The 54,568-nt window shown below is 74.2% G+C and carries 54 protein-coding genes, 5 tRNA genes, 1 other RNA gene and 2 pseudogenes (2 of these 62 running past the window's edge); 29 read left to right on the top strand and 33 right to left on the bottom strand.

Annotated elements, in window-relative coordinates; all coding sequences use genetic code 11:
* Positions 1-174, top strand: partial view of a DUF4396 domain-containing protein gene (locus ACGFX4_RS27590; RefSeq protein WP_393079657.1) — the 3' portion only. It extends 360 nt beyond the left edge of the window; the window shows 174 of its 534 coding nt (coding positions 361-534); its start codon lies beyond the left edge, outside the window; it ends in the stop codon at positions 172-174.
* Positions 175-270: 96 nt separating this feature from the next.
* Here ACGFX4_RS27590 and ACGFX4_RS27585 read toward each other — a convergent pair whose 3' ends face one another.
* Positions 271-897 carry a PepSY domain-containing protein gene (locus tag ACGFX4_RS27585; RefSeq protein WP_393079655.1) on the bottom strand — a complete coding sequence of 209 codons (627 nt, stop codon included), beginning with the start codon at positions 895-897 and terminating at the stop codon, positions 271-273.
* A gap of 217 nt (positions 898-1,114) precedes the next feature.
* Between ACGFX4_RS27585 and ACGFX4_RS27580 the strand changes: the two genes are divergently transcribed.
* The gene (locus ACGFX4_RS27580; RefSeq protein ID WP_393079652.1) at positions 1,115-1,792 is read left to right on the top strand and encodes a response regulator transcription factor; all 678 of its coding nucleotides are present in this window, start codon (positions 1,115-1,117) and stop codon (positions 1,790-1,792) included.
* Positions 1,785-3,248, top strand: a complete 1,464-nt coding sequence (locus ACGFX4_RS27575; protein WP_393079649.1) for an ATP-binding protein — start codon at positions 1,785-1,787, stop codon at positions 3,246-3,248. The genes ACGFX4_RS27580 and ACGFX4_RS27575 overlap by 8 nt, the downstream gene beginning before the upstream one ends.
* 7 nt (positions 3,249-3,255) lie before the next feature.
* Here ACGFX4_RS27575 and ACGFX4_RS27570 read toward each other — a convergent pair whose 3' ends face one another.
* Complete coding sequence (locus tag ACGFX4_RS27570; RefSeq protein WP_393079647.1) at positions 3,256-6,666, bottom strand: PAS domain-containing protein; 3,411 nt, start codon at positions 6,664-6,666, stop codon at positions 3,256-3,258.
* Positions 6,667-6,837: 171 nt separating this feature from the next.
* On the opposite strand from ACGFX4_RS27570, the gene ACGFX4_RS27565 reads away from it, so the two are divergent.
* From ACGFX4_RS27565 to ACGFX4_RS27555, 3 genes are all read left to right on the top strand, one after another.
* Positions 6,838-6,928, top strand: a tRNA-Ser gene (locus ACGFX4_RS27565).
* Between the two features lie 142 nt (positions 6,929-7,070).
* Positions 7,071-7,146, top strand: a tRNA-Arg gene (locus tag ACGFX4_RS27560).
* Positions 7,147-7,179: 33 nt separating this feature from the next.
* A tRNA-Arg gene (locus tag ACGFX4_RS27555) sits at positions 7,180-7,255 on the top strand.
* Between the two features lie 39 nt (positions 7,256-7,294).
* Here the strand turns inward: ACGFX4_RS27555 and ACGFX4_RS27550 are convergent.
* Positions 7,295-8,497 (bottom strand): globin domain-containing protein, encoded by a 1,203-nt coding sequence (locus ACGFX4_RS27550; RefSeq protein WP_393079644.1) that lies wholly within the window; start codon positions 8,495-8,497, stop codon positions 7,295-7,297.
* 10 nt (positions 8,498-8,507) lie between these two features.
* Positions 8,508-8,933, bottom strand: coding sequence for a globin family protein (locus ACGFX4_RS27545; protein WP_393079641.1), 426 nt, complete (start codon positions 8,931-8,933; stop codon positions 8,508-8,510).
* A gap of 293 nt (positions 8,934-9,226) precedes the next feature.
* Between ACGFX4_RS27545 and ACGFX4_RS27540 the strand changes: the two genes are divergently transcribed.
* From ACGFX4_RS27540 to ACGFX4_RS27520, 5 genes are all read left to right on the top strand, one after another.
* The gene (locus ACGFX4_RS27540) at positions 9,227-12,481 is read left to right on the top strand and encodes an Ig-like domain-containing protein (RefSeq protein ID WP_393079638.1); all 3,255 of its coding nucleotides are present in this window, start codon (positions 9,227-9,229) and stop codon (positions 12,479-12,481) included.
* A 190-nt stretch (positions 12,482-12,671) separates the two neighbouring features.
* Entirely contained in the window at positions 12,672-13,994 is a 1,323-nt protein-coding gene (locus ACGFX4_RS27535; RefSeq protein ID WP_393079635.1) for an SPFH domain-containing protein, read from the top strand.
* Positions 13,991-14,896, top strand: coding sequence for a C40 family peptidase (locus tag ACGFX4_RS27530; protein WP_393079632.1), 906 nt, complete (start codon positions 13,991-13,993; stop codon positions 14,894-14,896). Before ACGFX4_RS27535 ends, ACGFX4_RS27530 begins: the two co-directional genes overlap by 4 nt.
* Before the next feature lie 184 nt (positions 14,897-15,080).
* Positions 15,081-15,281 carry a hypothetical protein gene (locus ACGFX4_RS27525; protein ID WP_345697995.1) on the top strand — a complete coding sequence of 67 codons (201 nt, stop codon included), beginning with the start codon at positions 15,081-15,083 and terminating at the stop codon, positions 15,279-15,281.
* A 92-nt stretch (positions 15,282-15,373) separates the two neighbouring features.
* The gene (locus tag ACGFX4_RS27520) at positions 15,374-16,288 is read left to right on the top strand and encodes a tyrosine-protein phosphatase (RefSeq protein ID WP_393079629.1); all 915 of its coding nucleotides are present in this window, start codon (positions 15,374-15,376) and stop codon (positions 16,286-16,288) included.
* A gap of 42 nt (positions 16,289-16,330) precedes the next feature.
* Here the strand turns inward: ACGFX4_RS27520 and ACGFX4_RS27515 are convergent, their stop codons facing one another.
* The 10 genes and pseudogenes from ACGFX4_RS27515 to ACGFX4_RS27470 form a co-directional block, all read right to left on the bottom strand.
* On the bottom strand, positions 16,331-16,714 hold the full coding sequence (locus ACGFX4_RS27515) for a hypothetical protein (RefSeq protein ID WP_393079626.1): 384 nt from the start codon (positions 16,712-16,714) through the stop codon (positions 16,331-16,333).
* 129 nt (positions 16,715-16,843) lie between these two features.
* Positions 16,844-17,746: an RNA polymerase sigma factor SigF gene (locus tag ACGFX4_RS27510; protein ID WP_393079623.1), complete on the bottom strand. Its 903-nt coding sequence runs from the start codon at positions 17,744-17,746 to the stop codon at positions 16,844-16,846.
* 244 nt (positions 17,747-17,990) lie between these two features.
* Positions 17,991-18,551, bottom strand: a pseudogene (locus ACGFX4_RS27505) (SigB/SigF/SigG family RNA polymerase sigma factor); the annotation flags it as partial.
* 508 nt (positions 18,552-19,059) lie between these two features.
* Entirely contained in the window at positions 19,060-19,353 is a 294-nt protein-coding gene (locus ACGFX4_RS27500; protein WP_345697991.1) for a Dabb family protein, read from the bottom strand.
* A gap of 99 nt (positions 19,354-19,452) precedes the next feature.
* Positions 19,453-19,593 carry a hypothetical protein gene (locus tag ACGFX4_RS27495; protein WP_393079620.1) on the bottom strand — a complete coding sequence of 47 codons (141 nt, stop codon included), beginning with the start codon at positions 19,591-19,593 and terminating at the stop codon, positions 19,453-19,455.
* Between the two features lie 374 nt (positions 19,594-19,967).
* Positions 19,968-20,171 carry a HEAT repeat domain-containing protein gene (locus ACGFX4_RS27490; protein WP_393079618.1) on the bottom strand — a complete coding sequence of 68 codons (204 nt, stop codon included), beginning with the start codon at positions 20,169-20,171 and terminating at the stop codon, positions 19,968-19,970.
* 88 nt (positions 20,172-20,259) lie between these two features.
* Positions 20,260-20,349: transfer RNA gene (locus ACGFX4_RS27485), tRNA-Ser, on the bottom strand.
* Positions 20,350-20,393: 44 nt separating this feature from the next.
* The gene (gene tadA, locus ACGFX4_RS27480; protein WP_393079615.1) at positions 20,394-20,933 is read right to left on the bottom strand and encodes a tRNA adenosine(34) deaminase TadA; all 540 of its coding nucleotides are present in this window, start codon (positions 20,931-20,933) and stop codon (positions 20,394-20,396) included.
* Positions 20,934-20,962: 29 nt separating this feature from the next.
* Entirely contained in the window at positions 20,963-21,529 is a 567-nt protein-coding gene (locus ACGFX4_RS27475; protein ID WP_393079612.1) for a hypothetical protein, read from the bottom strand.
* Between the two features lie 251 nt (positions 21,530-21,780).
* Positions 21,781-21,984 (bottom strand): hypothetical protein, encoded by a 204-nt coding sequence (locus ACGFX4_RS27470; protein ID WP_393079609.1) that lies wholly within the window; start codon positions 21,982-21,984, stop codon positions 21,781-21,783.
* A gap of 129 nt (positions 21,985-22,113) precedes the next feature.
* Between ACGFX4_RS27470 and upp the strand changes: the two genes are divergently transcribed.
* Positions 22,114-22,749, top strand: coding sequence for a uracil phosphoribosyltransferase (upp, locus tag ACGFX4_RS27465; protein WP_345697986.1), 636 nt, complete (start codon positions 22,114-22,116; stop codon positions 22,747-22,749).
* 110 nt (positions 22,750-22,859) lie between these two features.
* On the opposite strand, the gene ACGFX4_RS27460 is transcribed toward upp, so the two are convergent.
* Together ACGFX4_RS27460 and ACGFX4_RS27455 are read right to left on the bottom strand one after the other, a co-directional pair.
* On the bottom strand, positions 22,860-23,579 hold the full coding sequence (locus ACGFX4_RS27460; RefSeq protein WP_393079606.1) for a LytR C-terminal domain-containing protein: 720 nt from the start codon (positions 23,577-23,579) through the stop codon (positions 22,860-22,862).
* A gap of 178 nt (positions 23,580-23,757) precedes the next feature.
* Positions 23,758-24,054, bottom strand: a complete 297-nt coding sequence (locus tag ACGFX4_RS27455; protein ID WP_014136828.1) for a type II toxin-antitoxin system VapB family antitoxin — start codon at positions 24,052-24,054, stop codon at positions 23,758-23,760.
* Between the two features lie 123 nt (positions 24,055-24,177).
* Here ACGFX4_RS27455 and ACGFX4_RS27450 point away from each other — a divergent pair, with 123 nt between their 5' ends.
* Positions 24,178-25,782: a helicase HerA-like domain-containing protein gene (locus ACGFX4_RS27450; RefSeq protein ID WP_393079603.1), complete on the top strand. Its 1,605-nt coding sequence runs from the start codon at positions 24,178-24,180 to the stop codon at positions 25,780-25,782.
* Between the two features lie 12 nt (positions 25,783-25,794).
* Here the strand turns inward: ACGFX4_RS27450 and ACGFX4_RS27445 are convergent, their stop codons facing one another.
* Both ACGFX4_RS27445 and ACGFX4_RS27440 read right to left on the bottom strand, forming a co-directional pair.
* Complete coding sequence (locus ACGFX4_RS27445) at positions 25,795-26,247, bottom strand: VOC family protein (protein WP_393079600.1); 453 nt, start codon at positions 26,245-26,247, stop codon at positions 25,795-25,797.
* A gap of 30 nt (positions 26,248-26,277) precedes the next feature.
* Positions 26,278-27,441: a hypothetical protein gene (locus ACGFX4_RS27440; RefSeq protein ID WP_393079597.1), complete on the bottom strand. Its 1,164-nt coding sequence runs from the start codon at positions 27,439-27,441 to the stop codon at positions 26,278-26,280.
* A 93-nt stretch (positions 27,442-27,534) separates the two neighbouring features.
* On the opposite strand from ACGFX4_RS27440, the gene ACGFX4_RS27435 reads away from it, so the two are divergent.
* Positions 27,535-28,398, top strand: coding sequence for an alpha/beta hydrolase (locus ACGFX4_RS27435; RefSeq protein WP_393079595.1), 864 nt, complete (start codon positions 27,535-27,537; stop codon positions 28,396-28,398).
* Between the two features lie 53 nt (positions 28,399-28,451).
* Positions 28,452-28,970: a YbhB/YbcL family Raf kinase inhibitor-like protein gene (locus ACGFX4_RS27430; protein ID WP_393079593.1), complete on the top strand. Its 519-nt coding sequence runs from the start codon at positions 28,452-28,454 to the stop codon at positions 28,968-28,970.
* A 12-nt stretch (positions 28,971-28,982) separates the two neighbouring features.
* Here ACGFX4_RS27430 and ACGFX4_RS27425 read toward each other — a convergent pair whose 3' ends face one another.
* Positions 28,983-29,483, bottom strand: a complete 501-nt coding sequence (locus ACGFX4_RS27425) for an FBP domain-containing protein (RefSeq protein ID WP_393079591.1) — start codon at positions 29,481-29,483, stop codon at positions 28,983-28,985.
* Positions 29,484-29,636: 153 nt separating this feature from the next.
* Here ACGFX4_RS27425 and ACGFX4_RS27420 point away from each other — a divergent pair, with 153 nt between their 5' ends.
* The gene (locus tag ACGFX4_RS27420) at positions 29,637-30,404 is read left to right on the top strand and encodes an SDR family oxidoreductase (RefSeq protein ID WP_393079588.1); all 768 of its coding nucleotides are present in this window, start codon (positions 29,637-29,639) and stop codon (positions 30,402-30,404) included.
* 3 nt (positions 30,405-30,407) lie between these two features.
* Here ACGFX4_RS27420 and ACGFX4_RS27415 read toward each other — a convergent pair whose 3' ends face one another.
* Positions 30,408-30,995 carry an HhH-GPD-type base excision DNA repair protein gene (locus ACGFX4_RS27415; protein ID WP_393079585.1) on the bottom strand — a complete coding sequence of 196 codons (588 nt, stop codon included), beginning with the start codon at positions 30,993-30,995 and terminating at the stop codon, positions 30,408-30,410.
* Between the two features lie 44 nt (positions 30,996-31,039).
* Between ACGFX4_RS27415 and ACGFX4_RS27410 the strand changes: the two genes are divergently transcribed.
* From ACGFX4_RS27410 to ACGFX4_RS27395, 4 genes are read left to right on the top strand one after another with little or no spacing between them, the layout of a single operon-like run.
* Entirely contained in the window at positions 31,040-31,567 is a 528-nt protein-coding gene (locus ACGFX4_RS27410; RefSeq protein WP_393079582.1) for a SixA phosphatase family protein, read from the top strand.
* Positions 31,568-31,588: 21 nt separating this feature from the next.
* Positions 31,589-32,188, top strand: a complete 600-nt coding sequence (locus tag ACGFX4_RS27405) for a hypothetical protein (protein ID WP_393079579.1) — start codon at positions 31,589-31,591, stop codon at positions 32,186-32,188.
* Between the two features lie 48 nt (positions 32,189-32,236).
* A complete protein-coding gene (locus tag ACGFX4_RS27400) occupies positions 32,237-33,034 on the top strand; it encodes a VOC family protein (RefSeq protein WP_393079576.1) in 798 nt (265 codons plus the stop codon).
* Position 33,035: 1 nt separating this feature from the next.
* Complete coding sequence (locus tag ACGFX4_RS27395; protein WP_393079573.1) at positions 33,036-33,515, top strand: DinB family protein; 480 nt, start codon at positions 33,036-33,038, stop codon at positions 33,513-33,515.
* 7 nt (positions 33,516-33,522) lie between these two features.
* Here the strand turns inward: ACGFX4_RS27395 and ACGFX4_RS27390 are convergent, their stop codons facing one another.
* Positions 33,523-33,909 (bottom strand): VOC family protein, encoded by a 387-nt coding sequence (locus tag ACGFX4_RS27390; protein ID WP_393079678.1) that lies wholly within the window; start codon positions 33,907-33,909, stop codon positions 33,523-33,525.
* Between the two features lie 26 nt (positions 33,910-33,935).
* Positions 33,936-35,384: a PLP-dependent aminotransferase family protein gene (locus tag ACGFX4_RS27385; protein ID WP_393079570.1), complete on the bottom strand. Its 1,449-nt coding sequence runs from the start codon at positions 35,382-35,384 to the stop codon at positions 33,936-33,938.
* Positions 35,385-35,431: 47 nt separating this feature from the next.
* Here ACGFX4_RS27385 and ACGFX4_RS27380 point away from each other — a divergent pair, with 47 nt between their 5' ends.
* Entirely contained in the window at positions 35,432-35,914 is a 483-nt protein-coding gene (locus ACGFX4_RS27380) for a carboxymuconolactone decarboxylase family protein (RefSeq protein ID WP_393079567.1), read from the top strand.
* 21 nt (positions 35,915-35,935) lie between these two features.
* Here ACGFX4_RS27380 and ACGFX4_RS27375 read toward each other — a convergent pair whose 3' ends face one another.
* Positions 35,936-36,847: a MerR family transcriptional regulator gene (locus ACGFX4_RS27375; RefSeq protein WP_393079564.1), complete on the bottom strand. Its 912-nt coding sequence runs from the start codon at positions 36,845-36,847 to the stop codon at positions 35,936-35,938.
* 108 nt (positions 36,848-36,955) lie between these two features.
* Positions 36,956-38,479 carry an MFS transporter gene (locus ACGFX4_RS27370; protein WP_393079561.1) on the bottom strand — a complete coding sequence of 508 codons (1,524 nt, stop codon included), beginning with the start codon at positions 38,477-38,479 and terminating at the stop codon, positions 36,956-36,958.
* A 159-nt stretch (positions 38,480-38,638) separates the two neighbouring features.
* On the opposite strand from ACGFX4_RS27370, the gene ACGFX4_RS27365 reads away from it, so the two are divergent.
* Positions 38,639-39,370 (top strand): TetR/AcrR family transcriptional regulator C-terminal domain-containing protein, encoded by a 732-nt coding sequence (locus ACGFX4_RS27365; RefSeq protein WP_393079558.1) that lies wholly within the window; start codon positions 38,639-38,641, stop codon positions 39,368-39,370.
* Positions 39,371-39,460: 90 nt separating this feature from the next.
* On the opposite strand, the gene ACGFX4_RS27360 is transcribed toward ACGFX4_RS27365, so the two are convergent.
* From ACGFX4_RS27360 to ACGFX4_RS27345, 4 genes are all read right to left on the bottom strand, one after another.
* Positions 39,461-39,745, bottom strand: coding sequence for a hypothetical protein (locus ACGFX4_RS27360; RefSeq protein WP_393079555.1), 285 nt, complete (start codon positions 39,743-39,745; stop codon positions 39,461-39,463).
* Complete coding sequence (locus ACGFX4_RS27355; protein ID WP_393079552.1) at positions 39,742-40,347, bottom strand: RNA polymerase sigma factor; 606 nt, start codon at positions 40,345-40,347, stop codon at positions 39,742-39,744. Before ACGFX4_RS27355 ends, ACGFX4_RS27360 begins: the two co-directional genes overlap by 4 nt.
* A gap of 168 nt (positions 40,348-40,515) precedes the next feature.
* A complete protein-coding gene (locus tag ACGFX4_RS27350; RefSeq protein WP_393079549.1) occupies positions 40,516-41,070 on the bottom strand; it encodes a dihydrofolate reductase family protein in 555 nt (184 codons plus the stop codon).
* Between the two features lie 62 nt (positions 41,071-41,132).
* The gene (locus ACGFX4_RS27345) at positions 41,133-42,071 is read right to left on the bottom strand and encodes a sigma-70 family RNA polymerase sigma factor (RefSeq protein WP_393079546.1); all 939 of its coding nucleotides are present in this window, start codon (positions 42,069-42,071) and stop codon (positions 41,133-41,135) included.
* A gap of 161 nt (positions 42,072-42,232) precedes the next feature.
* Between ACGFX4_RS27345 and ACGFX4_RS27340 the strand changes: the two genes are divergently transcribed.
* A complete protein-coding gene (locus ACGFX4_RS27340; RefSeq protein ID WP_393079544.1) occupies positions 42,233-43,597 on the top strand; it encodes a histidine-type phosphatase in 1,365 nt (454 codons plus the stop codon).
* Positions 43,598-43,679: 82 nt separating this feature from the next.
* On the opposite strand, the gene ACGFX4_RS27335 is transcribed toward ACGFX4_RS27340, so the two are convergent.
* Positions 43,680-45,008 carry a S28 family serine protease gene (locus ACGFX4_RS27335; RefSeq protein WP_393079541.1) on the bottom strand — a complete coding sequence of 443 codons (1,329 nt, stop codon included), beginning with the start codon at positions 45,006-45,008 and terminating at the stop codon, positions 43,680-43,682.
* A 222-nt stretch (positions 45,009-45,230) separates the two neighbouring features.
* On the opposite strand from ACGFX4_RS27335, the gene ACGFX4_RS27330 reads away from it, so the two are divergent.
* Positions 45,231-46,070: an NAD(P)H-binding protein gene (locus tag ACGFX4_RS27330; RefSeq protein WP_393079538.1), complete on the top strand. Its 840-nt coding sequence runs from the start codon at positions 45,231-45,233 to the stop codon at positions 46,068-46,070.
* Positions 46,071-46,168: 98 nt separating this feature from the next.
* Here the strand turns inward: ACGFX4_RS27330 and ACGFX4_RS27325 are convergent, their stop codons facing one another.
* Together ACGFX4_RS27325 and ACGFX4_RS27320 are read right to left on the bottom strand one after the other, a co-directional pair.
* Positions 46,169-47,608: a DEAD/DEAH box helicase gene (locus ACGFX4_RS27325; protein WP_393079535.1), complete on the bottom strand. Its 1,440-nt coding sequence runs from the start codon at positions 47,606-47,608 to the stop codon at positions 46,169-46,171.
* Between the two features lie 284 nt (positions 47,609-47,892).
* Entirely contained in the window at positions 47,893-48,096 is a 204-nt protein-coding gene (locus tag ACGFX4_RS27320) for a cold-shock protein (RefSeq protein WP_030916923.1), read from the bottom strand.
* Positions 48,097-48,546: 450 nt separating this feature from the next.
* Between ACGFX4_RS27320 and ACGFX4_RS27315 the strand changes: the two genes are divergently transcribed.
* Entirely contained in the window at positions 48,547-48,768 is a 222-nt protein-coding gene (locus ACGFX4_RS27315; protein ID WP_393079533.1) for a hypothetical protein, read from the top strand.
* 49 nt (positions 48,769-48,817) lie between these two features.
* Here the strand turns inward: ACGFX4_RS27315 and ACGFX4_RS27310 are convergent, their stop codons facing one another.
* Positions 48,818-51,088: a helicase C-terminal domain-containing protein gene (locus tag ACGFX4_RS27310; RefSeq protein WP_393079530.1), complete on the bottom strand. Its 2,271-nt coding sequence runs from the start codon at positions 51,086-51,088 to the stop codon at positions 48,818-48,820.
* Positions 51,089-51,394: 306 nt separating this feature from the next.
* On the opposite strand from ACGFX4_RS27310, the pseudogene ACGFX4_RS27305 reads away from it, so the two are divergent.
* Positions 51,395-51,699, top strand: a pseudogene (locus ACGFX4_RS27305) (hypothetical protein).
* 141 nt (positions 51,700-51,840) lie between these two features.
* Here the strand turns inward: ACGFX4_RS27305 and ACGFX4_RS27300 are convergent.
* A tRNA-Ser gene (locus tag ACGFX4_RS27300) sits at positions 51,841-51,925 on the bottom strand.
* 133 nt (positions 51,926-52,058) lie between these two features.
* Between ACGFX4_RS27300 and ffs the strand changes: the two genes are divergently transcribed.
* The 3 genes from ffs to ACGFX4_RS27285 form a co-directional block, all read left to right on the top strand.
* Positions 52,059-52,149, top strand: an RNA gene (gene ffs, locus ACGFX4_RS27295) — signal recognition particle sRNA small type.
* Between the two features lie 66 nt (positions 52,150-52,215).
* Positions 52,216-54,411 (top strand): DNA polymerase III subunit gamma and tau, encoded by a 2,196-nt coding sequence (locus ACGFX4_RS27290; protein ID WP_393079527.1) that lies wholly within the window; start codon positions 52,216-52,218, stop codon positions 54,409-54,411.
* A 25-nt stretch (positions 54,412-54,436) separates the two neighbouring features.
* Positions 54,437-54,568 carry the 5' end (the start) of a GNAT family N-acetyltransferase gene (locus tag ACGFX4_RS27285; protein WP_393079524.1) on the top strand. It continues 435 nt past the right edge of the window, so only the first 132 of its 567 coding nucleotides appear in the window; its start codon is at positions 54,437-54,439; its stop codon lies off the right edge, out of view.

Below are 54,568 nucleotides of genomic sequence, written 5' to 3'. Positions count from 1 at the left end.
GACAACACCGCGATGGTCGCCGTCCCCGGCGCGATGGACGCGGGCCTCGGCGACCTGCTGTTCTGGGGGTCGCTCGCCGGTTCGCTGGTGCTCGCCTTCCTGGTCACCGTGCCGGTCAACCGCTGGCTGATCGGCCGCGGCAAGGGCCACGCCGTGGTCCACGCCTACCACTGACCCGCCGTCGGAACGGCGACGCGGGGCGGCCCGCCGGGAGATCCCCTCTCCCCGGCGGGCCGCCCCGCGTCCGCCCCCGTTGCGGTCCCGGACCGCTCAGCGGCCGTCGGCCACCGTGTTGCCGGTGACCGAGCCGTCGGTGCCGTCCACCGTCACCAGGTGCCGCACCCCGTCCGAACCGAGCACCTCCACCAGCCAGGAGCTGCCCCCGCCCTCCCGGCCGACCACCGTCAGCCCGGCGGCCTTGCCGCCCGGCACCGCGGCGACCGCCTTGGCCAGCGCCTGGTCCGCCGCGACCGACGGCAGCGGAGCGGGCGCGAGCTTCCCGCCGCCCTGCGCCGTCCCCCGGCCCTCCACGACGAACCCGGGCAGGCCCGGTGCCACCGGTACGGCCGGGCCGTCCCCGTCCACCCGGTAGCCCTCGGGGCCGCCCTTCAGCGCCCGGACCTCACCGTTCGGACCCCGGAACACCCCACCCGGCAGCGGCGGGAACGGCTTCCCCTCCCCCTCGAACGCCCGCACCCGCATCCCGTCGTGGTGAGCGGCGACCACCACCGTCGTCCCCGCCAGCGCCCCCAGCACCACGGCCGCGGCCGCACCCGCCGTCCACCGCGCCCACCGGCGCCGCGGCAGCCACACGAACCCCCGCCGCCCGGACGGCTTCGCCGCCACCGGCTCCTCCCCGGCGGTCTCCACCGGCTCCGGCCCGTTCGCTTCCGACATCACACGCTCCTCGTACCGCCGGAACCCCTGCCCGGCAGGCCGTCAGCATGCCGCCACCCTCCTGAAGCCAACCTGAAGACACCGCGGCGGCCGTCGCAGGGCCGCATCCGCGAGCGGTCCCGTCGGCGCCGGGTCGTCGGCGCCGGGTCGGCCGAGGCTGAAGGTCCGCTGAAGGCGTTTAGGCCGAACGAACAACCCTGCTGCCACCCTGTACGCCATGCGCGTACTGGTGGTGGAGGACGAACGGCGGCTCGCCGCCGCGTTGCAGCGCGGGCTTCGCGCCGAGGGCTTCGCCGTCGACCTCGCCCACGACGGCGCGGAGGGCCTGTGGCTGGCCACCGAGCACGGTTACGACGCGATCGTGCTCGACCTGATGCTGCCCCGGCTGAACGGCTACCGGGTGTGCGCCCGGCTGCGGGCCGCGGGCGACGAGACGCCGATCCTGATGCTCACGGCGAAGGACGGCGAGTACGACGAGGCGGAGGCGCTGGACACGGGCGCCGACGACTTCCTCTCCAAGCCGTTCTCGTACGTGGTGCTGGTGGCCCGGCTGCGCGCCCTGGTGCGCCGGACCGGCCGCCGCCTCCCGCAGACGCTCGCCTTCGGTGACCTCGCGGTCGACCCCGCGCGCCGCACCTGCACCCGCGCCGGCGCGGAGGTCCGCCTCACCGCCCGGGAGTTCGCCGTGCTGGAGTGCCTGGCCCGGGCGGGCGGCGGGGTGGTGTCGAAGCGGGAGATCCTGGAGAGCGTCTGGGACTCCGCCTTCGACGGCGACCCGAACATCGTGGAGGTGCACATCAGCGCCCTCCGCCGGAAGATCGACACCCCGTACGGCCGCGCCACCGTGGGCACCGTACGCGGCGTCGGCTACCGCCTGGCGGTGGACGGTGGCTGACCGCCCCTCACCCCGCCCCGTCGACGCGCTGCGCCGCCGTGCCGCCCGCCTGGTCCCGCGCTCGGTCCGCGCGCGGGCGACCCTCGCCGCGACCACCACGGTCGCCCTCGCCCTCGGCGCGGCGTCCGTCGCCCTGATGGCGATGCTGCACTCGTACCTGCTCAGCCGGGCGGACGACGCCGCCACCCAGCAGGCCATGGGCATCGCCAAGATGGCGGCGGCGGGCCGGCTCCCGCCCGTGCTCCCGGTGCGGGGCGCGGACTTCGTCAAGGTCGTCGACGAGAACGGCGCGGTGGTGGCGTTCAGTCAGGGCCTGCTCGGGCCGCCGAGAGGGGACGTTCGTGCGGTCGAGGGCTGGGACGCACCGGTCCGGCCGCAGCCGCCGCAGCCCCCGGACGCGCCGGTGCTGGTGGACGGGGAATACCGCCAGCGCGTCGTCCAGGCCACCACGGTCGGCCCGGTCGGCCGGTACACGGTCTACGCGGCGACCTCGCTGCGCGACATCGACGCCGCGTTCCGGGCCACCGCGCTGTCACTCGCGGTCGGGGTGCCGCTGCTGCTGCTCACGGTCGCGCTGGTGACGTGGCGGGTGGCGGGGCGGGCGCTGCAGCCGGTCGAGGCGATCCGGGCCGAGTTCGCCGAGATCACCGAGCACGACCTGCACCGCCGGGTGCCCGTGCCGCACACGGACGACGAGGTCGCCCGGCTCGCCGCGACGGTCAACGCCACCCTGGACCGGCTGGAGGACGCGGGCACCCGCCAGCGCCGCTTCATCGCCGACGCCTCGCACGAACTGCGCAGCCCGATCACCGTGCTCCGCACCCAGCTGGAGGTCGCCCTCGCCCACCCGGGGTCGGCGCCGTGGCCGGAGCTGGTCCGGGAGGCCCTGGAGGACACCGTCCGGCTCCAGGACCTGGCCGCCGACCTCCTGCTGCTGGCCCGCCTGGACGCCGCCGAACCGGTCGCCACCGAGCCGCTCGACCTGGCCCGGCTCTGCGAGGACACCCTCGCCGTCCGCGGCCCCGAACGCGTCCCGGTCGCCGCGGACCTGACGCCGGGCACCACCGTGCGGGGCAACCGCACCCGGCTCGCCCGCCTGCTCACCAACCTGCTGGACAACGCCCAGCGCTACGCCGACCGGCGGATCGAGGTCCGGGTCCGGGCCGTCGGCTGCACCGCCGTCCTGGAGGTCCGCGACGACGGCCCGGGCATCCCGGCCGAGGACCGTGAGCGGGTCTTCGAACGGTTCACCCGGCTCGACGACGCGCGCAGCCGCGAACTCGGCGGTGCCGGACTGGGCCTGGCCATCGCCCGCGACCTGGCCACCCACCACGGCGGCACCCTCGCCGCCGAGCCGCCCGGTGCGCCCGGGGCACGGTTCGTCCTGCGCCTGCCCCTGGCCGGAGACACCCTGGCCGGGGACACCCTGGCCGGGGACCTCCCGGCCGCGGGCTGACCGGCAGTCAGCCCGCCTGCGGCACACCGCCCGCGACGGACATCTCGCCCATCGCGCCGATCCGGGTCAGCAGGTCGACGATCCGGGACTGCACGTCCTCGGTGGTCGAGCGCTCGGCGAGGAACAGCACCGTCTCGCCGGTCCGCAGCCGCGGCAGCTCCTGCGGGTCCAGGTCGACCGAGGTGTAGACGACCAGCGGGGTCCGGTACAGCCGGTCGTTGGCGCGCAGCCAGTCCAGCAGGCCGACCCGGCGGCGGCGGATCTGCAGCAGGTCCATCACCACCAGGTTCGGCTGGACGCTGCTCGCCCGGGCGACCGCCTCGTTCTCGTCGGCCGCGTGCTCGACGTGCATGCCGCGCCGCTCCAGGCTGGCGATCAGCGCCGCCGCGATGTCCGGGTCGGACTCGACCAGCAGCACGCGTGCGGCGTGCTGCTCGCTGTCGCGCGGCGCGAGCGCCCGCAGCAGCACGGCCGGGTCCGCGCCGTACGCGGCGTCCCGGGTGGCCTGCCCGAGGCCGGCGGTGACCAGCACCGGCACCCGGCTGTTCAGCGCCGCGGTCCGCAGCGACTGCAGGGCGGTCCGGGTGATCGGCCCGGTCAGCGGGTCGACGAACAGCGCCGCGGGCAGGCCCGCGATCTGCGCGTCCACCTCCTCGCGGGAGCGGACGATCACCGGGCGGTAGCCGCGGTCGGTCAGCGCCTGCTTGGTCGACGGGTCGGGCTCGGGCCACACCAGCAGCCGGCGCGGGGTGCCGTCGACGCTCGGGACCATGGCTTGCGCCTCGATCTCCGGCTGCGACTCCTTGGCGGCGGCCAGCTCGGCCATCGGCCGCGGCGGCGTCCGCAGCTCGACCGAGGCCGAGCCCGAGCCCGAGGCCTGGGCAGCGCCGTTGGCCGTCCCGTTCGCCGTGCCGTTCAGCGCGCCGTTCGCGCCGGCGGCCCCGTTCATCTCGGCGGGCGCGAGTTCGGGCCGCGCCGCCTCCGCCCCCGGGAAGGTCGTCGCGAAGCCGCCGCCCATCGGACGCGGCGGCGCCAACTCGCCGAGCCCGCTGCTCACCGGGCGCGGCTGCGCCGGCTCCGCCGCGGGCTCCTGCCGTCCGGCCAGCTCCAGCGCACCCGAGACCGGTGCCAGGCCGGTGCCCGGAACGCCCGGCCCGGCCTGAGCGCCCTGAGCGGCCACCCGGTCGGTCCCGTCGACTGCATCCTGGTCGCCCGGCTGTCCGGCCGGCAGCTCGCCGACGGCCGGGGCGGGCCGTTCGGCCGCCGGCGGCAGGGCCGGTACGGCGGGCAGGACGGTGGTCGCCGCCTCGGAGGCGTCGGTGTGGTCGGTCGGCAGCGCGAGGCGCCGGCGGCGGCCGGTCGGCTGGACCGCGGGGGTCGCCGCCGCGGTGGCCGGCGGGCCGGCGGGCAGCGCGTGCTCCAGGCCCGGGTACACCGGCGTGCCGGGGTCCGGGATGCCCGGAAGCGACAGCGCGCCGTGCGACTCCTCGCCCGCGGAGGCCTTGCGCCGGCGCCGCGAGGCCCGACCGGAGTCGGCGGCCTGCTGCGACTCGGCGGGCGCACCCTCCGTACCGGGCCCGGAGCCTGCCTCGACCGCGGCGTCGGCGGCCGGAGCGGCTGCCTGCTCGCCCGCCGGGACCTGCGCGGGAGTGTCGTCGGCCCGGCCCGGGCCGAGCGCGATCGGCCCGCGCGGCGCGCCGTCGGCACCGGCGGCCGGGCCGGAGGCCGCCGCGGCCGCGCCGTTCCGGTCGTCCTTCGGCGTTCCGGCCGTGTCCGGCCGACCACCGGCGCGACCACTGCCGCGGGCGCCGTCCGCCGCGCCGTCGGCCGCCGGGGCGACCTCCGGCAGGTCCGGCAGCATCGCGGTGTCGGTGTCCTTGGGGACGTGCCGCGCCTCGGGACCGGCCGCGGCCGCGTCCGGGTCCAGCGGCAGCTCGACCACGTACGTCGTGCCGGCCCGGTTGGGCAGCTCGTGGCGCTGGAGCACGCCGCCGTGCCGCTGGACGGCCGAGCGCGCGATCGGCAGGTGGACGGCGCTGGCCTTGCGGGCCGGGCCGCGGACCTCGATCCGCGCCACCGTGCCGCGCTGGGCGGCGGCGAGCACCACCATCGGCACGTCCCCGCCGGACGGCGGCAGCGCCGGAACGCCGAGCGAGGGCGTGCCGCCGCCGGCCTCCAGCGAGGGCGTCACCCCGCTGACGTCGGCGACCAGGTGGGCGAGTGCCCGGGCGAGGCGTTCGCGGTCGGCGGCGACCTCGACGGCAGCGGCGTGCACCGAGTAGCGGACCCGGCCGGGCCCGACCAGTTCGCCGGCCTGCTCGACCGCGAGCTGGACGACCGCGTCCAGGCCGACCGGTTCGAGCTCCAGGGCGTTCTTGCCGCCGTCCGCCCCGGCCTCGAAGCGCTGGTGGTCCAGGACGCCCTCGATCAGCCGCTCGAACCGCCGGCACTCGTCGGCGAGCCGGCGCAGCGTCCAGTTGGCCTCCGGCCACAGCTGCCCGGCCGGGTCGCCGGCCAGCGCGTCGATCCGCCGGTGCAGGGCGCCGAGCGCGTCGCCGAGCTCCTGCTCCAGGACGGCGGTCAGGTGCTCGTTGCGGGCGTTGAGGGAGAGTTCGCGGGTCTTGTCGGTGAAGGTCATCACCGCGCCGACCAGCTGGTCGCCGTCGCGGACCGGGGCGGTGGTCAGGTCGACGGTCACTGGGGAGCCGTCCTTGCGCCACAGCACGGTGTTCTTCACCCGGTGCTTGCGGCCGGACATCAGGGTGTCGAGCAGCGCCGAGCCCTCCAGGGCGAGCGGGCTGCCGTCCGGCTGGGAGTGCTGGATCAGCGGGTGCAGCTCGCGGCCGCCCAGCTCGCTGGCCCGGTAGTCGAGGATGTGCGCGGCGGCCGGGTTGACCAGCACCACGCGGCCGTCGAGGTCGACGCCGAGCACGCCCTCGGCGGCGGCCCGCAGGATCATCTCGGTCTGCTTGTGCTGCCGGCGCAGCTCCGCCTCGACGCCGAGCCGGTTGGTCAGGTCGCGGACCAGGAGCAGCAGCAGGTCCCGGTCGGTGGTGGCGTACGAGAGGAACCCGTGCGCCTCGCCGGTGCCGTCGTCGGTGAAGTCGTTGCCGGAGACCTCGACGGTGAAGGTGGTGCCGTCGGTCCGGCGGGCGGTCATCCGGACGGGTCGGTCCAGGCTCTCGGTCTCGCTCGCCGGTGGCCGCATCGAGCCGGGGATCCGGCTCGGGTCGAACTCGGGAAGCAGGTCCAGCACGCCCATCCCGACCAGGGAGGTGCCGGGCGCCTGAAGGCTCTGCACGGCGGCCTGGTTGGCGTCCACCACGGTGCCGTTGCTGTTCACCAGCAACAGCGGGTCGGGCAGTGCGTCGAGTATCGCGGCGAGGCGAGCAGCGCCTCGGGTCGGCCTGCTGCTCACGTCGACAGGTCTCCTCACGGCTCTCCGGAGGCTGAAGTATCTCATTCTTCTTTGCGTCGTGGAGGACCCGCCCAGTATCGTTGTCCGTGGTTGGTGCCAGGGCCTCAGGCTGTGGCATCATCGCAGTCGCGCGGAGTGCGCCGGTGAAGCTGCCGGGGCGGTCCGAGTGAAGGAGGCGTCGCCTAGTCCGGTCTATGGCGCCGCACTGCTAATGCGGTTTGGGTCTTAAAGCCCATCGAGGGTTCAAATCCCTCCGCCTCCGCCTCGTGGAAGCCCCGGTGATCATGGATCCCGGGGCTTCGACGCTTGCCCGGGTCCGAGCGGATCAATCCGATTTCGTCCCAGGTCGAGGGTCATGTAATGTTGTCCCCGCACCGCCCCGGAGGCCCAGGCCGACAGGGCGAGCGCTCATAGCTCAACGGATAGAGCACTTGACTACGGATCAAGAGGTTGCAGGTTCGAATCCTGCTGAGCGCACCACCTCCCCGCTCACGGCCCGTCAGGGTCGTCCGAGCGCTCATAGCTCAACGGATAGAGCACTTGACTACGGATCAAGAGGTTGCAGGTTCGAATCCTGCTGAGCGCACCAGCCGAAGGCCCCGGACTCCGTCCGGGGCCTTCGTCGTTCTCACCCGCCCAGCTCGGTGCGGTTGATCCACGGGATGTCGCGCTGGTCGAGGAACCACTCGGCGGGGGTGAGCGGGCGGCTGCGGTTGAAGGTGTCGGCGACCGGGTCGTGCCGGAGCAGTTCGGGGTCGGCGCCCTGGCCGAGCAGTTGCCGGGCGATCTCGGGGGCGAGGTCCGGCGGTCCGCTGAGGTGGATGTCGTGGCCGGTGCAGTCGCCGTAGCTGCGCAGGCCCTCGCGGAGCAGTTCGGTGGCCTCGGGCCGGGTGCCGCCGTCGGCGGGGGCGGCGAGCGCGACCCGCAGCCAGGTGTGCCGGACGACCAGGTCCTCGACGGCGGGCAGGTCGTACTGGTCGGCGTCGGAGCGGGCGGCCAGGAAGACGTTGGCGGGCCGTCCGCCGTCCAGGGCGAGCTGTTCGAGCAGGGACTTGACCTGGGCCCAGCCGGTGCCGCCGGCGACGGCGAGCAGCGGCCGGTCGGAGTGCGGGTCGAGGACGGCGTCGCCGAGCGGCGGGCCGAGCCGCAGCCGCTCGCCCGGCATGACGTCGTTCACCAGGGCGGTGGAGAGCAGTCCGCCGGGCACCCGGCGGACGTGCAGGTCCAGCGTCCCGTCGGGGCGGGGGGCGCAGGCGATCGAGTACGGGCGCCAGACCCGGGGCTGCCGCGGCGAGCAGGCGGTCAGGTACTGGCCGGCGGTGAAGGAGTACGGCCGGTCGGGGGCCAGGGTGAGCACGGCGATGTCGGGGGCGGCGCGTCGGCGGTCCACCACCTCGGCCTCCCACCAGGCGGGGGTGTCGGCCGGGACGGCGGCCGCGGCGTCGATCATCGCCTGGGAGATGACCGTGTAGGCCTCGGTCCACGCCTTCTCGATCTCGGGCGTCCAGGCGTGGCCGGAGAAGTGCTTGAGCGCGGCGATCAGGCTGGCCCCGACGGCGGGGAAGTGCTCGGGCGCGGCCTGGAACTTGCGGTGGTCGCGCCCGAGCGCCGCCAGGTAGCCGGTCAGCTTCTCCGGCTCCTCCAGCCGCAGCACCAGTTGGGTGAGAGCGGCGAAGAGCCGGTCGCGCTGTTCGGCGAGGCGGTCCGGGAAGAGGTCCTGGACGCCGGGGTTGTGGGTGAACAGGTGGGCGTAGAAGAACTTGGTCAGCTGGTCGGCGCGGCGCTCGACGACGGCGAAGCTGGCGCGGATGACCGCGGGGTCGAAGGGCACCGCGGCGGCCTCAGGCGGAGCCGGTGGCGAGCTCGGCGGTCAGTGCCCGGCCCATCACGTCGGTGACCACGCCGTAGACGGCGGTCCAGGACTCCTCGGTCTCGGGCGTCCAGGCGTCCCTGGCGAAGTGCGCGAGGGTGGCGAGCAGGCTCCCGCCGACGGCCGGGAAGTGCGCGGGCAGCGCGCCGTAGCCCGCATGCCGGCGGCCGAGGCCCTCCAGGACGCCGACCAGCGTCTCGGTGTCCTCCAGGTGGGTGACCAGGGCGCCGATGGCCGCCCAGAGCCGGTCCTGCTGCTCGTCCAGGTGCTCGGCGAAGAGCGGACGGACCGCCGGGTGGTGCTCGAACAGGTGACGGTAGAAGTGGGCCGTCACCTCGCTGCCGTGCGCCTCGATCGCGGCGTAGCTGCTCTTGATGAGAACGGGATTAATCGTCACGGGCGTCGACTCTACTGATAAGCGGGCCAATTCGAACAGATCAGGTTGATGAATGGTCAAGAACTGGTCAGTAACGTTCCGTTGAGTAGCCATTCCAATGCCGCAACCTTCACGCCTCCGACCTGTTCCTACGCCGCGCGCGGGGGACCACCAATCGGGTGGTAGTCGGGCGAAAGGACAAGTGTCGCAGTATGACGGACTCTCGATCGTGATTCCCTTTTGTCGGATGTACTGACGTGTCAGATCCCACACCGGGACAGCGACTTGGCGGACGACACCGAGAGGAGAGCCGGATGTGCGCAGTCACCCGGAGCGCGGCGGTGTTTCTCGCCACCGGGCTCCTGGCCGGCCTGAATTCGACCCCTGTCGCGGCACAGCAGTCACCCGACTCCTGGAACGGTGACCGGCGTGCCGTGCTGCCCTCCGGGTTCGCCATCCAGCTGGATTTCTCCCCCCTCCCCGGAGTGAAGGCCACCGCGGCTCCCGGAAAGCTCGCGGACCGCGTCGGCGGCAGCGCCGTCTACACCGACGGCATGCGCGCGGGCGATCCCGCCGAGACCTTCCAGGTCGCCGAGCAGCGGCCCGTCGCCGACGGCTCCTGGCGCACCCTGGGCACCCTCCAGGTGACCTTCTCCCGGCCGGTCCGCAACCCCCGACTGCACCTCAGCGGCCTGGCCGGCCTCGCCACCGGCAGGACCGGCACCACCGGCACCGCCACCAGGCTCACCGTCGCCGGCGGTTCGCCCGGCGCCCCCACCCTGGTCGGCCGCACCCCCTGGACCGGCTGGACGGTCGCCCCCGGCGAGCTCGCCCCGGCCGGTGACGGCAGCACCGACGGCGACCGGGACGGCACCGGCACCCTCGAACTCGGCGGCACCGTCGCCACCGTGACGTTCCGGGTCGAACAGCGCTCCACCGCCCGGGCCGGCTCCACCACGCCGCCCGCGACGCTGCGCCAGGCCTATACCGTGACCCTCGACGAGGGCCTCGGCACCGCCCCCGCGGGGTACGGCAACGCCTCCCACGTCATCTCCGACCTCTTCCTCGGCCAGGACGCCTCGGCCGGCGCCGCCCGCTCCCGTCCCGGACTCGCACAGACCGTCCAGCGGCCCCTGCTGCCCGGGCCGAACGCCCCCGCGCCGCCGCCCTCCGACCCCGGACCGGCCGTCCAGCTCGACGGCGGCGCCGGCCGCCGCAGCCAGTGGGCCAACCCGGCGCCGCCGCAGCTCCAGCCCGGCCGCGGCGAGTACCAGGGCGCCGACCCGACCCTGAAGTTCCCCGCCGAGGCCGCCGTCGGCCGCTACTACCGGCTGGACGTCCCGGTCAGCGCCGGTGCCGGGCCCGCCACCCTGGCCGGCTGGATCGACTTCGACCACAACGGCCGCTTCGACCCGCTGGAGCGGGTGCAGGCCGAGGTCCAGCCCGGCGCGACGACCGCCGCCCTGGAGTGGAACGTCCAGAAGGGCGCGGCCGGCGGCGAGACCTGGGCCCGGCTCCGGATCGCCCGCAGCGGCGCCCAACTCGTCGGCTCCGGCGGATTCGCCGACTCCGGCCAGGTCCTCGACCAGAAGATCAACATCGCCGTCGCCACCGCGCAGCCGGAGATCTCCGGACCCGTCAGCGGCACCGTCACCGCCGACCCGCGCCCCACCTTCCGCGGCGAGGGCGCGGTGGCCGGCGCCACCGTCGCCATCACCGAGGGCGACACCACCTTGTGCACCACCCGGGCCGGGTCCGACGGCACCTGGTCCTGCCGTCCCGAACGGCCGCTCGCCGAGGGCCGGCACACGCTCGTCGCGGTGGAGACCACCAAGGGCGGCATGGTGCTGCGCGGCGAACCGGTCCGACTGACCGTCAAGACCACCCCGCCGAACGCCCCGCAGCTCACCCTGCCCGAGTTCACCAACGACCCCGGCCTGCTGGTCACCGGCCTCGGCGAACCCGGCTCCACCGTCTCCGTGGCGGTCACCCCCGTCGGCGGCCGCCCCGGCACCGGCGGCGAGCTGTGCAGCACCGCCGTCGGCAGCGACGGCAGCTGGTCCTGCCTCCCGGTCGAGAACCTCCCCGACGGGCGCCACCAGCTCCAGCCCGTCGCCGTGGACGCCGCCGGCAACCGCACCGACGGCAAGCCCGTCGCACTGACCGTCGACACCGTCGCCCCCGCCCGGCCCACCCTGACCGGCCCCGCCGGCGGCGAGACCGTCCGCACCGCGCGGCCCCGGCTCACCGGCCGGGCCGAACCCGGCACCACGGTCACCGTCACCGTCCGCGCCACCGGCAGCGAACGCGCCACCCTGTGCAGCGGCGTCGCGGCGACCGACGGGACGTGGGCGTGCACCGCCGTCCGCGACCTGACGGACGGTGAGCAGACCCTGCTCGCCACCGCCACCGACCGCGCGGGCAACGGCACCGCGGGGGAGCCCGTCACCGTCCACGTCTCCCTCCCGGCCATTCCGCCGGCCTCGCCGTCGCCGTCGCCGTCCGTGACACCCTCGCCGAGTGCGAGTGCGAGTGCGAGTGCGAGCGTCTCGGCGTCGCCGTCCGCCTCCGCCTCTGCTTCTGCTTCTGCTTCCGGATCCGGTCCGTCCTCCGCGTCTGCCTCGGCGTCCGGTTCGGCCTCGACGTCCGGCTCCCCGTCGGCATCGGTGCCCGCCTCCGGTTCACCGTCCGCGTCCGCGTCTGCTTCTGCTGCGGCCGGCGGCTCGACCGGGCCGTCCCCGAGCGCCTCGCCCTCGGACGGCCCGGACCTCACCGTCCCGCTCCCGCCCGGGCTGCTCCCGATCGTGGTACCGCCGGTGCTGCTGCCGTTCCTGCCCCCGGTGGCTGTCCCGGTCGGCTCCGCCTCGGCCGTGCCGTCCCCGGGCACGTCCGCTGCCGCGGCGCCGTCCCCGAGCGGCTCCGATGCCGCGGCGGCTTCCGACTCGCCCGCGCCGAGCGCATCCGCAGCCTCCGGCTCGGCCGTACCGAGCGCCCCCGCCGTGGCGCCGCCGGCCTCGCCGTCGCCCACCTCGCCGTCCCCCGCTGCTCCCTCGCCCGTTGTTCCCTCGCCCGCCGCCCCGTCGGTCGGCTCGCCGGTCCCGGGCCTGCCGTCCACCCCGGCCCCGCCGGGAGCGTCCCCGAGCGGCGGCCCGGCAGTTGACCCGCTCGCCGCAGCGGCCTCCAAGTCCCCTGTTGCCGCGCCCGCCTCCGGGTCCGTGTCCGTGTCGGCGTCTCCGGCCGTGACGGCCTCCGCCGCTGCCTCGGCGTCGGCCTCCGCGGTGGCGTCCGGCCCGTCCTCCCCGGCGGCCGGGGCGCCGCCGGGCGCGCGGGGGCCCGGTGTCGCCCGCCCGGCGGACGGTGAGGGCGCCGACGCGGTCGCCGGCGCCGAGGCGGCGGCCAGGGGCGCGGGTACGCCCGCCGCTCCGCCGCCCGGCCCGATGGCGACGACGCAGAACTCGTCGTCGAGCGGCTGGCGGGGCCTCGCCTGCGGCGTCCTGCTGATCCTGGCCGCGCTGGGTCTGGTGACACGCCGGGTGTTCGGCCGCGGAAGTGGCTCCCGGCGACGCTGACGGCCCGTCGGATCCCACCCGTTCTCGCAGGTCGGAGCGGGTGGGATCGCCCGGCGCCGGGCCGGCCCCGACCGACACGCCGTCAGGCGAAATGTCGCATTTGATGACTTATCAACCTAGCCTGAGTCTGGCACTGCCCGTCAGATCCGGGCCGCCCGTTGCGCGACACACCGACCCCGAGGATCCGTGCATGGACGTCACCCGCGATTCTTCGCCGCGACCCAACTCCTGGCCCCCCGCCGTACCGGGTGCCCCGGTCGGTGCGACCCAGCTGACCAAAGCGGTCGCGCGCGCCGTGGCCAAGCCGCTGATCAAGCCGCTCCCGCCGCCCGAGGACGAGCTGGAGGCCACCCAGGTCCTCACCGAGCCGATCGGCGCGGACCGTCTCGGCGGCGACCACTTCGGCGGCGACCACTTCGGCGGCGACCACCTCGGCGCGGACCGGCACGGCGCGGACCGGCACGGCGCTGCGCCGGTGGCCCGTCCCGCCGCGGTGCCCGCCGAGCACCCCACCGCCGCCGACTCGCCGGCCACCCGCCGCCCGCCGCGCGCGGACCAGTCGATCCGGGAGCACCGGGCGTTCGCACTGCCGGGCTGGATCCCCCTGCTGGTGATCCTGCTCGGCGTGGCCGGCGTAGTCCTGGTGCTGGCCTGGACCGGCCTGATCCCGCAGCTGGACGTCCTGCCCGACGTCCGCAGCGACGCCGCCCGGGCGAGCGGCCGGCCCGAGGTCACCGACCTGGCGATCGGCGTCGTCACGGGCGCCTGCCTGCTGGTGCTGCTCGCCCTCGCCGGGCTGCTCTCCAACCCGGGCGGCGAGACCCGGCTGCTCACCCGCTGGGGCCGCTACCGCGGCACCGTCCGCCGGACCGGCCTGCTCTGGGTCAACCCGCTGGTGCGCCGCCGCCGCGTGGACGTCCGGCTGCGCCACTGGCGCAGCGACCCGGTCCACGTCACCGACCGGGCGGGCACCCCGCTGGTGGTCCGGCTGCTGATCGTCTGGCGGGTCAAGGACACCGCCCGGGTCACCCTCGGCATCGCCGAGCACGAGACGTACCTGCGGGAGCAGACCCAGGCGGTGCTGACCCGCACCTCGTCCGCGCTGCCCTGCGACTCGAACTCGGCACCCGGCCCGGCCCTGCGCGACGGCCAGTGGTTCGCCGACGAGCTCACCCGCGCGCTGGCGGCCGAGACCGCCCCGGCCGGCATCGAGGTCTACTCGGTCCAGCCGCTGGCCCTGGACTACGCCCCGGAGGTCGCCGAGTCGATGCGCCGGCGCCGGCTCGCCGACCTGGACGCGGGCCTGCGCACGGTCCTGGTCGACGACGCGGTCGAGGCGGCCGCGCTCGCCGTCCGCCGCCTGGAACGGGCCACCGCCCACGAGTTGGACGAGGCCGCCCGCAGCTCGCTGATGGAGCAGCTGCTGGTCGCCTTCGTCGCCCCGGCCGGGGTCACCGCCTCGGTGCCCGCGCCGGCCGCCCGTACGGTGCGCAAGGAAGGAAAGCCCGCGTGACCACGACGACCGAAGCGATAGCCGACGCCTCCGCGCTGCCCGGCTTCGACGAGACGTTCACCCAGGACTGCCGCTGCCGCCACTGCTCGTCGGTGCCGGCGCGGCGGGCCGAGAGCGGCGGGCGGCCCGGCGGCCGAATACACCGGGCCGTCCGCTCCACCTGCCTCGCCACCACCGTGCTGGCCGGCGCCGGCGTGCTGGGCCTCGGCCTCGGTGCCGGTACCGCGGAGGCGATGCCCGCCCCTGCCAAGCCGGGCTGGGACGGCTCGGTGTACTGGTTCAAGAACGCGGCCGGCGAGTGGCGCTACACCAAGTACCTCAGCACCTACCGGGCCCGCACCGGCTCAGCCGGCCCGTCCGGCGCGGTGTCGAGCTCCGGCGGCGGCATCCGCCAGGGCTGGGACGGCTCGGTGTACTGGTTCAGGAACGCCGCGGGCGAGTGGCGCTACACCAAGTACCTCAGCACCTACCAGGCCCGCACTGGCTCCACCGGGTCCACCGGATCCACCGGGCAGGCCCAGCCCCAGTCGCCCTCCCGCGCGGGATACGAGGCCGCGATCTCCTACGCGCTCGCCCAGGTCGGCAAGCCGTACCTGTGGGGCGGCAACGGCCCGAACGGCTTCGACTGCTCCGGCCTGGTCCAGCAGGCGTACCGCCGGGCCGGCGTCGAGACCCCCCGGGTCGCCGACGACCAGTACCGGGCTGCCACCCCGATCAGCGCGAGCCGGCTGCGCCGCGGCGACCTGGTCTTCTGGTCCGGCAACGGACGGGTCTCCGGCATCCACCACGTCGCGATCTACCTCGGCGACGGCACGTACGTGGAGGCTCCCCGCCCCGGCAAGAACGTCCGGGTCTCCCGCCTCACCAGCGGTTACTACCCGGACTTCTTCGGCCGCCCCTGACCCGCCCCCGACCGGCTCCCGACCCGCCCGCGACCCCCGTCCCCGAACCCCCGCGTGCCTCTGTCCACAGCCTGTGGACAGAGGCGCGCGGACGTCGCCCGAGGTGAGAACCCCGTGGAGAACGTCAATCGGCGGGGGTACCGGACTGTCGTGGGAGCTGCCGGGTTGGCTAGAGTCCCTTGCCATGGCTGACAACGACTACGACCCCGCCGGCAGCACGCAGATGTTCCGGGCGTTCGTCGACGAGGCCCCGGCCCCGCAGGCCCCGGGCACCGTCAACACCTACGGCAGCACCTCCTCCTCCAGCCGCACCCCGCTGATCGCGATCTCCGCCGTCCTGGCGCTGGTGGTCGTGGTCGGCGTGATCTGGCTGGCCGTCAAGTAGTTCCCGCCTCGCGCGGCAGGGTGCGCGTCAGGGCACGGACCTAGACTGGGCGGACACCCGCCCCGATCTCGCCCGTGCCCTCTGGAGGCCCCGTGACCGCGCAGCCCGCCGAGACCGCCGTCCAGGCCCCAGAGCCAGCCCGCAGCCTGGGGCTGACCGGCGCGGTCAACGCCCGCGACCTGGGCGGCTACCGCACCGGGGACGGCCGGGTGCTGCGGCACGGCACCGCGCTGCGCGCCGACGCCCTGCACCGGCTCGGCGAGACCGACCTGGCCGCGCTCGCCGCGCACGGCCTGCGCCAGGTCGTCGACCTGCGCAGCCTGGACGAGGTCCGCGAGGCCGGTCCGGACCGGATACCGGGCCTGCCGGTGGCCGAGATCGCCGCCGCCGAGCTGTCCGGCACCGCGGTCACCGTCGAGCGGGCCACCCCCGACGGCATCACCCTGCACCACCTGCCGGTCTTCGCCGCGGACTTCGACATCTACGTCGCGCTGCGTGACGCCCTGGCCGACCGGGACGCCGACAAGCAGCGCGCCCTGCTCGGCAACGGCCGGGCCGCCGGCCTGATGACCGGCCTGTACCGCTGGTTCGTCACCGACCGGCTGGCCCGCGAGCGCTTCGCCACGGTGATCCGCCTGCTCGCCGAGCCGGACGGCACCCCGCTGCTCTTCCACTGCTCGGCCGGCAAGGACCGCACCGGCTGGACGGCCGCGCTGGTCCTTACCGCCCTCGGCGTCGACCGGGACACCGTGTTCGAGGACTACCTGCTGACCAACGAGCGCTCCGCCGCGATCGTTGACCAGATTGTCGACACCTTCTACACCCGCGGCCTGATGAAGGAGCCCGAGCTGCTCCTCCCGGTCTTCCGCGCCGAGCGCGGCTACCTCGAAGCCGCCTTCGAGGAGGTCTCCGCGGGCTGGGACGACTTCGACCACTTCTGGCAGGCCGGCCTCGGTCTGGACGGGGCCGTCCTCGACGGCCTGCGCGTCAACCTGCTGCACCCCTGACCCCGCTGGCCGGCGGGGTCGTGCGGCCGACCGCCCGCGGGGTCAGCCCTGCGGGCGCTCCGGCGTGACGGCGGTGACCAGGGCGGAGACCAGGACGGTCACTCCCAGGCAGCCGGCGGCAACCATGCCCAGGCCGACGAGGAGGATGCCGCCGTCGTCCCACCAGTCGTACCCGACGGCGGCGACCAGCCCGCCCGTGGTGCCGACCACCGCGTCCGCGACGCGTCGCCGGTACGCCGCCCAGCAGACGGCGGGCAGCAGGGTCAGCACCAGACCGATGACCTGCCAGGCCTCGTAGGGGCCCGTCTCGGAGCCGTCGGGGTGGACGTCGCGGAGCTGGTCCCAGCCGAGCCAGGCGGCCCAGGCGGCCATCGGCACCAGGGCGAGCAGCAGGGCGGAGGCGGGGTTCAGGGGCTTCGATCGCATGCCCCGAGCATCCCGTGATGGCCGGCCCCGCGGGCAGAGCGGAAGTACTCACCGTACGGATGAGTACCCTTGCCGCCCCGCCTGCGGGGCCGCCGTCGCGCAGCGGGCCGTCGCTCGGCGATCAGGCCGTCACTCGGCGATCAGGCCGTCCCGGAGCTGGGCGAGGGTCTTGGTGAGCAGCCGGGAGACGTGCATCTGGGAGATGCCGATCTCCTCGCCGATCTGGGACTGGGTGAGGTTGCCGAAGAAGCGCAGCATGATGATCCGGCGCTCGCGCGGCGGGAGCTTGGCGAGCAGCGGCTTGAGCGACTCGCGGTACTCGACGCCTTCGAGGGCGAGGTCCTCGTAGCCGAGGCGGTCGGCGAGCGGGCCGTCGCCGCCCTCGTCCTCGCTGGGGGCGGAGTCGAGCGAGCTGGCGGTGTAGGCGTTGCCGACGGCGAGGCCCTCCACCACGTCCTCCTCGCTGACGCCGAGGTAGACGGCCAGCTCGGGGACGGTGGGGGAGCGGTCGAGCGTCTGGGAGAGGTCGTCGCCGGCCTTGGTGAGGGCCAGCCGCAGCTCCTGGAGGCGTCGGGGGACCCGGACCGACCAGCTGGTGTCGCGGAAGAAGCGCTTGATCTCGCCGACCACGGTGGGCATGGCGAAGGTCGGGAACTCCACCCCGCGGTCCGGGTCGAACCGGTCGATCGCCTTGATCAGGCCGATCGTGCCGACCTGGACGATGTCCTCCATCGGCTCGTTGCGGCTGCGGAAGCGCGCGGAGGCGTACCGGACCAGCGGCAGGTTGAGCTCGATCAGGGTGTCGCGCACGTAGGTGTGCTCGGCGCTGCCCGGCTCCAGGGCGGCGATGCGGCGGAACAGCGAGCGCGACAGCGTCCGCGTGTCCAGCGCCCGGTCGACCACCTCGATCGCGGCCTCCGCCCCGGCCGGCGCGGCCTCGGCGACTTCGACGAGCTCCACGACCCCGACCGCCTCGACGGCGGGAACGTCCTGGACGGCCCCTGCCACCGCACTGCCCAGCTCTGCGGACATGCGCCCACCCCCTCGTGACTGACTGTTCAACGGTCACCACCACACAGTGGTTCCCGGTTGACGGCGTCCTCCAGGTCAATACCGGCCCGCCGAGTCCGGCAAACCCGAACATCGCGAAATGTCACACTGCGGTAACGCGGAGCGACTGCCGCGCGGCCGCGCCTCACTCCTCCCACGCGTTCCCGGTCCGCAGCCGCGTCAGGATCCGTGACAGCAGCCGGGACACGTGCATCTGGGACATCCCCAGCTCGGTGGAGATCTGCGACTGGGTGAGGTTGGCGAAGAAGCGCAGCATGATGATCCGGCGCTCCCGCTCGGGCAGCTGCACCAGCAGGTGGCGGACCATGTCGCGGTGCTCCACGTCGGCCAGTGCCGAGTCCTCGTAGCCGAGCCGGTCGAGCAGGGCGAGCCCGCCCTCGTGCTCCTGTGCGGCCTCCAGCGAGGCGGCGTTGTACGCCCGCCCGGCGTCCAGGCAGGCCCGCACGTCCTCCTCGGGGATCCGCAGGTTGGCGGCGATCTCGGGCACCTTGGGGGCCCGCCCGTGGACCACGGTCAGCTCCTCCATCGCGCTGCTGACCTGCACCCACAGCTCCTGCAGCCGGCGCGGCACGTGCATGGTGCGGACGTTGTCCCGGAAGTAGCGCTTGATCTCGCCGAGGATGGTCGGCAGCGCGTACGTCGGGAACTGCACGCCCCGGGTCGGGTCGAACCGGTCGATCGCGTTGATCAGCCCGATCGTGCCGACCTGGACGATGTCCTCCATCGGCTCGCTGCGGCTGCGGAAGCGGGTCGCGGCGTACCGCACCAGCGGGATGTTGATCTCGATCAGTGCGGCCCGCACCCGGGCCCGCTCGGGGGTGCCGGAGGGCAGTTCGGCCAGCCGCTCGAACAGCACCCGGGTCAGCGTCCGCACGTCCACCGAACCACGCGCACCGGCCGCGCCGGGCCGGCGGGCGGTCAGCTCCTCGGCCGACTCGTCCTTCAGCTCCTGCGCCAACCCGTCCTCCGGTGCGCTGTCCTGTGTCCGCACGGACCGTCACCCCTCCCTAGTCGAACCTGCGATCAAGAGGCCGCCGCCTGTCTGCTGGTCGGGCCGCGCTCACCACCTCGCTGCCGTCGCGGGTCGCCATATCCGGCAAAACCGGTCATAGCATCACAAGTTGCTCGGCAGCCGGGCAAGCACCACGCCGAGGCGTGTTGACGGCCCGTCGATTCGGCGTTCGGACGCACCGCAGCCCCCCGCCGCGGTCATCGGCGAGGGGCTGCAAGGGTCGTGCGTGTGCGACTTCTGGGCCGTCCGGGTGGTGCCGGACTCAGACCTCGACGTCCGCGATCACCCAGGTGGCGAACTCGCGCCACTGCCCGGCGGCGGCCTGGTGCGCCGGGTGGCCGAGGTACGCGACCAGCGCCTCGCGGTCCTCGACCAGGCTGTTGATCGCGTAGTCGTACGCGATGTCGCGGTCGGTGGTGTTCCAGCCGCACTCCCACTCGCGCAGCTCAGGGATCAGCGCACCCAGCTCCTCGAACGCCTTAGCGCCGGCCAGCGCGCGCGGGTCGTCCTTGGCGACGCCTTCATTGAGCTTGAACAGGACCAGGTGTCGGATCACGGTGCCGCTCCTCGCGGATGGTGAGGGTTGTCGAACCCCGCCACCGTAACCGCCCGCGCCCGCCGCCCAGCGCCGCTGCCCACCATCCGGTCGGGCCCGCTACGACACCAACCCGGTCATGAACGTCCCGACCGCTTTCGCCGCGTCCGAGATGCCGACGAAGCCCGACTGGACCAGCTCCGCCGCCCGCTGCGGCGAGGTGATGATCGTGTAGATGACGAAGATGAGCAGGAGCCACATGCCGATCTTCTTCGCCTGAGCCATCGAACGGGCCTGCCTTCCCTGGCGCGGGCCGCCGCCTTGTCCCCGGGCGTCCCTCCTCCTGCGCGCAGCTTATCCACCGTTCGGCCCAAGCCGTCAGCACCCTGTTCACCCGCCGGGACGAAGGTCCTCCCTGCAGAGGCCTTTCTCCGGATGTGCCCGCCCCGCCGCCCCGGCAGGATGGTTGATGTACCGAGGATCTGGCAGGAATCCCCGGTACGTGGGTCCGGAGGTCCCCGCTGTGGGACCGGCGCCGCGGCTTCCCCCCTGACGCGGCACCGGTAGTGGGACCTCCGCCAGGGCGCCCGTCCGTCCCCCCGGGACGGGCGCCCCACCCTTCGTCTCCCCTTCGCTCAGAATGCGCGCAGCTCCGCGAGCGCACCCACCAATCGCGCCGCCTCCTCGCGCACCTCCCCGGCCTCGTCGCCCGCCGCCCCCGCGGCCAGCGCCGAGGCCGTCGCCGTCTCCTCCGGCCAGTGGAACGCCAACGCCCGCAACGCCTCCACCCGCACCCCCGGATCCGGGTCCGCCCCCGCCCGCGCCACCAGGAACGCCACCGCCGCACCGGCCCCCGCCGCACCGGCCCCCGCCGCCCGGGAACGCCGAAGGGCCCCGACCGTCTCCGGTCGGGGCCCTTCGGAATGCTGGCGGTAGCGGTGGGATTCGAACCCACGGTGAAGTTGCCCCCACACACGCTTTCGAGGCGTGCTCCTTTGGCCGCTCGGACACGCTACCGAGGGAGACTCTACCGGACGGGTCGCGGTGGGACGAAATCCGTATCAGCGGTGGGTGTCGAAGAAGGCGAGGAGCTGGGCGGAGCACTCGTCGGCGAGGACGCCGGGGACGACCTCGGGGCGGTGGTTGAGGCGGTTGTCGCGCATCACGTCGAAGAGCGACCCGGCCGCGCCGGCCTTCGGGTCGAGGGCGCCGTAGACGACGCGGTCGATCCGGGAGAGCACGATCGCCCCGGCGCACATGGTGCAGGGCTCCAGGGTGACCACCAGGGTGCAGCCGCCGAGCCGCCATTCGCCGACGGCGCGGGCGGCCTCGCGGATGGCGACCACCTCGGCGTGGCCGGTGGGGTCGCCGACCGCCTCGCGGACGTTGTGGCCGCGCCCGAGCACGCTGCCGTCCGGCCCGAGCACGAGCGCCCCGACCGGTACGTCACCGGTGGCGGTGGCCCGGGCGGCCTCGTCCATGGCGAGGCGCATCGGGCCGGTCCACCGGTCGCGGACCGGGTCGGGGCGCACCGGGGCCGGCAGCGGCCGGATCCCGGTGGTGTCGAGATCGGCGGCGGTCGGGGCGGGGGCGGGCTGCATGGACCCAGTGTCGGGCACCGGTGCCGCCGTTACCGAACGGCCTCCAGGACCTCGCCGCAGCCGAGCGCCTCGGCGATCTCGGCGAGGGCGTCGCCGGAGTCGGCGCCCTCCCCGGCAAGGGCCATCAGGTCGCCGGCGCCGAGGCCGTACTCGGCGAGGATCTCGGAGTCGCCGAGCGGGCCGACCGGGGCGGCGCCGAGGCCGGTCGCGGTGTCCGCGTCGTCCTCGTCGTCGTCCTCGTCCGTGCCGGACGCGGCGTCCTCGTCGTCGAGTTCGGCCACCAGGTTGTCGAGGTCGTCGAAGTCGGCCTCGCCGTCCTGTTCGATCAGTTCGTCGGTGAGGACGGCGCCGTAGGAGCTGCGGGCGGCCGCGGCGGCATCGGAGACGAAGATCCGCGGATCGTCCTCACCGTCCACCCTGACGACCGCGAACCACGCGTCCTCCTGCTCGATGAAGACCAGGACGGTGTCCTCGTCCTCGGCGGCCTCGCGGGCCAGATCGGCAAGGTCGGCCAGGGTTTCCACGTCGTCGAGTTCCGTCTCGCTCACATCCCACCCGGCACCGGTGCGAGCAAGCACTGCAGCGAAGTACGCCACCAGGGACACTCCCAAGATTGGTCTCGGCTGTCGGCATCTCGGGCGGGTGCGGTCCGGCCGCCCCCGCGCCATCAGGCGGTCCGCTGTTCGGACCGTCCCACCGCATCGTGACAGAAAGCCCGCCGCTGCGGGGGGTGTTCGGCACCGCGTCTTCGCAGGTCGTGTCGGAATGGTCGGCCGGGGGTCGGCCGAAGGCGGGCAAAACGCCGGTGGGGGGCCGCCGGGAGGGCGTGGAGGGGTCGGATGGCGGGTCAGATCCGGAAGGTTCGCATCCGCATCGCTTCGCGCATCCGGCGCTCCTTGGTGCGTCTCGGCTGGACGCGGGCGCGCAGTTCGCGCGCCTCCGCGAGCTCGCGGAGGAACACGGCGCGACGTTTGCGCCGCTCCGCCTCGGTCTCAGGTTTGGGCTGGGACTCGTCTGTCGAGCCGGGCCCGATCACCGGGTTGCTCTTCATAGAGTCCGACTTTCCCAGAAGTGTCCGCTTGATACCACAGCGCGGACGATGCTTCGGTCATTGACACAAAGGGCGGGGCCGGACGCGGCGAGTCGTACGTACGTGCTCGCGGCCGTTATCGTCGGGTACATGCGCCTCCACGTCGTCGACCACCCGCTGGTCGCCCACAAACTCTCCACCCTGCGCGACGAGCGCACGGACTCGCCGACCTTCCGCCGGCTCACCGACGAGCTGGTGACCCTGCTCGCGTACGAGGCGACCCGGGACGTCCGCACCGACGAGGTCGAGATCACCACCCCGGTCGCCGTCACCCAGGGCACCCGGCTGAGCTACCCGCGTCCGCTGGTGGTGCCGATCCTGCGGGCCGGTCTCGGCATGCTGGACGGCATGACCCGGCTGCTGCCGACCGCCGAGGTCGGCTTCCTCGGCATGGTCCGCAACGAGGAGACGCTGGAGGCGTCCACGTACGCGACCCGGATGCCGGACGACCTGTCCGGGCGGCAGGTGTACGTGCTCGACCCGATGCTCGCGACCGGCGGCACGCTGGTGGCGGCGATCCGGATGCTGCTGGAGCGCGGCGCGACCGACGTCACCGCCGTGGTGCTGCTGGCCGCGCCGGAGGGCGTCGCGCTGATGGAGAAGGAGCTCGCCGGCCAGCCCGTCACCGTGGTGACCGCCGCGCTCGACCAGCGCCTGAACGAGCACGGGTACATCGTCCCGGGCCTCGGCGACGCGGGCGACCGCCTCTACGGCACCGCGGGCTGAAACCGCACGGAACGCGGCCGTACAGAACGCGGCCCGCACGGAACGCGGCCCGCACGGAACGCAGAGAGGGGAGCCCCGGACGGGGCTCCCCTCTCGCTTTCGCTTCCGGCTCAGCAGCTGCCCGGGGCCGGGGTCGGGGTGACCGGCTTGGTGGCCTCGGCGAGCGCGGCGGCCGCCTGGGTCGGGTCGAGCAGCGCGGCGTAGGTGTCGCCGATGACGAAGTCGACGGTGGCGTCGGCGCGGGTGTCCTCGGTGGCGGTGGCGCCGGCGGCCTGCGACTTCAGCAGGGTCGCGGCGCCGAGCCCGCCGGGGCCGCTGACCACCTGGATGGTGCCGGGCACCTTCCCGAGCGCGGTCGGCGCGTTGCCGACCTTGCCCACGGTGAATCCGCGCTTCTTGAGCTCCTCGGCCGTCCGTGCCGCCAGGCCCGACTTGTCGGTGGCGTTGTACACGTTGACCGTGACGGCCTGCGGCTGGGGCACGGCGGTGCTGCTCGCGGCCGGAGCGCCCGGGGCCGCGGCGCCCGAGGCGGCGGCCGGTGCACCCGAGGCGGCCGGGGCGCCGGCCGAGCCGGACGGGACCGGGGCGGCGAGCGGCTTGCCGGAGGCGGCGGGGGTCGCGCAGGCCTGGGCGGTGGCGTTCTTGCCCTTGCCGGTGAAGATGTCGAACAGCTGGACGCCGCCGAGGGCCACCAGGGCCAGGGCGAGGACGCCGCCGATCGCGGCCAGCACCTTGCGGCTGCGGCGCGGCGGGCGGCCGAGGCGCGGGTACGAGTTGCCGGTGATCCGGTACTGCTTCCCCTTCAAACCCTGGGGAGTCAACATGCTCATGGTCTGTCTCCCCCAAGAGGTGCCGGGGCGGATTCCGGGGACCGCGACGCGGCCTTGTCAGCAGATTAGTGCGACTACGCTGCGAACGTACTAAATGATCATCATCTGGAGTACGAGGGCACTCGAAAGGATGTACCCGCGCCGCCGGTGAGCGGCCCGGGGTGGGGATGACGAGCGGTCAGTCCATCTCCAGCACGCGGGCGTGCAGGACCTGGCGCTGCTGGAGGGCGGCCCGGACCGCGCGGTGCAGCCCGTCCTCCAGGTAGAGGTCGCCCCGCCACTTGACCACGTGGGCGAAGAGGTCGCCGTAGAACGTGGAGTCCTCGGCGAGCAGGGTTTCGAGGTCGAGCTGACCCTTGGTGGTCACCAACTGGTCCAGCCGCACCGGACGCGGCGCGACGTCCGCCCACTGGCGGGTGCTGGTCCGGCCGTGATCCGGGTACGGGCGTCCGTTGCCGATGCGCTTGAAGATCACACGGAAAGCCTACCGTTCGGGGCACTCCGGGCGCAGCACGCCGGACCTGACCTGCGCGGCGCGGCAGCCGAGGTTTTGATGGGAATGACGTTTTCATCCCCTTATGTACGGGAGCCCGTCGCGATGACCACCGCCGACCGCAACGCCGCAGCGCCGACCGCCCCGCCCGCCACCACCCCCGCCGCCCCGCCGGAGGCGGTCCTGCAGATCGCCGCCGGGTACGCGTTCACCGGCCCGGCGCTGGAGCTGGGCGCCGCGCTGCAGGGCACCACCGCCTACCCCGACGCCCAGGTGCGGATCCCGCTCGGGGTGCTCAACCGGCACGGGCTGGTCGCCGGGGCGACCGGCACCGGCAAGACCAAGACGCTGCAGCTGATCGCCGAACAGCTCTCCGCGCAGGGCGTGCCGGTCTTCCTCGCCGACGTCAAGGGCGACGTCTCCGGCATCTGCGCGCCTGGCGCGGCGAACGACAGGGTGGCCGCGCGGGCCGCCGAGGTCGGTCAGGACTGGACGGCGCAGGGCTGCCCGACCGAGTTCTACGCGCTGGGCGGCCAGGGCGCGGGCATCCCGGTCCGGGCCACCGTGACCAGCTTCGGCCCGCTGCTGCTGTCCAAGGTGCTGGAGCTGAACGAGACCCAGGAGGCCTCGCTCGGCCTGGTCTTCCACTACGCGGACCGGCGCGGCCTGGAGCTGTACGACCTCAAGGACCTCACCGCGGTGATCTCCTTCCTGACCTCGCCGGAGGGCAAGGAGGAGCTGAAGGGCATCGGCGGGCTGTCGGCGGCCACCGCGGGGGTGATCCTGCGGTCGTTGACGGTGCTGGAGAACGAGGGCGCCGGGGCGTTCTTCGGCGAGCCGGAGTTCGACACCGCGGAGCTGCTGCGCACCGCGGCGGACGGGCGCGGCACGGTGTCGGTACTGGAGCTGCCCGCGGTGCAGGACCGGCCGAGGCTGTTCTCCACCTTCCTGATGTGGCTGCTGGCCGACCTCTACCAGGAGCTGCCCGAGGTCGGCGACCTGGACAGGCCGAAGCTGGTGTTCTTCTTCGACGAGGCGCACCTGCTCTTCAAGGGCGCCTCCAAGGCCTTCCTGGAGGCGATCACCCAGACGGTGCGGCTGATCCGCTCCAAGGGGATCGGCATCTTCTTCGTCACCCAGACCCCGAAGGACGTGCCGGCGGACGTGCTGGCCCAGCTCGGCAACCGGGTGCAGCACGCGCTCCGCGCGTTCACCCCGGACGACGCCAAGGCGCTGAAGGCCACGGTGTCGACGTTCCCGAAGTCCTCGTACGACCTGGCCGAGGTGCTGACCGGGCTGGGCACCGGCGAGGCGGTGGTGACGGTGCTGTCGGAGAGGGGGGCGCCGACGCCGGTGGCGGCGACCAGGCTGCGGGCGCCGCAGTCGCTGATGGGGCCGGTGGACCCGGCGGCGCTGCGGGCGGCGGTGGACGCCTCGCCGCTGACCGCCAAGTACCGGGACGCGGTCGACCGGGAGTCGGCCTACGAGAAGCTGACCCGCCCGCCGGCCGTCGAGCCCGCGGGGGCGCCGGAACCCGCGGCCGAGCCGGAGCCGCGGGCCGAGGAGCGGAAGGGACGCAAGGAGGAGGGCGGGCTGCTCGGCTCGCTGCTGAGCAGCCCGGCGCTGAAGTCCTTCGCCCGCTCGGCGGGCACGCAGCTGGGGCGGGAGATCAGCCGCAGCATCTTCGGGACCTCCCGCCGCAAGCGCTGACCTCGCGGCGGGTCAGGCCGCGCAGAACTCGTTGCCCTCGGGGTCCCGCATGACCCACCAGTGGCCCGCGGGGCCCTTGTCGACCTCGTGCAGCCGGCTCGCGCCGAGCGCCTCCAGCCGGGCGACCAGCGCGTCCAGCCCGGCCGGGCCGCTGTGCACGTCGAGGTGCAGCCGGTTCTTGCCGGACTTGGGCTCGGGCACCTCCTGGAACAGCAGCCGCCGGCCGTGCCCGACCCCGCTGGTGGTGTCGTACGGGTCCTCGGGGTGGCGGATCCCGCAGGCGCCGCCGAAGAGCCGGCGGCCGCCGCGGTGGACGACGGCCGACTCGGGGAGGTGCCCGGCGGCGAGCAGCTGCTCGATCAGCGGGCTGGGGTCCTCCACCTCGTACTCCAGCGCCGCCGCCCAGAACTCGGCGAGGGCGGGGGCGTCCGTGCAGTCGATGACGAGCTTCCAGTGCAGGGGCATGCCTCCCACTGTCGCCCAGGGGTGCGACAGCTAGCCGAGCGCCGCGCCGATCCGGTCCATCGAGGACAGCCGCATCAGGCCGTAGTTGTAGAACTCGACCTCGGGAACGCCCAGTTCGCGCAGGGTGGCGATCTTGGCGGCGAGGTTGGCCGGGCCGTCGCAGTCGGAGGCCATCGGACGCAGGATGACGGCCATCTGCTCGGGGCGGACGCCGTGCAGGGCGAAGGCGGCGACCTTCTCGCGGACGTCCTCGGGGGACTTGGCGTAGCCCAGGGTCTCGATCTGCGGCACGGCCTTGGCGAGCGCGGGCAGGTCGATGCCGGAGAGCCAGCCCTGGCCCGGGCCGCCGCCGTCCATGAAGGTCAGCCGCATGCCGTGGCCGGCCGCCGCCTCGGCGAGCTCGGCGGCGAGCGAGGTGACGGTCAGGGTGGCGGCGTCCAGGTACGCGGCGACGGCGCCGTCGGCGAGGCCGTCCAGGGCGGCGGGGGCGAGGGCGCGCTCCTCGTCGGCGATCCGGGCGCGCAGCTCGTCCCGGACGGCGCGGTGGACGTCGTCGGCGTCCACCCCGGCGTGCTCGGCGGCGGCCCGGCAGTGCGGGCAGAAGCAGATGCCGAGCAGCGCCTCGGTGACCGGGCCGAGCTCCTCGAAGTAGCGCTCGTGGTGGTAGCCGTGGCGCAGGCCGTGGAAGTGCAGCGACTCGGCGCGGATCGCGTCCACGCCGTACCGGGCCAGCTCCTCGACCAGGCCGTGGGCGTACGCGCGGACCTCGGGGTTGGCCGGGCAGAGCTCGGTGAGGTGGCGGTCGCCGAAGGCGTTGGCGGGGGAGCAGTCGGGGTGGGCGAAGCCGAGCCGGTCGTTGTGGCAGAAGACCGTCCAGGCGTGCAGCTTGAGGCCGCGGCGGCGGGTCTCCTCGGCGGCCTCGGCGAACGGGTCGCGGTCGCCGATCGCGGTCGACGGCACCGGGGCGAGCCGGCGGCCGGCCCAGCGGGCCGGGTCGGGCCGGAAGTACGCGGCGCCCGGCTCCAGGTAGCGGATCACCCGGCGCGGGTTGTGCGGGAAGACGTCCCGGGCCTCGTGGTAGACCGAGGCGAGCGTGACGCCGCCGACCCCGGCCCGGTCGGTAAGGTTGCCGAAGAAGGTGTCGGCCCCCTCGTCGAGCAGATCGGTGGCGAAGGCGAGGACGGACGACTCCACGGGGCGGCTCCGGAGAACGGTGGTGCGGGGACCTCCACGCTATCCGGGCGCCCCGCAATGGTCTATACCTGATGGCTGGGCGAGGGGTGCGGCATGACGGCGGTCTACCGGGGGTTCGGACAGGCGGAGCTCGACCGCGAGTACTCGCCCAGCAGCATGGTCGCCGACATGGGCGCCGAACTGGCGCACGCCACCGCGGTCAGCGAGTCGGCGTACCGCGAGCTGACGGTGCGCCGCGACCTGCCGTACGGCCCCGGGGCGCCCGAGCGGACCGACTTCTTCCCGGCCGAGGGCGCCGACGGCCCCGCGCCGCTGCACGTGTACGTCCACGGCGGCTACTGGCAGGAGCTGGACAAGACCGACTCGGCCTTCGCCGCCCCCGACCTCGTCCGGCGGGGCGCCGCCTTCGCCGCCGTCGGCTACGGCCTCGCGCCCGGCTGGGACCTCGACGCGATCGTCGGCCAGGTCCGCCGCGCCGTGCTCCGGCTGCTCGACGACGCCGAGCAGCTGGGCGTCGACCCGGCCCGGGTCTGGCTCAGCGGCAGCTCGGCCGGCGCCCACCTGGTCGCGATGGCCCTGCTCGACCCGCGGATCGCCGGCCGGGTGGCCGGCGCGGTGCTGCTCAGCGGCGTCTACGACCTGGAGCCGATCGCCCTCAGCTACGTCAACGAGCCGCTCGGCCTGGACGCCGACGGCGCCCGCCGCAACAGCCCGCTCCACCTGCTGGCGAACGCCCTGCCCGAGGCCGGCCTGCCGCCGCTGGTGATCGCGCTCGGCGAGCACGAGACGGCGGAGTTCGGCCGCCAGCAGGCCGAGTTCGCGGCCGCCGCGCGGGCCGCCGGGACGGCGCTGCGGGAGCTGGTGGTGAAGGGCCGCAACCACTTCGACCTGCCGCTCGACCTCGGCCGGACGGACACCGAGCTCGGCGCGGCGGTGGCGGAACTGACCGGGGCCTGACGGTCCGTAGACTGCGCCTCAACCCCCAAGGGCACGAGGAGAAGGGCAGCGTCATGACCGATCGTCCACCGCTTCCGTACGACTTCCTGCGGCAGGTCCCCGCCTTCGAGCTGACCAGCACCGACCTCACCGACGGCGCCACCATGCCGGACGGGCAGGTCTACTCCGCCGGGAACCGCTCCCCCCAGCTGTCCTGGACCGGCTTCCCGGAGACCACCCAGGGCTTCGCCGTCACCTGCTTCGACCCGGACGCGCCCACCGGCAGCGGCTGGTGGCACTGGATCGCGGTCGACCTGCCGGCCTCCACCACCGAGCTCGTCACCGGCGCCGGCGCCACCGACGCGGACCTGCCCGGGACGGCCTTCCACGTGCGCAACGACTTCCCGGAGTACCGGTACGACGGCGCCGCGCCGCCGCCCGGCCCGGCGCACCGCTACGTCTTCGTGGTGCACGCCCTGGACACCGCCTCGCTCGGCGTCACCCGGGACACCCCGGCCGCCGCCGTCGGCTTCCGGCTCGCCGCGCACGCCGTCGGCCGAGCCATGCTCACCGTGGAGTACAAGTCCGGCTGACGGCCGCGCGGATCAGGCGGTCTGCAGCACCTGGGCGAGGAACGCGTCCAGGTTGGCCACCGTCCGGGCGACCTGCTCCTCCAGCGACAGCGACTCGTCCGGGCGGCTGACCGTCGCCGGCCGCCGAATCCCGCGCACGTACAGCGGACACGCCAGGTCCGCGCAGATGTAGGTGCCCACGGTGTTGCCCTCGCGGCCCGCCGCACCCGCCCGGCGGGCGGTCAGCAGCGCCACGCCCGAGCCCGCGTGCGCGGTCACGCACAGCGAGCAGACGTTGGTCTTGGTCAGGCTGCGGCGCACGTTCGGCGTCCGCAGGGTCACCCCGACCAGGCCGCCCGCGGTCTCCGCCACCAGGTAGCCCCGGTCCGGGGCGCCCGGGTCGCGCCACCCCAGGAAGTCCAGGTCCGCCCACGGCAGCGCCGCCAGGTCGCGCGGGACGTGCAACCTGCGGGCCTCGCCCTTGGAGCAGTTGACGAAGGACTCGCGGATCTCGTTCTCGGTCAGCGCACGCATTGGGCCGACGCTAGCCGACCGGTATGCCCCTGTCGCCCGAATATCGGCCCGTCCGGGCGGGCCGTGTCACGAATCCGGTGCCTGCTCCGTCGTACCGGCAGAAGCACCGAGCACAGCGCCGGCGCGGCAGGACGCAGAGACGGAGACACGACCATGACCACCGACCCCATCCTGGTCACCGGCGGCACCGGCACCCTCGGCCGGGAGGTGGTCCCGCTGCTGCGGGCCGCCGGGCGCGAAGTCCGGGTGCTCAGCCGCCACCCGCGGCCCGCCACCGACGGCGTCGAGCAGGTCGCCTGCGACCTGGCCACCGGCGCCGGCCTGGACGCGGCGCTGGCCGGCGTCGACACCGTGGTCCACCTGGCCGGCGGGCCCAAGGGCGACGAGGTCACCACCGCCCGCCTGGTCGCCGCCGCGCGGCGGGCCGGCGTCCGGCACCTGGTCTACATCTCGGTGGTCGCCGCCGACCGGATCCCGCTCGCCTACTACCGCTCCAAGCACGCCGCGGAGCAGGCCGTCGCCGGGTCGGGCATCCCGTACACCACCCTGCGCGCCGCCCAGTTCCACACCTTCGCGCTGGCCTACGTGGAGAAGGCGGCCAAGCTGCCGGTGGTCCCCGCGCCCGGCGGGATGCGCTGCGAGCCGGTCGACGTCCGCCACGTCGCCGAGCGGCTGGTCGACCTCACCCTCGGCGAGCCCGCCGGCCTCGTCCCCGACCTGGCCGGGCCCCGGGTCTACACCCTCGGCGAGCTGACGGCCGGCTACCTGGCGGCCCGGGGACGGCGGCGCGTGCAGCTGCCCGTCCGGGTGCCCGGCAAGGTCGGCCGCGCCTACCGGGCCGGCGACAACCTGGCCGGGACCGGCGCCGAGCGCGGCGGCCGGGGCTGGGAGGCCTTCCTCGGCGACCTGGCCGCCGCCTGAGCCTCAGCCCTCCTGCGCGGCCTTGGCGGCGCGCTTCGCCTCCTGCTTGAAGGCGCGGACCCGCACCAGCGACTCCGGCCCGGTGATGTCCGCGACCGAGCGGAAACTGCCCTGCTCGCCGTACGCCCCGGCCGCCTCCCGCCAGCCGGTCGGCCGGACACCGAGCTGCTTGCCCAGCAGCGCGAGGAAGATCTGCGACTTCTGCTTGCCGAACCCCGGCAGCCCGGTCAGCCGGGCCAGCAGCTCCCTGCCCGTCCCCGCGTCCCGCCAGACGGCCTCGGCGTCGCCGTCGTAGTGCTCCACCAGGTACTGGCACAGCTGCTGCACCCGCTTGGCCATCGACCCCGGGTAGCGGTGCACCGCCGGCTTCTCCGACAGCAGCGCGGCGAACTCCTCCGGGTCCGCGGCGGCGATCCGGTGCGCGTCCAGGTCGTCCGCGTCCAGCCGCCGACTGATCGTGTACGGGCCGGTGAACGCCCATTCCATGGGCACCTGCTGGTCCAGCAGCATGCCCACCAGGGCGGCCAGCGGACTGCGGCTGAGCAGCTCGTCGGCGTCGGGCTGCTGGGCGAGGTGGAGGCTGACGGTCATGCGCCCATGCTGGCAGGACGCCCCCGCGGGGGCATATTGGGGACATGGACGAATCCGTGCGCTTGGTGGTGTTGCGGCACGCGAAGGCGGCGTGGCCGGACGTGCCCGACGAGGAACGGCCGCTCGCCCCGCGCGGCGAGGCCGACGCACCGGCCGCCGGCCGGTGGCTGCGGGAGCACGGCGTGCTGCCCGACCTGGTGGTCTGCTCGCCGGCCCGGCGGACCCGGCAGACCTGGGAGCTGGCGCACCGGGAGCTGGGCGCCGACCCGCGGGTGGTGCTGGAACCCCGGGCGTACGGGGCCGAGGCCGAGGACCTGGTGGAACTCCTCCGCGACCTGCCCGCCGGCACCGGGACGGTCCTGCTGGTCGGCCACCGCCCCGAGGTGCAGGACCTGGTGCTGCTGCTCGCCGACGAGCGGGAGAGCGAAGCACTGGCCCGGGTCCGCGAGAAGTACCCGACCTCCGGGATCGCCGTCCTGCGGGTGCCGACCGGCTGGGCGGCGCTGGAGCCCGCCACCGCCGAACTCACCGCCTTCGCCGTCCCCCGTGGCACCGCCACCGGAGGCGATTGACCCGGTGGCTACGGTGGACGGGTGCGTTTCGACAGCGTTCCCGAACCCCCGACGGTCGCGGCCCGGCCGCACGACGACCGGGGCTACCCCGTACCGGCGATCACCCCCTGGCAGGACGGGCGGCCGCAGTTCGCGCTGACCGACCACGAGCGCAGCGCCCGCTGCGCCACCGAGCGGCTGTGCTCGGTCTGCGGCGTCCTGATGGAGCAGGGCCCGGTCTGGCGGGTGGTCGGCACCGCCGAGAGCGAGGCGATCGGCGCCGCCCTGGCCGAGGGCCTGCCCTACCGGAACCTCGCGGCGACGCTGGAGGGGCCCGGCCACCGGGCCTGCATGCTCTACGCGGCGATGGTCTGCCCCTACCTGGCCCGGCCGAACGCCCGGCGCGGCCTGTCCGCCGCGGGCGGCGACGGGCTGACCGACCACGTCGTGCGCGGCGCGGCCCGCGGCGCCGGCGGCGCGGTGGTGGGCTTCGCCGACTACGAGTACGCGGTCACCGCCGACCGCGTGCTCTTCCGGTTCCTCGACGTGGTCGAGCACCTGCCGTACACCACCGGCGACGCGCACCTGGCCGAACTGCGCGCCGAACTGACTCGACGGGCAGGTGTCGGACCCAGTCGCTAGCGTGGCACGGGTCCGCGTTTCCACACCGTTGTGCAGGGAGTTGGACCCATGGCCGTGCAGCCCGAAGGCATGCCCTGTTGGGCCGATGCGACGTTCCCCGACCTGGAGGGCGCCAAGCAGTTCTACGGGAAGGTCCTCGGCTGGACCTTCGGCGAGTCCTCGCCGGAGTACGGGAACTACACGCAGGCGTACTCGGACGGCAAGGCGGTCGCCGCCGTCGTCCCGCCGATGCCCGGTCAGGAGGGCCACTCCCAGTGGTGCCTGTACCTCGCCTCGCCGGACGCCGCCGCGACCGCCGGGAAGATCCGGGAGGCCGGCGGCACGGTGCTGATGGAGCCGATGCAGGTCGGTGACTTCGGCACGATGGCGATCGCCCAGGACCCGGGCGGCGTGGTCTTCGGCGTCTGGCAGGCCGGCAGCCACGAGGGCTTCGAGAAGCGCACCGAGCACGGCGGATACGCCTGGGCGGAGATCTTCACCCGCGAGCCGGGCAAGGCGGACGGCTTCTTCCCGGCGGTCTTCCCGTACTCCGCGCAGCAGATGAACGACGACAACGTCGACTACCGGGTGCTCAACCTGGGCGGCGAGCCGGTGCTCGGGCGGATGGAGATGACCGCCGAGATCCCGGCCGAAGTGCCGTCGTACATGAACGTCTTCTTCGGCGTCGACGACTGCGATGCCGCCGTCGCCCGGGCCGTCGAGGCCGGCGGCAAGCTCGTCTTCGGCCCGATGACCATGCCGTTCGGGCGGTTCGCCGCGCTGGTCGACCCGCAGGGCGCGGCCTTCTCGATCATCGACGGCGACACCGTCGAGGGCGAGCTGCCCACCATGACGGACGTGGCCTGAGATGGGCGAGCGCGAGGACCTGCTGGAGACGCTCGACAAGCACCGCGGGTTCCTCCGGTACACCGTGCGCGAGCTGGACGACGAGCAGGCCGCCCGGCGCACCACCGACAGCGAGCTGTGCCTCGGCGGGCTGATCAAGCACGTCGCCGGCGTCGAGGAGCGCTGGATGCGGTTCGCCACCGGCGGGGCCGAGGCGATGCGCAGCGAGCCGGTCGACTGGGAGGGCCAGTTCCGGATGGACGGCGAGACCCTCGCCGCGCTGCTGGAACGGTACGAGGAGGTCTCGCGGCGGACCGACGCCCTGGTGCGCGAGCTGGACCTCGACCTCGCGCACCCGCTGCCGGAGGCGCCGTGGTTCCCGCCCGGCGCGAAGTGGTCGGTGCGGCGGGTGCTGCTGCACATCATCGCCGAGACCGCCCAGCACTCCGGGCACGCGGACATCATCCGGGAGTCGCTGGACGGTCAGAAGACCATGGGCTGACCAGCCGTCAGGCGTTCCAGCCGCGGCTGCACAGCACCAGGCGGTAGCCGTCGGGGTCGGCGACGGTGACGCCCCACTCGTCCCAGTACGGGTTGTGGGCGGTGACCCGGCTGCCGCCGTGCGCGAGCAGGCGCTCCACCAGCGCCGGTTCGACCGGCGCGCCGAGGTAGAGGACGAAGAGGTCGTCGACCGTGGGGGTGGGGTCGAGCGGGCGGTCGGGGTCGTGGGTGAGCTCGAAGTGCCAGGTGCCCCCGGCGGGCCCGACCATCAACAGGTCGTGCTCGCCGGGCACCCGCTCGGTGCTGCGCCACAGCACGTCGAGGCCGAGACCTCCGACCCAGAAGTCCTCGGCGGCCGCGAGGTCGCGGGACGGGCGGGCGATCCGGACCGGCATACGGGAATCGATCACGGTCGCCGAGCCTAGGCCGTCGCGGGCGGGAGGGCTCGGCACAGGGCGTCCAGCGCCGCCGCGTACGCCGCCGTCGACGGTGTGGCGTAGCCGACCACGAGGCCGTCGGCGGCGGGTTCCGCCGGGGCGTCGGGATGGCGGTAGGGGGCCAGGCCGTCGACCGCGATGCCGAGCCAGGCGGCGGCCTTGAGGGTGCTGGCCTCGGTGCCGGGCGGGAGGCGGAGCACCGCGTGCAGCCCGGCGGCGACGCCGCTGACGGTGACGTGCGGGGCGTGCTCGGCGAGGGCGGAGAGCAACTGGTCGCGCCGCCGCCGGTACTGCTGCCGCATCCGGCGCACGTGCCGGTCGTAGCCGCCGCTCTCCAGGAAGTCGGCCAGGGTCAGCTGGTCGAGGACGCTCGCCCAGGCCTCCCGCTCGCCCTTGACCGCCAGCACCGGTGCGACGAGGTGGGCGGGCAGCACCATCCAGCCGAGCCGCAGCGCCGGGGTCAGCGACTTGCTGACCGAGCCGAGGTAGGCCACCCGCTCCGGGTCGAGGCCCTGCAGGGCGCCGACCGGCTGCCGGTCGTAGCGGAACTCGCCGTCGTAGTCGTCCTCCAGCACCAGGCCGCCACTCGCCCGTGCCCAGTCCACGGCGGCGCTGCGGCGCTCGCGGTGCAGCGGCCCGCCGGTGGGGAACTGGTGCGCGGGGGTGAGCAGCGCGGCACGGACGCCGCGCATCCCGGTGAGCCCGGTGGTCAGCGCGCCGTGCCCGTCGATCGGCAGCGGCCGGGTGGTGACCCCCGCGGCGGCCAGCAGCGAGCGGTGGAACGGCAGCCCGTACGCCTCGACCGCGAGCGGGCCGCGCAGCACCGCGCCCGCCCCGCCGCTGCCGCCCGCGCCGCCGAAGAGCAGCCGCAGGGCGTGCGCGAAGCCGGAGCAGACCACGATCCGCTCGGGGTCGGCGCGCACGCCGCGGGCGCGGGCCAGGTAGTCGGCGAGGGCGCGGCGCAGTTCGATCCGGCCCTGCGGGTCGCCCGGACCGAAGGCGTCGTCGGGGGCGGCGGTCAGGGCGCGCCGGGCGGAGGCGAGCCAGGCGGTGCGGGGGAACGAGCCGGCGTCCGGTTGGCCCTGTTCGAGCCGGTGGACGGGTGCCCGACGGCGGCCCGGGGCGCGGGCCGGGACGCGGTCCGCGCGCGGCCGGACCCGTTCGGCGACCCGGGTGCCGGAGCCCTGACGGGCGGCCAGCCAGCCCTCGGCGACCAGTTCGGCGTACGCGTCGGCGACGGTGTTGCGGGCCAGGCCGAGGTCGGCGGCGAGCGAGCGGTACGGCGGCAGCCGGGTGCCGGCGGCGAGCCGGCCGTCCCGGACGGCCTCGCGCAGCGCCTGGGTGAGCACGGCCCGCCGGCTGCCCGGGCCGGACAGCTCCAGGTGCAGGTCGACGCCGATCCGCTCGGCCGAATTGACCCACGATTCTGCCATGGCAATGAACCTTACCGTGGGTCTTTCCGGGGCGTAGCGTGGTTCTTATGACGATCACTCAGCTGAACGGGACCGCCGACCGCGTCGACTTCGCCGAGGCCGCGCCGAGGGCCTTCAAGGCCCTGATCGGCTTCGACGCCGCCGCCCGCGAGGGGCTGGACCCGGCGCTGGTGGAGCTGGTGCAGATCCGCGCCTCGCTGCTGAACGGCTGCGCGTACTGCCTGCACATGCACACCAACGACGCCCGCAGGGCGGGGGAGAGCGAGGACCGGCTGCACCTGGTCGCGGTCTGGCGGGAGGCCCGGCACTTCTACAGCCCCGCCGAGCAGGCGGCGCTGGCGCTGACCGAGGCGCTCACCCTGGTCGCCGACGGCGGGGTGCCGGACGAGGTGTACGCCCGGGCGGCCGCCGAGTTCGACCGGCCGACGCTGGCCCGGCTGATCGCGCTGATCTGCACCATCAACACCTGGAACCGGGTGGCGCTGGCCACCGCCAAGGTCGCCGGTACGGACGGGCGCGCCGGTCACTGACCGATCGGCGTGCGGGACCGGTCAGCGCGCGGGGTCGGCCAGGGCGGTGCGGAGCCAGGCGTGCGCGTCGCCCATGGTGGGCTCCGGGTCGGCGAGCTCGGCGGCGAGCTCCCAGTAGCGGTCCATCACCGTCTCGACGGCCAGCTGCTCGGCGAGGCCGTGGCGGAACTCCGGGGTGTCCCGGGCGGAGCGGGCGGCGGCGTGGGCCGCGACGAAGCAGTCCAGGGCCTCGCCCGCCGCGGGGGTGCGGCCCGCGGTCAGTTCCGCGACGGCCAGCGCGTACGCCTCGTGGAGGCCGTCGTACAGCACCGCCGGGCGGTAGGGCGCGCCGGGCGGCGGCAGGGGCGGGCCGTTGCCGCCCGGCGGGCAGGGCGCGGTGACCAGGGCGTGCAGCCGGGCGAAGGCCAGCACCTGCGCGGGGGTCGGGTCGTCCGGGGGCACGGCCACCGCGACGTCCAGGATCGAGTCGACCAGCCGGGCGGGCAGCCGGACCGGGAGCACCCGGCGCCAGAACCGGGCGAGCGCGGTGGTGTTCGGCGGGGTGGCGAGGGAGCCGATCAGCCGGAGGCGGTCGGCGCGCTGCTCGGGCGGGCACTCCTGGACCAGCCGCAGGGCGGACTCGCGCCAGCGCAGCGCGGTCAGTTGGGAGCCGATGTCGTCCAGGCGGCGGGCGATCACGTCGCCGAGCTCGCCGTCCAGCGCGTCCCCGGCGCCGAGCACCCGGCCGACCTCGGGGATCGGCAGGTCGAGGGTGCGCAGCGAGCGGATCAGCCGCAGCCGGTCGAGGGCCTCGGGACCGTAGCGGCGGTGGCCGCCGGTGCTGCGGCCGGCGTCGGGGAGCAGGCCGCGGTCGGAGTAGAAACGGACGGTCTTCACGGTGACGCCGGCGTGTTCGGCGAGCTCTCCGATGCTCCACAGACCGTCAGGTGACAAGGGCCCCAGCCTTCCTCGGACAGGTGTTCCTCCACGGTACCGGGACGGCGACGCCGAAGGCCGGTGCCCCGATCGGGGCACCGGCCTCTCGACGGTGTGCGCGGTGGCTCAGGCGACGGGCTGGACCTCCGCCTCGGTCGGGGCCTCGACCGGGGCCGGGGTACCCGGCTTGCGGTCGCGCATCACCAGGGTGGCGAGCAGGGCGGCCGCCAGGACGCCGATCGCGCTGATCGTGAAGGTGGTGGACATCGCGGAGGTGAAGGCCTCACGGGCGGCGGCGATCAGGCCGGGGTCGCCCTGGGCGGTGGCCAGCGCGCCGCCGATCGACTGCCTGGCCTGCTCGGGGGCGCCGGCGGGCATCTCGGCGGCGAAGCCGTGGGCGAGCAGCGAGCCGAGGATCGCGATGCCGAGCGCGGTGCCGGCCTGCTGGATGGTGTCGTTCAGCGCGGAGCCGACGCCGGCCTGCTCCGGCGGGATGGTGCCCATCAGGGCGCCGACCGCGGCCGGCATGGCGAGGCCCGCGCCGAGGCCGAGCAGGCCGAGGGCGACCGCCGGGACGGTGAAGCCGGTGCCCGCGCCGACGGTGGTCAGCAGGGCGAAGGAGGAGGCCATCACCAGCATGCCGGTCAGGATCAGCACCCGGTTGCCCAGCTTCGCCGCCAGGCCGGCCCCGGCGCCGTTGCCGATCAGCGCGGCCACCGCCAGCGGGACGAACGCCAGGCCCGCCTCCAGCGGCGAGTACCCGAGGACGAACTGCAGGTACTGGGTGAGGACCAGCAGCAGGCCGCCGTTGCCGATCTGGACCAGGGTGAGCGAGAGCGAGCCGCCGCTGAAGTTGCGGTGCTTGAACAGCGCCAGCGGGACCATCGGTGCCGAGGTGACGTTCTCCCAGACCACGAAGCCGCCGAGGGCGAGCACCGCGACGGCCAGGGTGACCAGCGAGCGGCCGCCGAACGCGCCGTGCTGCGGGATCTCGATGATCCACCAGACCAGGGCGGTCATGCCGGCGGCGGAGAGCACCGCGCCGAGCGGGTCCGGCTTCTGCCACGGGCCCCTGGACTCCGGCATCAGGGTGAGGGCGGCGAGCACGGCCAGGGCGACCACCGGGACGTTGATCAGGAAGATCGAGTGCCAGGAGAAGTGGTCGATCAGCACGCCGCCGAGCACCGGGGAGCCGACCAGGCCGAGCATCGACACCGATCCCCAGGCCGCCATCGCCCTGCCGCGCTCGTCCTCGTCGAAGACCGTGATCAGGATCGACAGGGTGGAGGGCATGATCAGTGCGCCGCCGACGCCCATCGCGATCCGGACCGCGATCACCTGGCCGGGGTCGGTGCAGAAGGTGGCCGCGAGCGAGGCCGCGCCGAACAGCAGCAGGCCGACGACCATGACCTTCCGGCGGCCGAACCGGTCGCCGAGGCTCCCCGAGGTGAGCAGCAGACCGGCGAAGACCAGCACGTAGGAGTCGAGGATCCACTGGGTGTCCTGGGTCGTGGCGCGCAGGTCCTCGGTCATCGCGGGGACCGCCACGGTCAGCGCCATGCTGTCCACCACCAGGACGAGCGAGCTGAGGCACAGCACGATCAGGATCCACCAGCGGCGCGGATCGCGGGTGCTGCTGGGTGTGCTCATGGGAGTTTCCCTTCGGGTCTGGCGGCTGCGTACACCGTTCCGTCGATGCGAACACTGTACGCAGCTGCGCACAGTGTTCGCAAGTGGGCATCGGTGTACGCTGAATGCGAACGTTGTACGCATCAGCGTGTTGTGCGCATCAGAGTCGGGAGCGTGCCGATGACCGCCGAGAGCAACCCGATCCCGTCCGTCTGGGCCCGCCGCCGGCGCGAGGCCGACCAGCCCTCGCTCAGCCGGGCCGCGATCGTCCGCGAGGCCGTCGCGATGCTGGACGCCGACGGCATCGAGGCCCTGAGCATGCGCAAGCTCGGCGCCCGCCTCAACGCCGGCGCCACCTCGCTCTACCGGCACGTCGCCACCAAGGACGAACTCATGGAGCTCGCCGTCGACGAGGTCGCCGCCGAGATCCACGTCCCGCGGGCCGGCGCCGACTGGCGGGCCGACGTCACCGCGGCCGCCGGCTCCTTCCGGGTCACCGCGCTGCGCCACCCCTGGCTCGCCTCGGTGCTCGGCCAGGCCGGGCTCGCCTACCTCGGCCCCAACCTGATGGCGTTCTCCGAGCGGCTCGCCGCGCTCTTCGCCGACGTCGGCTTCCCCGAGCCGGACCGGGCGATCGACACCGTGCTCTCGTACACGATCGGCATGAGCACCACCGAGGCCGCCTGGCTCACCACCGTCGCCCGCTCCGGCGAGACCGAGGCCGGCTTCATCGCCCGCCTGATGCCCGCCGCCCAGGAGGCCGCCGCGGGCCACGAGCACCTCGGCGGCTCGTACGCCGCGGCCGCGACGGTGGCGGCCCAGGACCCGGTCGGGATCCGCGACGCCAAGTTCGCCTACGGCCTGGAGGTCGTGCTGGACGGGCTGGCGCTGCGGATGGAGCGGGCCGGCTGAGCGACCCGGCGGTCCGAACCCGGCGCGGCGGCCGCGGTAGCCCCGGCCGGGCTCGGTCCCGCGCCGGCCCGTACGGGTTCGCGGGTTCGCTCAGGTCGGCTCGTGGCGGTCGACGGTCAGCCGGCAGCCGCCGTCCGCGCAGGTCTTGCGCAGCCGTCCCCGGGAGACGGTCTGCGCCAGTCCGACGGCCCAGCACATCGGGCAGCCGCGCAGCACCAGCAGACCGGCCGGCACCAGCAGCAGGACGGCCGGCCCGAGCACCGGGACCAGCGCGACCGGTCCGACCAGCAGCCCGAACCCCGCGGCGCCCCGCGCCAGGTGGCGCGGCAGGGACGGGCTGGAGAAGTCCGGACGGTCGGTCCCCGCCCCGCTCATCGCCCCCCTCCCGCCGGCCGACCGGCCGCCGCCCGGCCGGCCGGCGGGGCGTACGACGGCTCCGCCGCCGGGCCGAGCGCCACCCGTACCGCCGCGCGGGCCCGGTGCAGCCGCGACTTCATGGCCGCCGTGCTCAGACCCAGCGCGTCGGAGACCGCCCGCCCGCTGTGCCCCTGCACGTCCCGCATCACCAGCACCCGGCGCTGGTCCGCCGGCAGGGCCGCGATCGCCTCCGCCACCACGCCCGCCTCCAGGCGCCGCAGCACCTCCTCCTCGGCCGAGGACTCCACCCGGCCGGCCTCCCGGTGCCGCGGCGGCGCGTCCCGCAGCACCGTGCGGGCCCGCCGCAGGCACTCGTTGCGGACGATCCGGAACATCCAGGAGGCCAGCGCCCCGGACGCGCGGAGCATCCCGATCCTGCGGTACAGGACGATCATGGCCTCCTGCGCCGCGTCCTCGGCGTCCTCCCGGGAGGCGCAGAGCGAGAGGGCGAACCGGCGCACGTTCGGGTGCGAGGCCGCCACCAGCTCGGCGAGCGCGTCCACGTCGCCCTGCTGCGCGGCCACCACCACCTGCTCACCGGGCCAGACCGAGTCACCCACGACCGCTCCTGCTGCGCTTGCGGACGACCAGCACGCACGTGCAGAGCAGCACCAACCCGCCCGCGACGACCACACCAACGATCACGACAGCCTCCGCTTCCTCGTTCCGGCGTTCGCCGGTACCAGTAAGAGCGACGGGAGGCGCCGAAGGATTCACCCCGATTCTCTTCAGCCCGTCCGGCGGTGCCGGGTGAGGACGGCGGTGCCGCTCCGCTCGACGGACAGGCACTCCAGGTCGGTGCTCGGCCCCTCGGCGGGGAACAGCCGCCGACCGGTGCCCAGCACCACGGGGAAGGTCAGCAGCCGGTACTCGTCGACCAGGTCCGCCGCGATCAGCTGGTGGACCACACCGACGCTCCCGGCGACCACGACGTCCCGCTCCTCCCGCTTCACCGTGTCGAGCAGATCCCCGTCGAGCAGGCGGGAGTTGGACCAGCCCGAGACGTCGCCCAGGGTGCGCGAGGCGACCAGCTTCGACGCGGCGTTCATCCGGGCCGAGAACGGGTCGTCGCGGTTCGGCCAGAGCGACGCGAACAGCTCCCACGTGCTCCGCCCGAGCAGCAGGACGCCCTCGTCCAGCAGGCTGCCGAGCCGGAACTTGTCCCCGGCGACCGCCTCCGGGCCGAACCGGAACGCCCAGCCGCCGAGCGGCGTACCGCCCCGGCCGTCCGGGTCGGTGACGATCCCGTCCAGGGTGACGAACTCGATGACGACGATGCTCATGGCGACTCTCCTTGTCCGAGTGGGGGTGCTTCACCGGTACGTACCGGCGAGGCCCCCCGGACTCATCGCTCCCGGCCGGATTCCTTTCCGGGCAGCACCGGCGGCAGGTCGAACGCCCCGAGCCGGCCCGGGTCGGCGAACACCACCGTGCGCGCGACCCGGCCGCCGGCCACCGTGAACAGCTGCAGGCTGTGCAACCGCAGCCCGCCGCCCTCCGCGGCGTCGGGCGCGTACGCGGCCAGCGCCGGCTGCCCGTTGGCGGTCAGCGCCCGCGCCGCCCACCCGGTGCCGCGCATCCGGAACACCCGCTCCATGAAAGCCCCGTACGCCTCCCGGCCGCGGAACCACAGCGGCACCGGCGGCATCTCCAGCACCGCGTCCTCGGCCAGCAGCCGCACCAGCGCCGGCACATCGGCCGCCTCGAACGCCCGCAGGTACCGCTCCACCACCGCGCGCGCCTCGGCGCCGTCCGACTCGCGGACCTCGACGTCCGCCCGCCCGACCGTCGCCCGGGCCCGCTGCAGCGCGCTGTTCACCGCCGGCACCGACGTCCCCAACTGCTCGGCCACCTCGGCCGCGGAGAACGCCAGCACCTCCCGCAGCACCAGCACCGCCCGCTGCCGGGCCGGCAGCAACTGCACCGCGGCCACCCACGCCAACCGCAGGTCCGCCCGCGCGTCCACGTCGAACCGCGCGTCGGGGAACGGCTCCAGCCACGGCACCTCGGGCGCCGCGGTCAGCGGCACCTCCGGATCCTCGCCCGGCGCCCCCAGCCCCGACGGCAGCGGCCGCCGGGCCCGGCCCTCCAGCGCCGTCAGACACGCGTTGGTGGCGATCCGGTACAGCCACGTCCGCACCGACGCCCGCGCCGGGTCGTACCGCTCCCGGGCCTTCCACGCCCGCAGCAGCGTCTCCTGCACCAGGTCCTCGGCGTCGTGGAACGACCCCAGCATCCGGTAGCAGTACGCCACCAACTCACCCCGGTACGGCTCCAAGTCCATCCCGGCATGATGCACCGGCCACCCGCCGGAGGCCCGGACCTCCACCATTTCACCCGGACGTCACCCGGGCCACCACGGGCGGTCGGCGGAGGTTCGGACCGTGCTGTGAGGGTGCGTCCGCCCGCCGACCGGCGGCGCCGACCGCTTCCGAAGGAACGCACTTGAAGCACACCGCCACCCTCGCCGCCGCCACGGCCGCGGCCGTCGCCCTCACCGTGCTCGCCGCCACCGGCACCGCCACCGCGCAGGACCACGGCAACGCCGGGGCCGGCGGGCGGGACTTCTACGGAACGAAGACCCCGTACGCGCCCCAGCAGCGCCTGACGGCCTACCAGCCCGCCCCGGCCGGCTTCGCACCCGTGTTCACCGAGAACGTCGCCCGGCACGGCTCCCGCGCCATGACCGACTCCGAGGACGGCGACGCGGTGCTCGCCGTCCTGCGCGACGCCGCCGACCAGGACGCCCTGACCGACCTCGGCGCCCGGCTCGGCCCGCAGGTCCAGGCCCTGCTCGACGCCGCCTCCGCCCTCGGCTACGGCAACCTCTCCGGCCGCGGCGCCCAGGAGCACCGCCAGACCGCCCTGCGGATGGAACAGCGGCTGCCCGCGCTCTTCGACACCATCGCCGACCGCCACGAGCCCATCGTCGTGGAGACCTCCGGCGTCGCCCGCGCCGTCGCCAGCGCCAACGCCTTCACCGGCGGCCTGGTCGCCGGCGACCCCGACCTCGCCGGGCTCGTCCACGCCCCGGTCACCGACAAGAACCTGCTCTACTTCCACAAGCAGCCGCAGAACGCCGACTACCGCGCCTACGTCGACAGCGACCCCGACCTCGCCGCCGTCCTCGCCGCCATCGACGGCCAGGCCCGCACCGCCGAGACCGCCCACCACGTCGTGCAGCGCCTCTTCGACCGCACCTTCGTCGACGCCATGCCCGCCGACCGGCAGATCGCCTTCGCCCGCGCGCTCCACCAGCTCTACAGCGCCGCACCCGACCTCAGCGCGGAAGCCCCCGACGTCGACCTCGACCGCTTCCTCACCCCGCCCGACGCGCAGTGGCTCGCCTACCTCGACGACGCCGAGGAGTTCTACCAGAAGGGCCCCGCCTTCAGCGGACGCACCATCACCTACAGGATGGCCGGCGTCCTGCTCGACGACCTCTTCGCCCAGGCCGAGGCCAAGGCCGCCGGCACCAGCGCCAACGGCGCCGTCCTCCGCTTCACCCACGCCGAGGAGCTCGAGCCGCTCGCCGTCCTGCTCGGCCTGCCCGGCAGCACCGAACCCGCCACCCCCGGCGAGCCCTACAGCTACGCCAACAACCCCTGGCGCGGCGCCCAGGTCTCCCCGATGGCCGCCAACATCCAGTGGGACCTCTTCGCCTCCACCGCGACCGCCGAACCGCGGACCTTCCTCGTCCGCATGCTCTACAACGAGCAGGAGACCGCCTTCAAGGCCACCTGCCACCCCATCGCCCGGGGCAGCCACTACTACCGGCTCGACGAACTCCGGCGCTGCTACGGCCGCTGACGCCGACGGCGGCCGGCGATGCCGACGGCCCGGACCGCGTCGAGCGGTCCGGGCCCTCGACCTCCGGGGCCTCCGGTCGGCGCTACACCCCGGCCCAGCGGTGGAGGGTGGCCGAGGCCGCGGCGGCGTCCGGGGACGGGAGCTGGGCGATCCGGATGGAGTGGGTGCCCCCGGGGACCTGGAAGACGTACGAGTCCCGGGTGCCCCGGCCGAGGCGGAACGGCTCGGCCACCGAGGGGTCGGCCGCACCGTTGACGAACATCAGGCGCTCGCCGTCCGTCCGCACCCAGCGGTCCACGTCCCGCATCGCCTGCGGCCGGTAGCGGAGCGGGACGTCACGCGGGACGAAGCTGCGCGGCTCGGTCGCCCCGGGGTAACGCAGCAGGTCCGCCAGGTGGTCCGTCTCGACCGGGAAGTACCCCAGCTGGGTGCCCAGTTGGTAGAAGTACGGGACGAACTGGTTCGCCACCGAGTCGGCGTAGACCGGGAGCTGGGCGACGTCCGCGAGCCACCCGTACAGCGCGTCGTCGGAGGCGTCCGGCGCGGGCACCGCCGGGCACGCGGCCTGGCCCCGGCCCTGCCAGAACATGAACGGCGCCCGCAGCACCGCGATCTCGAAGGCCCGGTCCGCGCCCCCGACCAGCCCGAAGCCGTCACCACGGGCGTCCGCCCACGCCTGGTACCGGGCGACCAGCGCCTCCCGGCGCTCCAGCAGCGCCCGCTGGGCGGCCCCCAGCGCGCCGCGGCACTCGGGAGTGCCGACCGTGCGCAGGAAGTCGAGGTAGGCGGAGTCCTCGCGGTCGTCGACGTTGTTCGGCGCCGAGTAGGCGACCGAGCCGGCCACGTCCTGCGGGAAGAACCGCCGGTGGTAGACGGTCGCCATGCCGCCCTTGCTGCCACCGGTGGAGATCCACGCCGCCCGGTAGACCTGGCGCAGCGCCTCCACCACGTGGTGGTGGTCGGCCGCGGCCTGCCAGATGTCGAGCTCCGACCAGTCGGCGGGCTCGGGGCGGGAGGTGCCGAAGAATCGCTGCTCGGTGCTCACCTGGTTGCCGTCCAGCAACTCCGCCGGCTCCGAACGGGACTGCGAACCGGAGACCGTGTAGCCGCTGGTGAACAGCACCGTCGGCCGGTCGGTGCCCCGGTGCAGCAGCGTCAGCCGCTGCTCGAAGCCGCCCCGCTCCGGGTGGTGGTGGTCGTTGGGCTGCTGCAACGCCAGCACGAAGAACCGGAAACCCGACGCGGCCGGCTTCTCCTCCACGACCCGCAGCCCCGGCACCCCCGCGATCGCCGCCCGGACGTCGACCGGCCCCGCCACCTCCGCCGCCGCGGCCGGCACCGCCGCCGTCCCGGCCAGCACGGCCACCGCCGCGACCTGGGCCAGCAGCCGCCCGATTCGCTTGCGCCCCATCGTGTCCTCCCCGGTTGTTCTCGTTGCCCCGAGTCAACCGGCCCGCCCCCCACCCCCGGATCCCGCCGGGGCGGGGTCCTCCTCCCTCCCACGGGGGAGGGTGCGACCCGCCTTGCCCGGCGGTGGGCGCATGGACGCCATTCAGGACGGAATGTGTCCTGGATGGCTCCTACCCTCTGTCCTGAAGGCACTGATCAGAACGGTGATTCGGAGGGATTGGTCATGATTCTTGTGATCGGCGCGACCGCACACTTCGGGCGGCAGACGGTGGAGGTGCTGGCGGGCGCCGGACGGCAGGTCCGAGCCCTGTCGCGGACCCCTGAGCGGGCCGGACTGCCCGAGGGCGTCGAGGTGGTGCGCGGTGATCTGGCCCGGCCGGCGACGCTCGGGCCTGCGCTGGACGGCGTCACCGAGGTGTTCCTGGTGCTGCCCTACGGCCTGGACGCACGGCCGCTGCTGGACCACGTGCGGCAGGCAGGGGTGCGGCAGATCGTGTTCCTGTCCTCGGGTGCCGTCGTCGACGGCGCGGACCCGCAGCCCGATGTGATCGCCGCGTACCACGCGCAGGTGGAGCAGGAGATCAGGGCGACGGGCGTCGACTGGACGTTCCTGCGGCTGTACTTCCCGGCGATCAACTCGCTGGCGTGGGCGATGCAGCTGCACGGCGGCGATGCCGTCCGCGGGCCGCACGCCGCCGCGGCTGCGTCGGTGGTGCACGAGCTCGACGTCGCCGAGGCCGCCGCCGCCGTGCTCGGCGGCGGCGAACACGCCGGCCGGGTGTACGAGCTGACAGGGCCGCAGTCGCTCAGCCAGGTCGAGCAGGTCGAGGTGCTCGGCCGGGCCCTGGGCCGTGAGCTGCGCTTCGAGGAGGTGGCGGAGGAGGCTGTGCGGCAGCAGCTCAGCCAGTTCATGGACGCCGACTTCGTGGGCGCCCTGCTGGGCTTGATGGGGGACACCGTCGGCAAGCCGGCCCCGGTGAACGACACCGTCGAGCGGCTGACCGGCCGTCCGGCACGCCCGTACGCCCAGTGGGCGGCGGATCACGTGGCGGACTTCCGCTGACCGGCGACGCCGGCCGGTGACGGCGGCGGTGACCGGTGACGGCGGCGGTCGAGGGCCGAACCCGTGGGGGTGCCGATGCCGTGTGCGGCCGGTCGCGACTATCCGTTGTGCGCCCGGGGCGTGGTGCCGCGCGGGCCGTCGGCGGTCGGCCGGGCGCGGGTGGCGGAGGCGGGGCGGCCGTAACGGTTCCGGTTGTTCGACCGGTTGTGGCGGGGCCGCTCGACAACGGGGTCGGGGATCGTGACGGGCACGCCGGTGGGCACGCGGGCACCGGTGATCCGGCTGAGTTCCTCGTCGCCGGACCGGACCTCGGTGGTGACGGGGGTGATGCCGGCCGTGGTCATCATCCGGTTCATCCCGCGGCGCTGGTTGGGGAGGACCAGGGTGACGACGGTGCCGGACTCGCCGGCCCGGGCGGTGCGTCCGCCGCGGTGCAGGTAGTCCTTGTGGTCGGCGGGCGGGTCCAGGTTGACCACCAGGTCCAGGCCGTCGACGTGGATGCCCCGGGCGGCGACGTCGGTCGCGACGAGCGCGGCCACGTGCCCGGAGCGGAACTGCTCCAGGGTGCGGGTGCGCTGCGGCTGGGACTTGCCCCCGTGCAGGGCCGCGGCCTTCACTCCGTCGGCGAGCAGCTTCTCGACCAGGCGGTCCGCGCTCTGCTTGGTGTCGATGAACATGATCACCCTGCCGTCGCGGGAGGCGATGTGGGCGATCGTGGCGTTCTTGTCGGCGTTCTGCACGTGCAGAACGTGGTGCTCCATGGTGCTGACCGCTCCCGCGGACGGGTCCACCGAGTGCGTGACCGGGTCCTTCAGGAAGCGCCGCACCAGGCTGTCGACGTTGCGGTCCAAGGTGGCGGAGAACAACATCGTCTGGCCGCCCTCGGCGACCTTTTCGAGGAGCGCGGTGACCTCCGGCAGGAAGCCCATGTCGGTCATCTGGTCGGCCTCGTCGAGGACGGTGACAGCGACCCGGTCCAGCCGGCAGAGCCCGCGCTCGACCAGGTCGCCCAGCCGACCGGGTGTGGCCACCACGATCTCCGCACCACGGTTCAGCACCTGCGCCTGGCGGCGGACCGGCACCCCGCCGACCACGGTGGCCGTCCGCAGGCGCACCGCGTGGGCGTACGGGGTGAGCGCTTCGGTGACCTGCTGAGCGAGTTCACGGGTGGGGACCAGGACCAGCGCGAGCGGGTGCCGCGGCTCGGCCTGCTGCCCGGCGGTGCGGGCCAGCACGGCGAGACCGAACGCCAGGGTCTTGCCGGAGCCGGTGCGTCCGCGCCCCAGTACATCGCGTCCGACCAGCGAGTTCGGCAGCGTCGCGGCCTGGATCGGGAAGGGGGCGGTGACGCCCCTCCGTGCCAGGATCGTCAGCAGTTCCCTCGGCAGGTCCAGTTCCTCGAAGGACTCGACGGCAGGCAGGGCCGGCACGACGCTCACCGGCACCGCGAACTCCTGCCGCGAGGCGGACCTCGCGCTGCTGCCCGGTGCGGATCGGGAACCGGCGGGCCGGCGCGGAGGGCGGCTGGAACGGTTCATACGGGAGACCCTCCTCGGGACGGCATGTGACGTACGGGTCGGCGCTCACCGGGAAAGCGGGAGCGGAGAACCCTGAACCGCGGACCGCCGGACATGATGCAGATCCGGACGTGGCACTGCGAATTCGTGCGGGAAGGCGGCTGGCGGACCGGATGTGCCAGGGCCGGAACAGCCCGGAACAGCCCGCTGCAGCCGGGTGCGACGCAAAAGCCGAGGGGCCCGCACCGGCATCATGTGCGCGGCGCGGGCCCCTCGCTGCCAAGCGGTTACCTTGGCAGTGGGAACTACAGCGGGCGAATGTTCTCGGCCTGCGGGCCCTTCTGGCCCTGCGTGACGTCGAACTCGACCTTCTGGCCCTCGAGCAGCTCGCGGAAGCCGCTGGCGTTGATGTTCGAGTAGTGGGCGAACACGTCCGGGCCGCCACCCTCCTGCTCGATGAAGCCGAAGCCCTTTTCCGCGTTGAACCACTTCACGGTGCCATTAGCCATGTAAGAAATCTCCTTCAAGGGACTTTCCGGCACCCGCACGATACGAGCGCCGAGTCACCGCGATGAGCGCCCGCCCGGGAAAAACCGGAAAACAAAAATGCGCCCGCGAAACATCAGCGGGCGCACACAAGTTCATGGGAACCACTACTGCAACTCCTTCGACTGTAGCAGCCCCGAGCCCGCTACGGGGGGGACATTTCCACCCGGTTTCGGAGGAGGTTGCCTCCGGCGCCGCCGGACCGGATCCGGCCCGCACGCCAACGGGCCCTCCGGGCAGGGCGGGTGGCCCGGCGGTGCGCGGCGCCCCGGTGCGACGGCCGACCCGTGGTGATCCTCCGGGCTCGCGCCCCCCGGGGGAGTGCCGTTCGACACACCCTGCATTTCGGGCATCCAGAATTCGGACCGTCAGAAAAGGTCGCCACCTGTGCTCCACGGCGCATACTGGCAGTGATGAGAAAATCTGAAGCAGTCCGCCGGCACCTGCCCACCAGCCCCTTCAAGGCCAGGATCGAAGCGCCGCGCAAGCACTTCGCCATCGGCGACCGCGTCACCCACGACGCCTACGGCCTCGGCCGGGTCATCGGCGTCGAAGGCGACACTGCGGTTCTGGTCGACTTCGGATCGCGACAGGAGCGCATCACCGAGCCGTACAACGGGATGTTCAACCTCTGACCCGACCGCCGCACGCCCCCTCGCCGGGCTCCCCGCGAGCGGGCCGGGGCTACGCGGGCATCACGCCGTGGATACGGGAGATGGTGAACATGCGCTCGTCGTTCCGCAGGTGGCACCAGGCGTGGAGATAGGGGGCATCGAGTTCGAGTCGGCTGAGGGTGCGGACGGTCGTGCTGCCCGAGGTGGCGACGTACTCGATGGTGATCGACTGTCCTTGGTCGACGGCATGGGCCAGTTGGCGGACATCCGTGAAGGAGAGGTTGCGTCCGTACCCGGCGATGGTCTCCTCGGTGTCGCCGGCATACGGGCGACCGTCGTACGGGTCGGGCTCCGCGAGGTCCTGCGGGGCGTTCCGGAGCCGGGCGGCGATGGCGGGCAGGTCGACGGCCTTCCCCGGGTCTGCGGTGCGGGCGTCCGTCTGCGGGGTGCGGGACGTGTCCCTCGGCAGGCGCGGGGACGGGACCGGGCTCGCCGCCCGGTGGCGCTGGGTCCGTTCGATCCGGACAGATCCGTCGGGCTTCTCTGCGACCGGTGCGTAGCCTGCGGCGCGCAGCGCGGCGAGGGTCTTGTCCGCCGGGGTCCGGCTGATCAGGACCGTCGGTGCCAGCTGTCGCAGGCCGAGCTGGGCGAGCTTTCGGTGGGCGGCCAGTTCGGCCAGCAGGGCGGGCTCCTCGCCGTGGATCACGCACGCCGCGGAGACGACTCGTACTCGACCGTGGCTGCGAGCGGTGTCGTGGATCAGGTACAAGAGTGGTTGGGGAAGCGGGCCGACGGCGACGGCGGCCAGGTCGGCCGTGAGGGCGTCAGGGGTGAGGCCCGCGTCGAGGGCGCGTCGGACGCTGCCCGGGCTGAAGCGCCATGCGGACGCCGCACCGGAGGTCTCCCGGTCCGCAACGGACTCCAGCAGCGCGTGGAGGTGTGCCGACGGCGTGCCGGCGACCACGGCCGTGAGATCGCTGCCGAAGCGGGCAGCCCCGCTGGCGGCGGGCAACAGCCGCCGGCAGGCGTCGGTCAGCGCCTCGGCGTCGTCGGCCGGCAGGGCGGCCCCGATCGGGGACACGGCCCCGAGCGCGAGTGCGCCGAGCAGTTCCGCCTCCCGGACCAGGGTGGCGAACGGGGTGGCGTCCTGAGGGAGTTCGTCGGCGAGCGGGCGGAGCCACCGGAGCAGGGCCCCCAGCTCCGCCGAGTTCACCGCGCCTTCCCCGGCCGGGAGCTGCGACGCGGCTGTGAACAGCCCGTGCCGGGCCTGTAGGCAGCCTCGGCAGGGTGGCGCCCCGGTGAGTGCCGGCAGCGACTTCCCGTCCTCGTCGCGGCTCCCGCCAGGGGTCAGCGGAAGCGCCCACCACGCCCGGAGCAGCACCGCGAGCTGGTCGGCCGGTTCCTGCTCGGCCCAGGTGTCGTAGGACGCGGTCGCCGCGACCCGGTCGCCGTCCCGGGCCAGAAGCCCGGCCGCGCTCGCCGCCTCCAGCGCGAGGCGGACCGACAACTCGTCGCACTGCGCCGCTTTGCCGATCCGGGAGAGCTCGCGGACCCCGATCCCGCCGGACTTGAGCAGGGCCGGTGGAACGGCGGCACACACTCCGAGGACGGACACGGCGTGGGCAACGAACGCCATCGAGGCGGCCGCCGCCTCCCGTTCGACCGCCGAGTCGGCCCAGGGCGCCGACCGTACCCCGGGCGGGACGGGTGTGAACGGGGCGCGCCAGTCGCACCCGCGCAGCGCGAGTGCCACCTCTGCGGGCATACGGGCCGGACCGTACCGGTGACGGTCCCGGATCAGCAGCCCCCGTTCCACCGCCCACGGTTCGCCGGGCCTGTCGGCCTGTGGAGCCCCGAACATGATGAAGCCCGGTCGCTCCGGAGCCTCGCGTGCCAGGCGGTCGAGGAGTTTCCGGGTGGACGCGGGCGCCGTGGCCACCAGCGCCGTGACCCGATCCGGATCGCTGTGGTGCTCGACCAGTGCCGCCAGCCGCTGTTCTTTTCGGTTGGCCGCAGGTTTGACGTCCAGTTTCGCCAGCGTGCGGGCCAGTTCGTCGGAGTTCAGGCCCGCGAGCAGTTGCCCGAGCGGCGCGTCGAGCCCCAGGGGCGAACCCCACGCATTCCGCAACGGTGCGGTCATGCGCAGCCGACCGGTGCCGTCCGGCCACACCAGGCCGCGATCGATCAGTGTCTGCAGCGCGGCGGCGAATCCCCGGGCGAGCTCACCGTGCGTCGCACCGAGCAGGGCAGCCAGCTCGTCCGGCGACGTAACGGTCAGCGCGGCGAGGGCCTCCGCGACCTGTAGGCACGGCAGCGCGAGCCGAGGCAGAACCAGTGCCACTGAGGCCGGGCGCTGAAGACGGTCCGCCAGTTCACCGACCGACCGCGGTTCCGGATCCGACACGGTGTCCGGGCGCGCCGCAAGGACCCGCTCCAACTCGGCCGCATCGAGACCACGCAGCCATCCGGCCAGCGTCGATCCGCTGTTCTTACCGATGGGGACACCTCACCGCAGAGAGAGGACGCCTGTGCCCTGCCGAAGCCGACCGGGAACACCAGGATGACGTACCAGCGGGGGCAACGACGCTGACGCCGATCTTTCCGAGGTGCGGAGGGCAGATCCCTACTTCTTTGACAATCCGACTCCATGGCCGAGACGCCCCGCAGCATCGGTGAGGGGCCGGCCACCGGGGTCAGCCTCTCGCTGTCCGAAGGAACGGCTGAGGCGATCCGCCGGCGGGTGGGCAAGCGCGAGTTCTCGGCCTTCACCGTTGCGCCGTCGAGCGGGAGCTGCGCGGCCGGATTCCGGACGAGTACCTCGCCGACTACGAGCGTCGGCAGGGGCCCGTCTCGGCGGCTGAGCAGAACCGGGCTCGCCGGCGTTCTGACCGTCATCGAAGCCGTCCACAGCCGTACCGATCAGGCGCATCTCCGATGGAGACTGTCCGGTAGTCCTGCCGACCTCCGACATCGACGACATGGTCAAGCTCTGCGGTGATCGCGTTCGGCCCGTGGCCGCGGTGAGCGGTTGAAGCGGACACCGGAAACGACGAAGGCCCGGGCCGCGTGATGCGGTCCGGGCCTTCGTGAAGGCGGAGGATACGAGATTCGAACTCGTGAGGGGTTGCCCCCAACACGCTTTCCAAGCGTGCGCCCTAGGCCTCTAGGCGAATCCTCCGTGGGAGAGCTTAGTACATGTCGAGGGGTGCTCGCGAACCGCTGTCTCGCAGGTGGGTGGGGGAGGGTGCCTGGGGATCTCAGATCGGGGTGGATGGTCCTGGGCGGGGCGGGGATCCGCTACTCTGGGGACCAGCCCCTCGTGTGGCGTCATCTCTCTGAACCCCCCCAGGGCCGGAAGGCAGCAAGGGTAAGAGGGCTCTGGCGGGTGCACGGGGGGTCCTTGCGTTCCTGGGCGCGGTGGTGGGCGGGGTGCCGCGTTTGTCGGTCCGGGCCGATAACCTCGGTGGCGTGTCCCTAGCCCTGTACCGCCGCTACCGCCCCGAGACCTTCGCGGAGGTCATCGGGCAGGAGCACGTGACCGCCCCGCTCCAGCAGGCCCTGCGCAACAACAGGGTCAACCACGCGTACCTGTTCAGTGGTCCGCGTGGCTGTGGCAAGACGACCAGCGCCCGTATCCTGGCGCGCTGTCTGAACTGTGAGCAGGGCCCGACGCCGACGCCGTGCGGCGAGTGCCAGTCCTGCCGGGACCTGGCGACCGGCGGCCCGGGTTCGATCGACGTGATCGAGATCGACGCGGCCTCGCACGGTGGTGTGGACGACGCGCGCGAGCTGCGCGAGCGGGCGTTCTTCGCGCCGGTGCACAGCCGGTACAAGATCTTCATCCTGGACGAGGCGCACATGGTGACCTCGGCCGGCTTCAACGCGCTGCTGAAGGTGGTGGAGGAGCCGCCGGAGCACCTGAAGTTCATCTTCGCCACGACCGAGCCGGAGAAGGTGATCGGGACGATCCGGTCCCGGACGCACCACTATCCGTTCCGGCTGGTGCCGCCCGGCACGCTGCGCGACTACCTGGCGGAGGTCTGCGGGCGGGAGGGCATCCAGGTCGAGGACTCGGTGTTCCCGCTGGTGGTGCGGGCGGGCGCCGGTTCGGTGCGTGACTCGATGTCGGTGATGGACCAGTTGCTGGCGGGCTCCGGCGAGGCCGGTGTCACGTACGGGATGGCGACCTCGCTGCTCGGGTACACGGACTCGGCGCTGCTGGACGAGGTGGTGGACGCGTTCGCCGCGCAGGACGGCGCGACCGTGTTCCAGGTGATCGACCGGGTGGTCGAGGGCGGGCACGACCCGCGCCGCTTCGTGACGGACCTGCTGGAGCGGCTGCGCGACCTGGTGATCCTCGCCACAGTGCCGGACGCGGGGGAGAAGGGGCTGATCGACGCCCCGGCGGACCGGGTCGCGATCATGCAGGCGCAGGCCGACCGGTTCGGCGCGGCGGAGCTGAGCCGCGGCGCCGACATCGTCAACACCGGGCTGACCGAGATGCGCGGCAACGCGGCGCCCCGGCTGCAGCTGGAGCTGATCTGCGCCCGGGTGATGCTGCCCGGCGCGTACAGCGACGAGCTCTCGCTGCAGGCGCGGCTGGACAAGCTGGAGCGCCGCGCGGCGGCCGGCGGGTTCGCCGCGCCGGCGGGCGGGGCCGCGGTGTTCGCCGCGCCGAGCCCGGCCCAGCAGGCTCCGGCGGCGTACGAGGCGCCGGTCGCCCAGGCGGCTCCGGTCGCTCCGGCGACCCCGGCGGCGTACGAGGCGTCGGCCGCCCCGGTGGCAGCGCCGGTCCAGGCCGCGCCCGAGCCCGCTCCGGCCGGTCCGCCGCCCGGGGCGTGGCCGATTCCGCGCAGCTTCCCGCCGGCCGGCGGCGAGCCGGCGCCGGCAGCCCCGGTAGCAGCGCCGGTCGCGACCCCCGCGCCCGCCCCGGTGGCACCGCCGACACCCGCGCCCGCCCCCGCGGCGGCCGCGACGCAGCAGCCGTCGGCGGCCGCGCAGCAGGGCGCTGCGCAGATCCGGCAGATGTGGCCGCAGATCCTCGACGCGGTGAAGAACCGCCGGCGTTTCACCTGGATCCTGCTCAGCCAGAACGGCCAGGTGGCGGGCTTCGACGGCAACGTGCTGCAGGTGTCGTTCGTGAACGCGGGCGCCCGGGACAGCTTCGTCGGCAGCCACAGCGACGACGTGCTGCGCCAGGCGCTCGCCGACGCGCTCGGGGTCGACTGGCGGGTGGAGTGCATCGTCGACCCGTCGGGCGGTACGGCCGGCCCGTCCGGCGGCGGCCCGGCGGGTGGCGGCTTCGGAGGCGGCACCGGCGGCCAGGGCGGCTTCGGCGGTGGCGCTGCGGCGCCGCCGGCGGGTGGTGGCGGTTGGGGGCAGCCGGCGGCGCGTCCGCAGGCGGCGCCCGCGCAGCCCGCTCCGGTGCCGGTGGTGCCGGAGGCCGTGGCGCAGCCGGTGGCGTCGGTGGTGTCCGCCGCGCCGGTGCAGCAGGCTCCGCAGACGCAGCGTCCGGTGGAGCCGATGCCTCCGCAGGTCGCGCCGGAGGACGACGTCCCGGAGGACGACGACCCGGATCTGAACGAGGAGGCGTTCTCCTCGCAGGATCTGATCGTCCGGGAGTTGGGCGCGACGGTGCTGGAGGAGATCCACCACGGCAACTGAGGCGGGGGAGGGGAGCGCCGTGGGCGTGGCGTACCGCGTGCACCGGATCGGTCCGGGGGACTGGGAGCCGTACCGCGAGGTGCGGTTGGCGATGCTGCGGGACGCGCCGGAGGCGTTCGGCGAGCGCTGGGCGGATGCGGCGGCGCTGCCGGAGGCC

This window comes from Kitasatospora sp. NPDC048365 (genome assembly GCF_043200835.1).
GTDB classification, from domain to species: Bacteria; Actinomycetota; Actinomycetes; order Streptomycetales; family Streptomycetaceae; genus Kitasatospora; species Kitasatospora terrestris.
Note: the sequence above shows the minus strand (reverse complement) of the source record. Positions and strands in the feature narration are given on the sequence as shown.

Excerpts from the sequence above, each read along its gene's own strand:
- ACGFX4_RS27410 (WP_393079582.1), top strand. The coding sequence starts at position 31,040 with ATGGACGAATCCGTGCGCTTGGTGGTGTTGCGGCACGCGAAGGCGGCG.
- upp (WP_345697986.1), top strand. The coding sequence starts at position 22,114 with ATGCGCCTCCACGTCGTCGACCACCCGCTGGTCGCCCACAAACTCTCC.
- ACGFX4_RS27330 (WP_393079538.1), top strand. The coding sequence starts at position 45,231 with ATGATTCTTGTGATCGGCGCGACCGCACACTTCGGGCGGCAGACGGTG.
- ACGFX4_RS27435 (WP_393079595.1), top strand. The coding sequence starts at position 27,535 with ATGACGGCGGTCTACCGGGGGTTCGGACAGGCGGAGCTCGACCGCGAG.
- ACGFX4_RS27420 (WP_393079588.1), top strand. The coding sequence starts at position 29,637 with ATGACCACCGACCCCATCCTGGTCACCGGCGGCACCGGCACCCTCGGC.
- ACGFX4_RS27415 (WP_393079585.1), bottom strand. The coding sequence starts at position 30,995 with ATGACCGTCAGCCTCCACCTCGCCCAGCAGCCCGACGCCGACGAGCTG.
- ACGFX4_RS27325 (WP_393079535.1), bottom strand. The coding sequence starts at position 47,608 with ATGAACCGTTCCAGCCGCCCTCCGCGCCGGCCCGCCGGTTCCCGATCC.
- ACGFX4_RS27385 (WP_393079570.1), bottom strand. The coding sequence starts at position 35,384 with ATGGCAGAATCGTGGGTCAATTCGGCCGAGCGGATCGGCGTCGACCTG.
- ACGFX4_RS27515 (WP_393079626.1), bottom strand. The coding sequence starts at position 16,714 with ATGCGATCGAAGCCCCTGAACCCCGCCTCCGCCCTGCTGCTCGCCCTG.
- ACGFX4_RS27345 (WP_393079546.1), bottom strand. The coding sequence starts at position 42,071 with ATGGACTTGGAGCCGTACCGGGGTGAGTTGGTGGCGTACTGCTACCGG.
- ACGFX4_RS27460 (WP_393079606.1), bottom strand. The coding sequence starts at position 23,579 with ATGAGCATGTTGACTCCCCAGGGTTTGAAGGGGAAGCAGTACCGGATC.
- ACGFX4_RS27395 (WP_393079573.1), top strand. The coding sequence starts at position 33,036 with ATGGGCGAGCGCGAGGACCTGCTGGAGACGCTCGACAAGCACCGCGGG.
- ACGFX4_RS27510 (WP_393079623.1), bottom strand. The coding sequence starts at position 17,746 with ATGTCCGCAGAGCTGGGCAGTGCGGTGGCAGGGGCCGTCCAGGACGTT.
- ACGFX4_RS27445 (WP_393079600.1), bottom strand. The coding sequence starts at position 26,247 with ATGCCCCTGCACTGGAAGCTCGTCATCGACTGCACGGACGCCCCCGCC.
- ACGFX4_RS27390 (WP_393079678.1), bottom strand. The coding sequence starts at position 33,909 with ATGCCGGTCCGGATCGCCCGCCCGTCCCGCGACCTCGCGGCCGCCGAG.
- ACGFX4_RS27425 (WP_393079591.1), bottom strand. The coding sequence starts at position 29,483 with ATGCGTGCGCTGACCGAGAACGAGATCCGCGAGTCCTTCGTCAACTGC.
- ACGFX4_RS27450 (WP_393079603.1), top strand. The coding sequence starts at position 24,178 with ATGACCACCGCCGACCGCAACGCCGCAGCGCCGACCGCCCCGCCCGCC.
- tadA (WP_393079615.1), bottom strand. The coding sequence starts at position 20,933 with ATGCAGCCCGCCCCCGCCCCGACCGCCGCCGATCTCGACACCACCGGG.
- ACGFX4_RS27580 (WP_393079652.1), top strand. The coding sequence starts at position 1,115 with ATGCGCGTACTGGTGGTGGAGGACGAACGGCGGCTCGCCGCCGCGTTG.
- ACGFX4_RS27470 (WP_393079609.1), bottom strand. The coding sequence starts at position 21,984 with ATGAAGAGCAACCCGGTGATCGGGCCCGGCTCGACAGACGAGTCCCAG.
- ACGFX4_RS27380 (WP_393079567.1), top strand. The coding sequence starts at position 35,432 with ATGACGATCACTCAGCTGAACGGGACCGCCGACCGCGTCGACTTCGCC.
- ACGFX4_RS27585 (WP_393079655.1), bottom strand. The coding sequence starts at position 897 with ATGTCGGAAGCGAACGGGCCGGAGCCGGTGGAGACCGCCGGGGAGGAG.
- ACGFX4_RS27400 (WP_393079576.1), top strand. The coding sequence starts at position 32,237 with ATGGCCGTGCAGCCCGAAGGCATGCCCTGTTGGGCCGATGCGACGTTC.
- ACGFX4_RS27335 (WP_393079541.1), bottom strand. The coding sequence starts at position 45,008 with ATGGGGCGCAAGCGAATCGGGCGGCTGCTGGCCCAGGTCGCGGCGGTG.
- ACGFX4_RS27540 (WP_393079638.1), top strand. The coding sequence starts at position 9,227 with ATGTGCGCAGTCACCCGGAGCGCGGCGGTGTTTCTCGCCACCGGGCTC.
- ACGFX4_RS27350 (WP_393079549.1), bottom strand. The coding sequence starts at position 41,070 with ATGAGCATCGTCGTCATCGAGTTCGTCACCCTGGACGGGATCGTCACC.
- ACGFX4_RS27315 (WP_393079533.1), top strand. The coding sequence starts at position 48,547 with ATGAGAAAATCTGAAGCAGTCCGCCGGCACCTGCCCACCAGCCCCTTC.
- ACGFX4_RS27370 (WP_393079561.1), bottom strand. The coding sequence starts at position 38,479 with ATGAGCACACCCAGCAGCACCCGCGATCCGCGCCGCTGGTGGATCCTG.
- ACGFX4_RS27495 (WP_393079620.1), bottom strand. The coding sequence starts at position 19,593 with ATGTGGCTCCTGCTCATCTTCGTCATCTACACGATCATCACCTCGCCG.
- ACGFX4_RS27535 (WP_393079635.1), top strand. The coding sequence starts at position 12,672 with ATGGACGTCACCCGCGATTCTTCGCCGCGACCCAACTCCTGGCCCCCC.
- ACGFX4_RS27525 (WP_345697995.1), top strand. The coding sequence starts at position 15,081 with ATGGCTGACAACGACTACGACCCCGCCGGCAGCACGCAGATGTTCCGG.
- ACGFX4_RS27365 (WP_393079558.1), top strand. The coding sequence starts at position 38,639 with ATGACCGCCGAGAGCAACCCGATCCCGTCCGTCTGGGCCCGCCGCCGG.
- ACGFX4_RS27360 (WP_393079555.1), bottom strand. The coding sequence starts at position 39,745 with ATGAGCGGGGCGGGGACCGACCGTCCGGACTTCTCCAGCCCGTCCCTG.
- ACGFX4_RS27430 (WP_393079593.1), top strand. The coding sequence starts at position 28,452 with ATGACCGATCGTCCACCGCTTCCGTACGACTTCCTGCGGCAGGTCCCC.
- ACGFX4_RS27320 (WP_030916923.1), bottom strand. The coding sequence starts at position 48,096 with ATGGCTAATGGCACCGTGAAGTGGTTCAACGCGGAAAAGGGCTTCGGC.